This window comes from Salirhabdus salicampi (assembly GCF_024259515.1).
In the GTDB taxonomy this organism is placed as follows: Bacteria; Bacillota; Bacilli; order Bacillales; family Alkalibacillaceae; genus Salirhabdus_A; species Salirhabdus_A salicampi.
The window spans coordinates 57,672-115,342 of sequence record NZ_JANBWE010000001.1 but is presented as its reverse complement, the minus strand read 5'-3'; the positions used below and the strand labels follow the sequence as shown (position 1 = coordinate 115,342).

Genomic DNA, 57,671 nt, shown 5'->3' with positions numbered 1-57,671 from the left:
ATTTTTCTCCCAAATATGCAACACCTTTATTTACCTCAAACTTGTCTTCATCCAGTTGTTCAACAATGTATTGCAAATAATCCTTTGCCATTTCTTTAGACTCTTCTGGTGTTAATGTTGTTTGGTACATATCGACTAAATTTGGTATTTCTTCAATTGGCGCGTAATAATGGCCAGATTGGCGCATAAAATCACCAAATCTATTATTTTGGAGTACAAAGAACTTGTTATATAGAAACGGAACTTGTGCGGCTGTGATTTCATCGTTTTGATATATGACTCCGTTTGCTAGACTCGATCCCTGCAATGATATATCTACATTACCATACATTTCGTCACTATCAGGATTCACTTTTACATTTGTGGAAATAGAAGCTGAAGAAATGAGTGACTGTAGCATACTAAGCTCTGTCGGACTAGCCAAACCGAGATTAGTAGGTATATTTAAATCACCAGTGATAACAGTGTCGGCTTCATACGCATCGTCATATAAGCGCTCATTAACATTACTTGCATTACCGTAATGCTCTTCATAATAGTCTGTCACTTCCTCGAAAGTCTTTTTCTCTGCACTTAAGTATTGTGCCAGTGGATTCGAGATAAAGTTTTGATATGCAAATACTCCTACTGCCCCTAATAGAACAACAAGTAAAGCTGAAACGACTAACCAAATGCTCTTTTTATTTTTTTTTGGAGCTTGATTCTCTACCATTCATTTTCCCCCTAAATTCATAATTCTTACTCATTATATAACTGTTCTGTCATCCCGTTAAGTGAAATTTTATAAAAATAAAAAACGACCTAAATATTGGAGTAGGTCGTTTCACTAGTCTTTTGAATGTTTCTTATTTCCATTATGTTTGCCATTACCTTTTTGACTTTTACTTTTTGACTTGTCCATGTTGACGGGAGGATTTCCCCCCAATTTGTCAGGCTTTTTATCTTGTTTGTGGGGGGCATCATCTTCCCGATCAAATACCTCTTGATCTTCTTCATCTAATTCAACATCATTGTTTTTATCAGGTTTCGAATTTTTATCTAATTGTTCATCTATGTCATCCAGTTTATTTTTTACATCATTTCGTTTCTCGTTCGCTTTATTACGTTTATTTCCTTTGTCTTTTTTCGGCTTCTTATTTTCTTTACCTTTATCTTGCCCATTTGGAACTTGCTTTTCCTTATGATCAGGTTTAAACATCTTTTCTAACAGTTTTTCTCGGTCCTCTTCTGTTATATTCAATTCTTTGTGCGGCTTGCCATTTGAATTTGATTTGTTCTCATCTGCTAACATTTTCGCATATACATAGTTGGCTGAAACTTTATCTTTTTTTGCTTGCTTGTATATGTCAGCCGGAATTTCAACAGCAGTTACATCGAATCTTTCTTCCTGTTGGTCCATTTGTGTTTTTATCGCTTCAATAACGTTCTGCCTTTGCTCTTGTGCATAGCTAACCCCAATGACGATATCGTCTTGATTTGTCATATAACCTGCACGGTTGCTCTCCGTAATGATTTGTAACGTTATTCCATCTATCGTTTCATTTTCCCAATTTTCCAGGCTCTGAATTATCGGTTCAGCTTCATCATTGAGCGGGGTGATATCCATTACTCTCATGTCATCGTTAATTGCCACTTCAATACTCGGGTTGATATCAATATTAACGTAAGCATATGCTTTATTAGCATTCCACAACGACGATAATAATGGTAAGGAGATAAGGAAAAATATAACCGACAATACCGCCAACTTTCCAGACACACTGTTAAATGATGGAACAGGTAGTGTGAATCCATTTGCTTGTTTCTCCGGATTAAACTCAACCTCTGTACCTACAGGCTTGTTCGTGTTCATTTTCACTTTATAAAAATAACCATCTCTACCCATAATGACGGCATGCCGTCGATGTTGCTCCATAATGATTCCTTTTCTCACAATCCCACCCCCTTTATATAATCCTTTAAAAATACGTAATCTTCATGCAATATGAGAAATATAGCAATAATAAACTTTCGGTTTCGTTCAACCGTTTTCTTACTAATGTTTAAATGAGGTAGCAATTCTTTCATCGGTAATTTTTTCGTTTCTAAAAATTGTTCTCTTAATTCTTTATGCTCATATAATATTCTTGCAACTTTTATCGCCGAGTCCCGTGCATCCACATGCTTCGGTGCTATTTTCGTTAAATCGAGGAAAGAAATTTGATATTCTTGCAACTTTTCTTTATATTCATTAATTTCCTCTCGGCGATTCCACGCCTCTGTCTCCAGGTTGTACCTTTCTTTTGCAATCTTAACCTCACTAGGGTTTTCTAATTGTTCATCATCATCGTATTCTTCATCAATTGATGTGAACACTTGCTTTTTATTTTCACTTCGCAAGTAATCGATAACTTTCCGTTTCACAACTAGTTTGGCAAAAGATAAGAAGGAACTTCCTTTGTCTGTATTATAAGCATTGATAGCCTCATGAAATGCAATAAGCCCAATGCTAAATTCATCATCTTTAGTAGGATCAATATACTTTTTACAAACTTCAGAAACATTTTTGGCGATAAAAGGTTGATACTTATCGAGTAGGTGATGAAGCATTTTTTGATCACCATTTTGAGCAGCTAAAACTTGCTCCTCAAGGGAGTCGTTGCTGACTTTTTTCCTCTTTAGAAGTCTTTCTATCAACCCTTATCACCTCCACCTTCTATATTTTACGTAATGATAAATACCTTTATGGGGGTTGAAAGTAAACTCCAAATTAAAATCATTTGGACTACAATTTTTATCATACAACAGACAAGATATTGTTTCTATTGTTAATCATAACCATCACCGTTTTGTCATAACTCATGAAAATACGTTATAGGTACTGCCAAACCAACTTTCCCATATTCTTCGGTATTTGTTGTAGCGTAAATAACAGCAATTACTTCACCGGCCTGATTAATAACTGGACTTCCACTGTTCCCACGATAGATAGGAGCTTCAATCATTAAAACATCGCGTTCTAATCCAGTAACACTTGTATAGCCCAGAACTGTCCCCTCATTTGCAATACCGGTAAAAGTTAAAGGGTTCCCAATAAAGAAAATATGCTCTTGATCCATAAAACTTGTCTTTTCAGCTAACGATAAATACGGTAAATTCTCCCCATCCACTTTTAATAAAGCTAGGTCAATTTCAGGAAATTCCTTTATAATTGTTGCCTTATATAAACCATCATCTGGAAAAGAAACCGATACATTTCCTGTTTCAATGACGTGATAGTTCGTTAATATATAACCATCATCTGAAATCGAAAATCCCGTTCCTCTACTTTGCTCCGCATGAATCTCCACTACTGAACGGGAATATTCCTGAATATGTTCATTTTGTGAAAGTCTAGCCGACGTTTTCAAAAACTCAATTGCCGACAAAGAAAATGTATTTAAAAGTCCCCCTAAAATAGGAACGATCATAAAAAGAGCAATCAGCCAAAAAATCCAACGAGGAAATGGAGGACGAGGTGCACGCCTCTCCTTTTTATATGACTTTTGCTGCTCCTCATTTATAATCTCTAAAAGTTCTTCATCTTCTATTTCTTCATACAAATCTTGTTCATCGATTGTTTCCGGGCTGTCCTTTTTATCTACCATGCAAAACGCCCCTTTATAATTATTCCTCCTCTTATTATGCCTGACTTCCATCTCGTCTTCCAAAGAAATAAAAATGGAGTACATCTCATGTTACAATTTTCGATAACTTAGCTAACCACCTTCTATCCTCTTTTTACGCTTCGTTACAATATAAAACGAAACAGAAACCATATATTTCCCCTTACTTTTTTTAATCATGATATTTAAATCAAATTTCGGCATGTTTTTTCCTTCCTCTCAAAAAAATAAAAAACGCATACGTACGTGACGTATGCGCAAAACAAAAAAGGTCACGAACGTATACGTGACCTCACAATACTATTCAATTATATAGACATAGGATGAAATGTAAATACAACAATAGTTAGTATTTCCATGCTGAACAGCACCGAGAAGAGGCCACGTTAACAATATTCAGTTGCAAGTTTGAAATTAAGTCTAATGTTAAAACACTTATCATCATTTTCATGTTTTGTGGCCTCCTTTTTAAAAATTTTGAATTTAACCTATTATATAATTACCAAAATTATCCGTCAACAGCTAATTTTCAGGATATTTCCCCTTGTATTGATACATTTATACTCATCAGTAACACGAATTATTCAAACTGAATATTTTGTGTAAGCACAATTACAGCGATGAGAACAGCTACAATCCCCCCTACAAAGATTACAGATAATACTCTTGACACATTCGCTTTACTCACTTTTTGCCACCTAACAGGGCGAATTCCACTTAGAATGAAGACGAGAATGGCAGCTAATAGGATGCAATTCACATTCACACTTGTTAATAAAAAAGCATTCCATGCTCGCTCCCACTCCCCTTGTCCTATACCAATTCCGACAGACAATGATGGAGGTAAAAGTGCGACTGCAACCATAACCCCCACAAGATTACCTGACATCCGATTTAAAACAGATAACGCACCTGCACCTCCAGAAGCTAAAGCTAAAATGAAATCTGACATTTCCACTTCCGTTCTCGCTAAGTACTGATCTGTTTCAAGTGCTTCACCAAAGAAGTATGTGAAAAAGATAGCAATGCCAACGACAATGAAAAATCCGATAAAGGATGTAACCATAGACTTCCATAACTTTCGATAATCCCCTAATATTGAGGAGAAGGCAATTGCAATCACCGGGCCAATCATCGGCGCAATAACCATTGCCCCAATAACGACAGCTTCACTATTTTTCATGAAGCCCATAGTCGCTACAACAGCGGAGAAAATGATGAGCAAAGAGTAGTTCCATGTAATAAAACTATTTTGGTCTATTGTATGGATTAATTCATGGCGACTAGCACGTACAATGTTCGCTTCATCTTCTTGGTCTTTTTCTTGTTCACTTGTTCCCTCCGCTTCCTCTCTAATCGTTTCCCGTGATAAGTATGATTTCAAGGGAATAAGGAGCGTCTCAAATCCTTCAACTACATTTGATACTTCTTCAAAATAATCCAATACTTGTTCGACTTCTTTTCCACCTACAATAATACGTATAAGCCTTCTACCGTCTGATTGTTTTAATACCCAATAAGATTTATGTGAGAAACTCCTTAATTTTTCATCCGTCTTTTCAAAATGCTTTTCTGGTACATATACTTCAATCAAGTGCATATTTGTTCAACACCTTTTAATTATCTCTATCTCTCATTGTATTATTGCCTTCAAGCGTAGAAATCAAACCGAGGATTCCTTCCTACCATTGAGAACAATGGAATTCTTTTATATAATGCTATTGACCATTCATTTTTTTACATATTTAAGGAGGAAGTTTTATGTTACTTTACGATGTTTTGGAACATAATAAATCTTTTGTCGAAAATAAACAATATGAACCTTTTGAAACAGATAAATTACCTAATAAAAAGGTAGTTGTTTTGAGTTGTATGGATACAAGACTAGTTGAACTTTTACCTAACGCAACAAATCTTAAAAACGGTGATATGAAAATTGTAAAAAATGCTGGCGCCATCATCCCAAATGAGCACGACAGTGTTGTGAAGAGTATCCTCGTTGCTATTTATGCACTACAGGCGGAAGAAGTTATGATTATCGGACATCATCGCTGTGGCATGAGTCAAGTAAATGCCAATGATTTTAAGGAAGCACTGCTCGAAAAAGGCATAACAGAGGATCAAATTTCAGGATTTGAACAACAGGTACCATTAGATGGTTGGATGGTTGGATTCGATCAAGTTGAACAATCTGTAGCAAATAGTGCCTCAATATTAAGAAAACACCCACTATTGCCTGAAGGTATCCCGGTACACGGGTTAGTCATTGATCCACATACAGGAAAACTGGATTTAGTTGTAGACGGATATGAAAAATAACGTAAATAAAACACACCATTTCCCGGGAAATGGTGTGTTTTGTCGAAATTGTCTTTATTTTATCGGCACTGTTTTATTCAATTCTCCAAAGCCAGGATAAACACATTATCAATGATGAGGAAATGTTCACTTCTTTCCTTCAAAAAAAGGCCAATTCCCTTAGGAATCGGCACCTTCTTTCTTATAAACCGTAATCCATTTCATCAGGATGTTTTCCGGTTCGTTTATTCTGGTGTAACCCATTGATTTTTTCCATCTCTTCATCAGTTAGGGAAAAATCAAATATATCAGCATTTTCATCTTGGCGATGTGGTTTCGTTGACTTCGGGATGCTAATGACACCATGCTGGTAATCCCAACGTAATATCACTTGCGCAGCCGTTTTATTATACTTTTTCCCGATTTCTAATAATGTAGGATCATCTAAATATTGACCACGTGCTAAAGGGGACCATGCTTCCATTTGAATGTTTTGTTGCTTACAAAAATCGAGCAAATCTTTTTGGAAGATTTGTGGATGGAATTCTACTTGGTTTACCATTGGTTTTATGTTAACATCTGCAAGCAAGTCTTCTAAATGATGGATTTGAAAATTACTTACTCCAATAGCACGCGCTTTTCCCTTTTCGTAAATTTCCTCTATTGCTTTCCATGTTTCTTTATACTTACCCGGTACTGGCCAATGGATTAAATATAAATCCACATAATCAAGTCCTAATTTCTTTAGGCTCTTATCAAATGCTTTTAATGTGTTTTCATAACCTTGATCTGTATTCCAAACCTTTGTCGTTACGAAAATATCTTCCCGGTTTAGGTTACTATTACGAATTGCCCGGCCTACCCCTTCCTCGTTTTGATAAAAAGCAGCCGTGTCAATACTTCGGTACCCTATTTTTAGTGCAGATGCGATTGTATCCTCAATCTGTTGCCCTTCTTCTACTTTATAAACGCCTAAACCGACCCAAGGAATTTCAACACCATTATGTAACTTAACTGTTGCGGAAAGACTACTCACAAGATCCACTCCTTTATTTTTTTCTCACCTAAATAGTTTTCAGATGGAAACAGAAATGTGTTTACCTTCTAGTCGTTACGATGAATATCTTTCTTGTTAGGAACAAACTTAGGTAGGTGTATTTCATATTTAAATATAGACACAATTCTAAGTAATAAAGGGTAAATTGCTAGTATTCCAATTAAATCCCCTAACTGATTCAACGTATTTGTTAAAAGCATCCAAAATGATAAAGCTGTCATAACAACAACGGAAATCGTTCCTGGAACCCCATTTAACGGTGTCCACATACTTCGGCGGGAAGTGGTTTCCTCTTCAACTTTTTGAAAACAGACGTAATGAAAACTTTTCACTCTAAACCAACTCGAGGCAGTTATTAATTCATCCCGATCACGAATTGGTTTATAGCAGTAATGGCAAACGATTGCCCCCATATTCTACACTCCAATATGTTATCTTATAGTCATATTATAAAGGATATATTTTCAAATTTGAAATAAGTACTACATATCATCTTTGTTTTTTCTAAAACCTTATGATCTGGAATAATAGTAGTCAATCTTCTCTTCCTGATTAAACTCTTCTGTCACATTAGAATAATAGAATAATAAATTCATAAAATTACAGTCCCCGTTAGCTTAATAAAACTTTATACTTTGATTGTTTAACCTTTCTACGATAAGAGGTATCTCCTTCAAATCTTCCACTATAAAATCTGCTTTAACGTTATCCCATTGATAATCTTTTTTCCATATACCTTTCATTCCTATATTTTGAGAAGCATGTACATCATTTTCTGGGTGGTCGCCAATAAATATACTTTCCGAAGGTAATACATTAAGGGTATCTAAGGCTCTTTGGAATATTTGAGATTCAGGTTTTTTCATTCCTTCCCATTCGGATATAAGAATGGTTTCAAAATATTTTTCAATACCTAAAGCTTTAATATTATCCATTTGGAACTGCCCTTTACCATTAGTAATCATTCCGAGAATAATATTATTTTCCCTTAATGTTTCTAACATACTAATGAGGTTAGGAAATGGAACACAGCTTTCTGGAAATTGACTAATATAGTCTTGGAATAACTCTTCCCAAGTCAAACCAGTAATATCAAATTCACCAACTAACTGTTGATAAACCTTATCCTTCCAAACATACCCCCTATTATCAAGTTCTATAAATCTTGTTGTGTATTTTTCTATTGGTACGTGATTTATCCATTTATTGAATCTCATGTATTGTTTTTCAATAAAAACCTTTACTGATGCATCTCGATTTAATAAAGTTCCATCTAAGTCAAATATTACAGCTTTGATAATATTCATCCACTCCCCTAAAGCAAGAATATTTTTTTATCTTCTTTATTTATCTTCCAAATACCTTCTTCAAGATTCCTGCCACGTTAGTCTTAAGTTCATTTCTTCACTACTATGCTAATTATGGTGCTATTAAAATGTCTATACTCGTTTATATAAACACGAAAAAGAATAGACCAAATCGTAAGTGATTTGGTCTTTTCATTTATTTCATGATTTGTACTCGAAAACGAACCCATTCGTTTAACAATCCTCTATACGTTTTCAAGATTTTATTACGCATTTTTAATAATTTCAATGACTTTTTCTTTTGATTTTTCACTTTTAAAACTTTCCATTTTTGTCAAGATGTCATCTTTTTCTTTCCATAAGTTCTCTAGTTCTTTTATAAAATTAGTTTCAGTTAATTCTTCTTCTTCCAAGACACGGGCATATCCTTGTTTTTTGAAGGACTCAGCATTTACAATTTGATCACCACGACTAGCCTGTCTTGATAACGGTATAAGGAGCATCGGTTTACGTAATGCTAGAAATTCAAAGATGGAGTTTGCCCCTGCGCGAGAAACAACTAAGTCAGTCACGGAAAACAAATGTTTTAGGTCATCTTTTACGTATTCAAACTGGCAGTAGCCTTTTTCTTGAATCGACTGATCTACTTTTCCAATCCCGCAGATGTGAATAATTTGAAAAGACTTCAACAAGTGAGGTAAATTTTTACGAATAATATCATTTAACTTTTGAGATCCTGAACTTCCCCCCATAATAAGAACGACAGGTTTTTGATTGTTAAATTTGCAACGTTCAAAGCCTTTTGTTCTACTCCCTTGGAAAAGCTCATCTCGAATAACGGCACCTACCCATTCCGCTTTTTTTTCGGGTAAATACTTAACCGTTTCCGGAAACGTTGCTAACACTTTTTTCGCAAATGGGAAAGCTAATTTATTAGCCAAACCAGGGGTATAATCGGATTCGTGTATAACAGCTGGTATTCGACAAAGCTTCGCAGCCGTTACGACAGGTACTGCGACAAATCCCCCTTTTGAGAAGACGACTTGAGGCTTTAATTTCCGTAATAACCTGATAGCTTGTAATGTTCCCTTTGCGACTCGAAAAGGATCTTTAAAGTTTTCCTTATCAAAGTATCGACGCAACTTTCCTGTTGATATGGAATGGTAGGTCACTTGATCAAGAGGCTCAATTAACTGTCTTTCAATTCCTTTATGTGAACCAATGTAATGAACGGTCCATCCGTCTTTTAAAAATTCAGGAATTAATGCTAAATTGACAACGACATGGCCCGCTGTTCCACCGCCTGTAAATACAATTGTTTTTTGTTTCATATATTTCGTATCGTCCTTTCTATTCACATTGACTAAGTTCCTTTATAATAAGGGCTACTGTACCATTTTATGATGGAATCCCTTTTATCGTAAAAGAAAATCATCAGAAAGGGAAGTGCTTTATGTACGAAGCAAAAACCTACAAAGATAAGGGAAAGCTTTTTTTGGCCATTTTATTCCCAATACTTATAACGCAAATTGGCATATTTGCGATGAATTTTTTTGATACGATTATGTCCGGTCGTTCCGGGCCTGTTGACCTTGCCGGAGTGGCAATTGGTTCAAGTTTGTGGCTACCCATTTTCACTGGTGTCAACGGGGTCTTACTAGCCTTATCACCAATCGTTGCCCAAATGTTAGGTAGTGGCGAAAAGAAACGAATAGGTGAAGTGGTCCGCCAAGGAATTTACCTATCGATAGCCATTGCCATCTTTATTTTCCTAATTGGGCTCTTTTTATTAGATGCTGTATTAAATATGATGAATTTAGAACAGGACGTACAATATATTGCAAAATATTATTTAGCAGCTCTAAGCATTGGGATTGTCCCACTTTTCATCTTTAATATATTGCGATGTTTTATTGATGCACTTGGCCAAACTCGTATCACGATGATGATTATTCTCATCTCACTACCGCTTAATATTATATTTAACTATATTTTTATTTTCGGAAAGCTCGGCGTTCCTGCATTAGGTGGGGTTGGAGCAGGACTTGCATCTGCTTTAACCTATTTTGTTTGTCTCTTGATTTCCCTATTCGTCATCGCAAGATTATTACCATTTTCATCATATAAAATTTTTCTGTATTGGAGCATGCCATCATTAAAAGCTTGGTGGGAACAATTAAGAATTGGTATTCCTATCGGATTTGCCATCTTTTTTGAAACGAGCATCTTTGCAGCAGTGACTCTTTTAATTAGTGTGTACGATACAACAACAATTGCCGCCCACCAAGCTGCGATGAACTTTCAATCAATGTTATACATGGGGCCATTAAGTATATCCATGGCTTTAACGATTGCAGTCGGGTTTGAAGTGGGGGCGAAACGTTTTAAAGATGCGAAACAATATAGTTTAATAGGAATCATAACAGCGATCGGTTTAGCCATTATTGGTAGCTTATTCATGTATTTATTCGACGATCAAATTGCTAAATTATATTCCAATCATCCTGAAGTGATCGTGTTAACAAAACAGTTTTTAATTTACGCAATCTTCTTCCAGCTCTCCGATGCATTCGGTGCTCCTATACAAGGAGCGTTAAGGGGATACAAGGATGTAAATATTACATCGGTTATGGCCTTTATCTCATACTGGATTATCGGCTTACCAACCGGTTACATTATGGCAAACTATACTTCACTTGGACCGTTTGGTTACTGGATTGGTTTAATTACAGGTCTTGCCGCAGGAGCGATAACGTTATTGTTTAGACTTCTACACGTACAAGATAACGAACAAAAACTTTCAGCATGATAATGACACTCACAAAATCCCCCATCGGTAGATCGACGGGGGATTCTTATCATTCAACAACGGTTACATTGTATGTTCTTAACCAATAATCAATTTGACATAAGTGGGCAATTAACTGTGGGCCCGTCATTAACTGACCAAACCATGGATCTTTAAACTCTTTTCCTTCGGTTGCCACTAACCTTTCAACCTTCTCTTTCCGAATGAATTGAAAAATAGGAGAATGCTTATCAGCTAAAATGTCATTCATCCATTTGACAACAGCAGCAGTATATTCAGGTTGATAGGTTTTCGGATAAGGACTTTTTTTCCGATATAAAATTTCATGAGGCAGAATAGACTCTAACGCTTTTCGCAAAATTCCCTTCTCTCTACCTTCAAACATCTTCATTTCCCACGGGATATTCCATACATACTCTACTAAGCGATGATCTGCATAAGGAACGCGAACTTCTAAACTCGCGCCCATACTCATTCGGTCTTTTCGATCTAGTAATTGTGCCATAAACCATTGCATGTTTAAGTAGAATAATTCTCTACGCTTGGCATCTTGTTTGCTCTCCCCGTCAAGTCGAGGGGTTTCATTTATCGTTTCCTCGTATCGTGAATAAACATATTCCTTCAACTTCAGCTTCTTTCTCCAATCTGGTTCAAGCAAGTCTATCCGGGACTCTAAGGAACGTACCCAAGGAAAACTATCTCCAGATGATTCTGGTTTGTGAAACCATGGGTATCCACCAAAGATTTCGTCGGCACATTCTCCTGATAAACTTACTGTACTAAATTGCTTTATTTTGCGACAAAACCAAAGTAAAGAGGAATCGATATCAGCCATACCAGGCTGGTCACGTAAAATAACAGCCTCTTTCAATAAGTCAGCCAATTCCGTCCCGCTAATCACTTCATCGTAATGGTTTGTGGAAAAATGCTTAGCCATAAATTGAATCCATGGCGCATCACTTGACGGCTGAAAAGTACTTTCTTGAAAATACTTTTCGTTGTCAGTGTAATCAATCGAAAAAGTCGTAAGCGGATCTTCGCCTCTTTCAGTGAAGTAATTTGAAGCTATAGCCGTTATCGCACTTGAATCTAATCCACCTGATAAAAACGTTGATACAGGAACATCTGCAACGAGTTGTCGTTCTACTGCGTCGACAAATATGTCACGTACTTGCTCTGCCGTTTCATCAACAGACTCCTTATGTTCTTTACTTTGAACATTCCAATAGCGCCATACGTTTAACCCATCTTTTGTAAATGTTAATGCGTGGCCCGGTCTTAACTCATCTATCCCTTTAAAGATACCTGTACCTGGAGTACGTGAAGGTCCTAACCCAAACACTTCCGCCAACCCAGCCCTATCAACTTCACTTTTCATATTCGGATGAGCTAAAATTGCTTTTAATTCAGAACCAAATATAAATTGTTCATTTTGATGTGAGTAAAATAAAGGCTTTACCCCTAGTCGATCTCGTGCCATGAATAATGCTTGACGTTGTTCATCCCAGATGCCAAATGCATATATACCATTTAACCGATGTACACATTCCTCATGCCATTCAATATAACTTGAAAGGAGTACTTCAGTATCAGATGTTGTTTTGAATCGATGACCTCGTTTCATTAACTCCCGGCGTAACTCTTCCGTGTTATACAATTCTCCGTTATATACAAGGGTATAAGAATAATCCTTCACAACCTTTGTCATCGGTTGTTTACCGCCTTCTAAGTCCACAACTGCCAGTCGAGTGTGCCCGAATGCAACATGTTGATTCATCCAAATACCGTAGTCATCTGGGCCCCTCTTTGTTAAAGTCTTTGTCATCTTCTGTAAAGAGTCCGTCTTAGTGCGAACGTCTTGTTGCCAGTCTATCCATCCTGTAATTCCACACAATGATGTCCACCCCTTTATGTCATTTAAACCCTTGTGTGCCCATTCTATGCGAAATTTTGATGGATATGACTTTCTCATAGCAATATAAAAGTATATGTTTCCAAAAAAAGGATTATTCTTTTATTGGACATAAAAACAGCCTCAATTGAGGCTGCTTTTTTTTATAGGAATACTCCAACAACAGTTGCGGATAAGATTGATGCTAAAGTTGCTCCTATTAACAATTTCATACCGAATTTTGATACACTTGCTGCTTTCTCAGAATCAATTGCTTGTACAGTTCCGGCAATGATTCCGATGGACGAGAAGTTTGCAAAGCTAGTTAAGAATACAGACACAATACCTACTGTTTTTTCAGACATGTCGGGGATTATGCTTTGGAATTCTAACATCGCAACAAATTCGTTTGTTACAATTTTCGTTCCCATAATTCCACCAGCCCGAACTAATTCATCTGGCGCAATTCCCATTAAGAACGCAAGTGGTGCTAATACGTATCCTAGTATTTGTTCTAATGTTACACCAACGAAAATGAGTTGAATAATCCAGTTTACAAGCTCTAATGCAGCAATGAATGCAACTAACATTGTTGCAACAATAAGTGCAATTTTTCCACCATCTAGTGCACCGTTTGCCAAGGCCTCAAATATACTTCGTGACTGGGTCACATTTTTAACATCTACTTTATCGTCTTCCTTACTCACATTTACTGGAGCTACAATGGAAGCAATGATAAGGGCACTAAACATGTTTAACGGTAAAGCAACTAATACATATTCAGGTGGAATCATTTGCATATATGCCCCTACAATGGAAGCTGATACGGATCCCATTGCGGATGCACTCACAATATATAGTCTGTTCCGGTTTAAATAATGGAACTGTGATTTAATCGCAACTAATGCCTCAGATTGTCCGAAAAAGATACTGTTAACCGCGTTAAACGATTCAACTCTCGGCAGCCCTGTTACCTTGGACAAGAATCCTCCAATATACTTAATAATAGTGGGTAAAATCCGCATGTATGTTAACACAGATAAGATTGCAGAAAAGAAGATGATAAGTAAAAGTACATCAAAGAAAAAAACATGTCCACCTTCCCCACGTGCAACTCCACCTAAAATAAAGTCGACTCCAATTGAACCAAATTCAATCAGTTTATTAAACCCTGCAGCAATTCGCTCAAGTACGAACCGACCAACATTTGTACTCAACATTAGCCAAGCTATAACGAATTGTAGGGCTATCATAATGAGAATACCTTTTAAATTGATTTCACTTTTATTATTTGACATAAAATAAGCAAGTAATAATACAACGAAAATCCCAACTAGACCTAATATGATGTCCATTTCTAGGTGCCTCCTACAACTATACACAAAATTATTTATCTCTATTATTTGCGTTCTTTTTTTGTTTCATCCAGTTTAGTTTGCGTTTAATTTACGTAACAAATATAAAAAATAGGGTGCCCCAATAACAGCAGTAAAAATTCCTGCTGGAACTTCTACAGGTGGAGCAATTCCCCTTCCTAAAGCATCAGCAATTAAGACGAGAATCATGCCAGTAAAAGCAGAGGTTGGCAATAAATATTGGTGGCGATTTCCGACAAGTTGTCGGGCTATATGTGGGGCAATGAGCCCGATAAAACCTAATGATCCGACGACTGCTACACTCGCTCCTGCTAGTGCAACCGCAATAAAAAGTAACATCATTCTTGTCACTCTAACATGCTCACCTAAGCCTTGCGCAACTTCATCACCTAATGCTAAAACGTCTAATTTCACTGCAACAATAATACTAATTGGTACAAAAACAATGACAAAAGGTAATAATAAGTACACATCATTCCAATTGTTCCCCCATAAACTCCCTGTTAACCAAACTAGCGCTGCATTCACTTCGACTGGGTATTTTACCATAAAAAATTGAATCCCAGCCTGACAAACGGCTCCTAGAGCGATTCCTACAAGAGCTAAGGTAGAAGGCTTTACGCCTTTTTTATAAGCAATAAGATAAAGGAAGACTGTTACGAGTCCTGCACCTAAAAATGCTGCCAATGGCAAAGCGAATGTTGGTGATTGTGGAAAAAGAATAATGGTTATAACTGCCGCCAAACCGGCTCCTTTCGTTATACCAATTACATCAGGAGAAGCTAAAGGATTCCGAATAACACCTTGTAAGATCGCCCCAGACACGCCGAGTCCTGCACCTACTAATAAGGCTAAAACCGCACGGGGAAAACGATATTTTTCTAAAATCGCTCCATATTGTATATCTAAACCAATAAGAGACTGAATAACAGTTATAGGTGAAATGAATACAGTCCCAATTCCAGCTGTAATAATGAACGTGAACAATGTAACAATGAATAAAATCGCTAGTAACAACAATGGTTTCTTATGCTTGGACATGTTCATTTCACCTACCTTCTCTTCTAGCTAAATATAAAAAGAATGGCCCGCCAATTAAAGCTGTAACGATACCTACTGGTGACTCTGATGGAAATGAGATAAAACGGGATAGTACGTCTGCACCTACTAATAAAACTGCACCAAGTAATGCTGAACATGGAATGACGTGACGATAGTCAACACCAACTAACTTCCGGGCAATATGGGGAATCATTAGCCCGATAAACCCAATTGGACCTGCTACCGCAACAGACGATCCAGCCAAAATGATGACGATAATGGCAGAAGCAATTCGTATGAACGCGATTTTTTGACCTAATCCTTTCGCTACATCATCTCCTAGCGATAATAACGTAAACGACTTAGATAGGAACATTGCGCCAATAATCCCGATAAGAGTCCAGGGAAGAATCATTTGTACGTGATCCCAATCACGACCGCTTAATGAACCGGCTAACCAAAATAAAACATCCTCTGTTGAATGTTCGTGAAATATGATCATCCCCTCAATAATCGAGGTTAAGAATAGATGAACGGTAATCCCAGCTAAGGCTAACTTTACTGGAGTCATTCCCCCATAAGAAGCCATGGAATAAACGATAAACCCTCCAACGGCCGCCCCTAAAAAGGCAAAATAAATAAGCCATGACTGAGAAAAGTTTGGAAGAAGAATTGCTACAATCACAATCATTAACGAAGCCCCTGCATTCACGCCAAAAATTTGCGGGGATGCGAGAGGATTTTTCGTAATTGACTGCATAATAGCGCCGGCTATGGCTAAGTTCATCCCGATAATCATTCCAATAACAGCACGTGGTAATCGTACATCATGTATAATTAAAGTCCCTTGTGTCGTTTCATCCGTAAAAAAAGATGCGATGACAGATGCAAAATCGATTTGATAAGCTCCGACACTTATACTGGATAATAGACTTAACATTAGTAACATTATGCCGATAGCATACGTTATCCACTGCCTTTTTCTTGAAACTCCTGCTTGTAAATTAAATTGACTCATTTTAACACTTCCTAGCTTTTAAGTACCTTTAACATCATACCAACTTTTTATATTGGTGAAAACCAAAAATAAAAGCGGAGTTACCTCCGCTTTTTTTTATTCCCCATATAGTGCTTGTATTGCGTCTTCTAAAATGGTTTCAGACGATATTAGACCACGGAATCTAGACCATGTGTTACGATCTACTTCGTAAATAGCGTCGTTTTTAACCGCACTTACTTCTTTCCATAATGTTTTATCTTCCCAGTCATTAATTATCGTTTGCTCGCCTGCGTTCATAGTAAAAATGATGTCAGGATTAAACTGTACCACTTGCTCTAAGTTAATTTGATTATAACGGTCATCCCCGCTTTGGATAGCATTCTTTAAGCCAATTGATTCAAGTAGTGAGCCTGTATAAGAGTCCATATTATGGGCATAAAAACCAGTGTTTGTTACAACTGCTGGTAGTACAGTTCTCGTTTCGTCTTCAGGTACTTGTGAACGTAGCTCTTCCATTTTTTCTTTATGTGCTGCAAGAACTTCCTGCCCTTTTTCCTCTTCACCAACCGCTTCTGCAATGACTTCAAATCCTTCTAAGATCCCTTCATAATCAGAAGCTAAAGAACTTAATACAATGGTTGGGGCTTCTTCAGACAAACTATCGTATATATCTTTATGACGTTTTAAATCTGCAATAATTAAATCTGGATTTAAAGATGCGATCAGTTCTTCACTCGGTTGTTTTCTCGTCCCAACTGATGTGTAATCATCAATTTTTTCACGGATTGGTGTAATAATACGTTCGTCGTCTTTGTCGTCTGCAATACCTACTGGAGAAATCCCTAATGCTGCTAGCGCATCAACATAAGAAAACTCAAGTACGACAATACGTTGCGGCTTCCCTGTAATTTCTGTTTCACCCATTTCATGCTGGATAACTCTCGTTTCTCCATCAGCTTGACCCTCTTGATTTTCATCCTCATTATTACTTCCACATGCTGCAAGACCAGCGACAACTAATAATAACATAAGTATAAATCCTAGTTGTTTTTTCATATTTATGTACCCTCCAATTTTTGTTTAATTGATAATCATTCTCACATACATTAATAATGATAATCACTTTCAATTGATTTGTCTAGCATAAATTTAATAAAATATTCAGTGATTTATGATAAAAATGGCTTTTGTCACGATGACAAAAGCCATTTCAACAATTATTTTTTTATAAACATTTGTGTCCAGTAATGACCATAACTTCCACCTTTAGCGTAACCTACGCCAATATGGGTCATCTCTGGATCCAATATGTTTTTACGATGTCCTGGACTGTTCATCCAAGAACGTACCACCTCTTCAGGTGTTCGTTGTCCTGCTGCAATGTTTTCCGCTGCTTTTTGATATGATATGTTGAAACTTTTCATCATTTCAAAAGGAGATCCGTATGTTGGAGAGTTATGCGAGAAATATCCCTTATCCCGCATATCTGCTGATTTGTAGCGGGCAACACGCGCTAATTGCCAATCGAATTGCAAAGGTTTCAACCCATTCTCTGCACGGTATTGGTTTGTTATTTCAGCAACTCTTTTCTCTACAGATTTTGTGCCTTTTGATAATGGGATGGTGACTTTATCTCCTGGGTAAATTAAATTCGGATTTTCAAATTGTGGATTGGCATTAATGATTTCGGAAAGGCCAATTTCATAACGTTTTGAAATTTTCCATAACGTATCTCCACGTTGTACCGTATAAGTATCTGTTTGAGCGGAAACTTCAACATGAAACACTAAGGTCATCAAAAATAAGAATGAACTGAACCACGTAACCATTTTTTTCATATCCATCTCTCCTTTCTACTGGAATAGTTTGTGTAAAAGTTTGGATATTAATCATAAAAATTACTATTCACTGTTTTTTAGAAATGGATCCAAACGAGAGGAGGTAAATATGAAAAACTTGATCATAGTAACTCGAATGCTTTTAGGATTTATCTTTCTCATAGCTGGTGTTAATGGCTACTTTGTTCTTTTTCATATTGATCCGTTTATTGAAACAAGTCCGTATGCTCTCACTATGTTTCCATATCAATACTTCTTAGTGTTAGAAAAAACAGTAGAGATAATAAGTGGTTTATTACTACTTCTCAACAGATTTATTCCATTAACTCTCATCGTATTGTCACCAATTATCACAAATATTTTTTTCCTTCATTTATTTGTTGATCACTCCTTACTTCCACTTGCTATTCTGTTAGTAATCCTACACAGTTATTTGTTATATCAATATCGACAATACTTCACTCCTTTGTTCAAAAAGTCAACTTGAACATAATTCAACAAAAAAACGATCCCTAATTGTAAGGGATCGTTTATACTTTCATTGCTTCTCCTTGTTTAAACAGTTCCTTCATTGCGTAAAATACGTCTGTTTTCTGCCGTAAAATGTAATGCCGAAACTTTGGATCTTCAATTTTCGAATAAGCACTCATCAAAGTAGAATGACGGTTATACTGGTTCACTTCACCATATCCGAACATTTGAGAATGCTCCATTAATTCTTCAACTAGTTTTAAGCATTTCCGGTTATCCGAAGTTAGGTTATCCCCATCAGAAAAGTGAATAGGATAAATATTGTATGATGATGGATTATACTTATCATCTATGAGCTCAAGAGCTTTTGTATAAGCAGATGAACATATCGTGCCACCACTTTCCCCTTTTGAGAAGAAATCTTCTTCCGAAACAACCTTCGCTTCTGTATGATGTGCGATAAATTCAATTACGACCGTATCGTACTTTTTCTTTAAAAATCGAGATGTCCAGAAGAAAAAGCTTCGCGCCATATACTTCTCCCATAACCCCATAGATCCTGATGTATCCATCATTGCAAAGACCACAGCTTTCGAGTCCGGCTCTTCTATATCTTCCCATGTTTTAAATCGTAAATCATCTGGTAAGATTGGTAAAACAGTTTGATTTCCTTCTCTAATATTTCGTTTTAACGCTTCTTTTAACGTTCTTCTTTTGTCTACATTTCCTTGTAACCCTTTTTTCCGCAAATCGTTAAATTCAATATCATGATGAACAATTTCATCTTTTTCCTTATCCTCTAAATCCGGAAGTTCTAAGTGACGAAACAATTCTTCTTCCAGTTCAGCGATGGATACGTCTGTTTCATAGTAGTCTGCTCCTGGCTGATCCCCAGGCTTTGATCCATCTCCTTGTGCCTTATCATCGTCTTTCCCTTTGGAAACGACGTCCCCCACCTTGCTGTCCCCTTTTCCTTGCCCGGCATGCTTATTCTTGTCATAATTATAGCGGATTTTGTATTCGTTCAATGAGCGAACAGGTACTTTTACAACTCTCTTTCCATCTGACATCACAATACTTTCTTCCGAGATTAGTTCAGGCAGCCTCTGTTTAATCACTTCTTTTACTTTTTCTTGATGCCTTTTTTGATCATCATAACCTTTTTGATGGAGGGACCAATCTTCTTCCGTAATTACAAAGTTTTTTCTTTCATCCATCCCTTTCCCTCCTTTTTAAAGCTTACAATATACTATGCGGATAAAGTACATGTTTTCACTCAATTCGGAAAATTCCTCTAAAAATACATCAAAAACCTTGTCATAACAAAAAAACCACTAAGCAAAAGAACGTTGCTTAGTGGTTTTTTTATACATTAGCCTTCTAGTAATAAATCAAATGGATCTTCCAACAACTCTTTAACACGAGTCAAGAATTGGACAGCTTCTCTTCCATCAATGATTCGGTGATCATATGACAATGCAAGGTACATCATAGGTCTAACTTGGATTGTATCATCAGGCATTACCATCGCACGTTTTTGTATTTTGTGCATTCCTAGAATACCAACTTGCGGTGTATTTAGGATTGGTGTCGATAATAGTGAGCCGAAGATACCTCCATTTGTAATCGTAAAGGATCCACCTTGTAAGTCCTTCAGTGATAATTCATTGTTACGAGCTTTCTTCGCTAAATCAGCGATTTCTTGTTCAATACCTGCGAAACCAAGGCGATCTGCATCACGCACAACCGGAACGACAAGGCCGTCCTCGGTCGATACTGCCATACCGATGTCATAAAATTTCTTCATAACAATTTCGTCGTCTTGGATTTCAGCATTTAATAATGGGAAATCTTTCAACGCACCAATGACTGCTTTCGTAAAGAATGACATAAACCCTAATTTAATTCCGTGCTTTTCGGCAAATTCATCTTTTCGCTCATTTCGTAGTTTCATGACCGCCGTCATATCTACTTCGTTAAACGTCGTCAACATTGCAGCTGATTGTTGAGCTTCTACTAAACGTTTAGCAATCGTTTGGCGTCTACGGGACATTTTAATTCGTTCTACAGGCTTATCGAATTCAGTTTTGGCAGAAGACTTTGGCTCCTCTTTCTTCGCTGCTTTTTTACTGTTTTCCACCTTTTCACGGGCTGCCAATTCTATATCCTCAGGACGGATCCGACCTAATGGATCTTTCGGATAAATCTCACTCAAATCAATTCCCAGTTCACGAGCGCGCTTTCTTGCTGCTGGAGTAGCTACAGGACCTTGGCTAGGGTTTGCTGCTTGTTCTGGCTCAGGTTGTTTTGCAACTTCTTCTTTTTCCGTATTTGTTGATTGTGTAGATGTCGGTTCTGCTTTCGGTGCTTCGGAAGCTTCAGGTGCTGCTCCTTTACCACTTTCATCTACTTTTGCAATAACATCGCCTACTTCTACGTCTTCCCCTTCACCTGCTACAATTTCTGTAATGACACCGGAAGCATCAGCGTTTACTTCGACATTCACTTTATCTGTCTCTAACTCTACGATTGCATCCCCTTTTTCTACTTTATCACCTACATTCACCAACCACTCTGCGATTGTTCCTTCGGTTATTGATTCAGCTAGTTCTGGAACTTTAATTTCCTTCACGAGAATCTCCTCCTTTATCCAACTTAAGCGCCTCATTAATAATACGATTTTGCTCTATCTTGTGAATATTTGGATCTCCAACTGATGGGGATGAACGGTACGTACGTCCTACATATTGAATTGTTTGATTGTCTTTTAAGGTACGAATGATTTTCCCTTTGACAAAATTCCAGCTTCCCATATTCTTCGGTTCCTCTTGAACCCAAACTATCTCTTCTACATTCGGAAACTTCTCTAAAATTTCCACAAACTGTGTTTTCGGGAACGGATAAATTTGTTCCAAACGTAAGATGTGCATCCAATCAAAATTTTCTTCCCTTTTTTCAAGCTCTTCTTCTATATCAACCATAATTTTTCCGCTACCTACTAATAGCCTCTCTACTTTATCTTTGTGTTCACCCAATCCTTTTTGTTCTAAGATCGGTTTAAATTTACCTTTCGTAAATTCGCTGCTATCACAAGCGATACGCTGGTTTCTTAGTAAACTTTTCGGTGTCACAAGCACAAGAGGTCTAGCTTCTTCTTTCCCTCCAATTGCCGCTTGGCGACGTAACAAGTGGAAATATTGAGCAGAAGATGTAACATTCGCTACCGTCCAGTTATGCTCCGCTGACAATTGCAGGAATCTTTCTAGACGGGCACTGGAATGCTCCGGGCCTTGCCCCTCATAACCATGAGGCAATAAAAAGACCATACTTGACTTTTGTCCCCACTTCGCGCGACCAGAAGAGATAAACTGATCGAATATCACTTGAGCAGCATTTGCAAAGTCACCAAACTGTGCTTCCCATAACACTAACGTATTTGGTGCTTGAACACTATACCCATATTCAAACCCTAAAACACCTGCTTCAGATAGAGGACTGTTATAGATGTCAAAGGACGCCTTCGCTTCTTCTAATCCGTGCATCGGGCAATACGTATCTTCCGTTTCTGTATCATGTAGGACTAGGTGACGGTGAGCAAACGTTCCCCGTTCACTATCTTGGCCAGTAATACGAATTGGGTGGCCATCATTTAAGATGGTTGCGAAGGCTAACGCTTCACCAGTTGCCCAATCAACCTTATTTCCTTCTTCTAACGCATCTTTACGCTTTTGCAAGATTCGCTCTAACTTTTTAAATCCATTAAAACCTTCTGGACGTTTTAATAGACCGTCATTTAATGATTTTAAAAGGTCCAGGGGTACAGCAGTTTCAATTTTATCAAGGCCATTGGCGACTTCCTCAGGAACATCTACGTCGACGCCATTCTTTTCGTTTTCTTTCATACCATCGTAGATACGTTTTAATTTACTATGAACTTCATCTTTTACTTTCGTAAATTCTTCGTCACTAATGACCCCTTCTTCCTTCAATCGATCAGCAAACACATGTAGAACAGTTGGGTGTTGATCAATATCTTTATAGAGAGAAGGCTGTGTCATTCTCGGCTCATCCATCTCGTTATGACCATAACGACGGTAACCTACTAAATCAATTAACACATCTTTATAGAACGTTTTTCGATATTCGTATGCGAAAGCTACTGCAAGTAAACACGCAATCGGATCATCAGCATTTACATGGATAACGGGAATTTCAAACCCTTTTGCTAAGTCACTCGCGTACATTGTGGAACGGCTATCCACGTTATTGGTCGTAAAACCTACTAAGTTATTAGCAATTAAATGAATCGTTCCACCGGTGTTGTAGCCTCGCAGCTGAGACATATTCAACGTTTCCGCTACTACACCTTCTCCAATGAAAGCAGCATCTCCGTGGATGACAATACTAACGGCTTTCTCTTTTGAATGCTTTGCATAGCCACGCTCAGACCGGTCATCCTGTGCTGCTCTTGTATATCCTCCAACAACAGGGTTTACGAATTCTAAATGGGAAGGGTTGTGTGCTAACGTAATACGAGTACGCTTTGCGTCTTTCCCTTCTACTTCCCGATCAGCACCAAAATGATATTTTACATCCCCAGTCCAACCGTAGTTAATTCCTTTTGAACCTTCTGATGGTACTAATTCTTTATTCGGTGCGTGATGAAATTCTGAAAAAATTTTATCATACGGCTTTCCTAACACATGAGCTAACACATTAAGGCGCCCTCTATGAGCCATACCCATCATAATATGTTCCACTTCATCGTTAGCCGCTTCTTTTACAATTTGGTCTAGCATAGGGACCATCATATCTAATCCCTCAATGGAGAAACGTTTTTGTGCTACAAACGTTTTCGCCAGGAAGTTTTCAAAGCCTTCAACTTCCGCGAGTCGTTTTAATAGCGCTTTTTTCTCTTCATGATCCAGTGGTACCGTAAAGTCACCACTTTCGACTTTTTGCTGTAACCATTCTCGTTCACTATCATCTTGTACGTGGTAAAACTCGTAGGAAATCGTCCCAGAATAGCGTTCCTTTAACTTATTTACTAAATCCAATCCATTTTGTACGTTCTTTGGTGTTGATTTTACGAGCCATTTAGCTGGTATTGCTTTTAAATCTGCTTCTGTTAATCCATATGTTTTCGGATCAACGAGCGGTGAATAACGACTTTTTCTCTTTCCAACAGGGTAGACATTGGCTTCAAGGTGACCATGGCGCCGAATTGCATCTACTAGTCGAATTGCTGACGACACTTTTTCTACATCAAAACCTACATCTACTGCTCCCCCCGACTGTTGGACTCCGTCTTGTTTCATCCAATCTGGCGCTCCAAATTGTTCGAACATTTCACGTAATGACGGATCAACTGCATCAGGGTCTTTTATAAACAAATCGTATTGCTCTTCAATATAACCCATGTTCGGGCCGTGGAAATTCTCCCATATGCTGTTGTGTGACCCTTTGTTAGACACTTTTACTACCCCCATTAAATTGTCGTAAACGTTTCCAATATCAGTTCTATTATAGTTTTCCATCCCGAAAGACTCAACACATTTACCCGAATATTCGACATGATAAACGTAAAATATTGGATAGACTGCTCTGCTGAGCGTTGGAATGGATTAACAATACTACGTATACTAAATAAGTATATATAAAAAAGCGTATACAGAAAAGTGTGTAAGTAAAGAAAATTCAACTTTTATACAATAAAAAACATTCAGCAAAATTGCTGAATGCAAAAAGTACTACCATCTATATTCTATGCCCATATATGAAATCTATAATGTATATCACCAAGATGCGACAAGTTTTTCGCGATTTAACGATTTAGTAAACTACCAACATAACGGAGCAGCTCATTTGCTGACGTAGAATCATAACCATATTCGTCTATTAATGTAGCAATCACTTCGTTAATCTTTTTCAGTTGTTGTTCATCCGGCGTTTTCGTTGATGTAGTAATTTTCACAACATCTTTCAAATCGGCAAACAATTTCTTTTGAATGGCTTCCCGTAACCTTTCGTGGGATTGATAATCAAATCGCTTCCCTTTTCGTGCATAGGCTGAAATACGAATTAAAATTTCTTCTCTAAATGTTTTCTTGGCATTTTCTGAAACACCAATTTGCTCCTCAATAGAACGCATTAACTTTTCATCTGGGCTCATTTCCTCCCCCGTTAACGGATCTTTTAGTTTCGTCTTATTGCAGTACGCTTCTACATTGTCCAAATAATTATCCATTAACGTCTTAGCTGACTCTTCATAAGAATAGACAAATGCTTTTTGCACTTCTTTTTTTGCAATTTCGTCATATTCCTTTCGAGCAAGTGAAATGAAGGATAAATAACGTTCTTTATTTTCTTTTGAAATGGATGGATGATGATCAAGTCCTTCTTTAAGCGAACGAAGAACATCCAGCGCATTAATCGAATTCGAATCTTTTTTAATAATAGCTGATGAAATACGATTCATAATAAAACGGGGGTCAATTCCAGACATACCTTCATCTGTATGCTCTCTTTTTAGTTCACCTACATCTACGTCACTAACTCCTTCAACATCTTCCCCGTCATACAAACGCATTTTCTTCAATAAATCAATGTCTTGCCGCTTTGAATCTTTTAATCTCGTTAAAATGGTAAAAATGGCTGTAATTTTTAATGTATGTGGTGCAACATGTACGTTTTTCATATTACTTTCGGCAATCATTTTATGATAAATTCTTTCTTCTTCACTCACCTTTAAGTTGTATGGTATTGGCATGACAATCATTCTCGAATGTAACGCTTCATTTTTCTTATTTGCTACAAATGACCGATATTCTGCTTCATTCGTATGAGCAATGATGAGTTCATCAGCACTTATTAATGCAAAACGACCGGCTTTAAAATTGCCCTCTTGTGTTAAAGAAAGTAAATGCCATAAAAACTTTTCATCACATTTTAATATCTCTTGGAACTCCATTAAACCACGGTTGGCAACATTTAGTTCCCCATCAAACCGATATGCCCGGGGGTCAGATTCGGAGCCATATTCAGCTATTGTTGAAAAATCAATAGATCCAGTTAAATCAGCAATGTCCTGTGACTTCGGATCAGATGGACTAAATGTTCCAATTCCTTTTCTTTTATTCTCTGATAAAAAGACGCGTTCTACTTTCACATCTTCAATTCTTCCACCATATTCTTTTTCCAGCCTCATCATATTTAGCGGTGATAAATTTCCTTCAATTCGAATACCATATTCTTCGTAGAAGTCATCACGTAAATGGTGCGGAATGAGATGAAGGGGATCTTCGTGCATTGGACATCCTTTAATCGCAAAAACAGCTCCTTTGTCTGTATAAGAAAATCGTTCTAAACCTCTTTTCAGTAATGTCACAATTGTAGATTTACCACCACTAACCGGACCCATTAACAGCAAAATTCGTTTGCGGACGTCTAATCGTTCAGCAGCAGGGTGAAAATACTCCTCCACTAATCGCTCCAACGCTTCCTCCAACCCGAAAATTTCGTCACTGAAAAATTTATACCCTGTACGACCATCCTGTTCCTCTACACCAGCTTCCTTGATCATTTGATAAATACGGGAGTGAGCCGATTGGGCTAAGTACGGTCTTTCTTTTAGTAATTCTAAATACTCTGCGAAAGTACCCTCCCACTTGAGCTTCTCTTCCTCTTTTCTGTAGCTCTCAATTTTGTTTAAAATTTCCATTCATCGCCCTCCCAGCCAAATATTAGACAAAGGATATTATTAAAATATATATATGTGTCGAGCTTCAATATGATGAGAAACGATTTGAAGATTCCTGTATTTGTCCTTGCACAATAGACGTGGCACCAAAAAAGAAAATTCGTTTTTAAGCTCGTTTTTGATACGATAGAAGAAATAAGAAAGTGAATGATAAAGGAGTTACCATTCATGTCACAACAAAATTTACTTGCAGCAGGAAAAAACGAATTAAAAAAAGTGATTATCGGACAAGATCACGTTATTGATTTACTTTATATTGCATTAATGGTTGAAGGGCATGTGTTATTGGAAAGTTCCCCTGGTTCAGGGAAGACGAAACTTGCGAAAAGTTTTGCCCAAGTTACAGATGGCTCATTTAACCGAATTCAATTCACCCCGGATGTTCTTCCAAGTGATGTGACGGGAGTTAATTTTTTTAACCCAAAAACGGAACAGTTTGAGCTTCGGATGGGGCCGATACAAACCAATATATTACTTGCTGACGAAATTAATCGTGGAACCCCACGAACACAAGCAAGTTTGTTAGAGGTGATGGAAGAGCGACAAGTAACAATTGACGGTGAACAAGTGAGCATCAGGACGCCATTTTTAGTCATTGCAACACAAAACCCAATCGAGTCAAATCAAGGTACTTTCCCATTACCCGAAGCTCAGTTAGACCGCTTCCTTTTTAAAGTGAAAATGGGCTATCCGACGTTAGAAGAAGAAAAACAAATACTTCATACATACCGCGGGCAAGAAGGAGAGTCAAAGTTAGCAACAATATTAACGAGAGAGGACATTCATCTGTTACAGAAGAAAACGAAGTCTGTGAAAGTAGCACAGGCTGTTGAGGATTATGCTTTACATGTTGTCCGTTTCACTCGTAACCACCCTGACATCGAATTGGGTATTAGCACAAGAGGGGCATTAGCGTTAATAAAAGCAAGTCAAGCTCTTGCTGTACTTAAAGGGCGGGACTATGTAACCCCTGAAGATGTGAAAGGGCTCGTCCCCTATGTGTTTGAACATCGACTCGTCTTATCTATGGAAGCAACAGTGCGAAAAAACGTTGAACAAGTGGTACAAGAAGTTATAAAAAGTGTAGAAGTGCCCGTTGAACTGAGTGAGGGGTAATATGGAGTGGCGTAAAAAACTTAGCCCTGGTGCCAAAGAGACAACAGACATCGTCATATCCATTGTCTTCGTTACGACATTAATAGCTTTCATTATAAATCAACCTGTCTTATTTATGGTGACGGGTCTCCTCGTTTCCTATATCCTTGTCTCTACATTATATGATAAGAAGATTGGGGATCAGCTTCACCTTCACAACAAGAAGACAGAAATTCGACTATTTCCAAAAGAAGTTGGGGAAATTGAGCTCAATCTACACCATAACTCTCATTTGCCAATTATTAACGGCCAATTAACGTTTACACTAAATTATAATGTAAAACCAATAAACAAAAAGTTTATCGTAAAAGAGGATGAGGAAGAGACGAAGTGCCAGGTCCCATTCTCTATTTATAAAAAGGGGTTAACGACGATCAAAATACCGATAAAGGCTATCAAGAGGGGAACTACAAAAGTTCAACATATAGAAATACAGTTTCCCCATATCGTGAACTTTCATCACATTACCCTCCATTTTCATAAACCGTATTTAACTGAAATCATAGTCTATCCAGAACAAACTATCGTTCATGGACTAAATGATAGACGTCAACGGGCAATTGGGGAGGAAACATCACCATACTCATTATACGAAGATACGTTATACCCCATTGGGACAAGGGGTTATGTACCAACTGATTCCTTTTCACGTATTCATTGGAAGGCTACTGCGAGGAAACAAAGTTTGCAAACAAAAGTTTATGAACGTAGCCAAAATACATCAACAGCCGTTATCGTAAATATTAGTGAAACAAGTCACCTAGGCAATCGGTATGTAAGCCCACATTTAGAAGAATTATTATCGATAACCCGTTATGTTAGCCAAACCTTACTTCAAAACGGTACGCCAACTACATTATTTATAAATGCGAAGAAGCTGGGTTTCCCTCCATACCGTTCATTTCAATTCGTAAACGGTAAACAAGACATTCAAGTCATGCTAGAATGTTTAGCCAGAATTAAGCCTGCAGAGCTGGTGACAAATCCGGTCACAATGGCTTATGACATCATTTGGAAAAAAACGGGGCCTATACATTATGTTTTCATCGGTACGTGGGAAACTGAATTCCCTCACATCCAACAGCAAGTGAAACAAAACGATGGTCAAATGACACTAGTTCACCATGAAGATGGGGAAACGATATTGAAAGGAATTAGAACATGAGTGATAAGCAGCTAGTAACAAGTTTTTTACAATCAATAAATGAATATATCTTGTTCTACTACCTTTTTTATATACTGTTTTCCTTCTTTTCTGCTCTGTTGCTACCGGTACCGTACTTCATGTTTAGCATTAGCATACTCGTTATGTATTGCGTATCTGCAGCGATATTTACATCTTACAGACCATATATTGTACTGGTTCCTAGCCTGATTTGGTTCAGCAGCTATTTCTTTACTTCACCTTTTTTCTTACTTAGTTTACTCGTCATGACGTTAACGTGGCGGTTTATTGTAAATCATAACAACCCTTTCCTTGGTAACGAAAAGAAGCTATTTTTATTTACGAGTGGACTGGGAATTGTATGTTTTGTTATCTTTAAGGAACATTATTTCGTTTGGATAGCCCTTGGCCAGTTTTTCTTATCGATTTTCGTCCATCTTGCAAACTCTTATATACGATCAAATCAACAATTATCGGTACGGTTTGCTTCTATCCTTGTAAGTGTCTTTGCTCTTATGACTGCAGCTTGTTTCATCTTTTTCATTTTATTTGATGGAATTCGCGCCTCTATAACAAAGGTTGTGTCAGTAGGGGCAGCTGTTGGTATCCATCTCGCAAGTTGGGCATTACAAGGCATTGATTATGATCCATTTCAACAAAATCGATCAACTGAAACCAATTACGAAGGTTCCTTTCAAGGGCACGGGGAACGTTCAGAAGAGCTTCGTGAGCTGGAACAGCAGCAATCTACAGGGGTTTCAGAATTAACAATACTTATTGGCCAATATGTATTGTTGGCCATTTGTATTTTGGTTCTTGTTTTTATCGCCTGGAAATTATATAAACGAAAAGTCGTCCCAATTATGAACTTGACTAAAACGAATGAACATCTTCAACATGAGCCTATATTCGACGAAAGTGAAGCACCCCTATACAAAAGGAAGCGTAAAGCAAAACCAAAGGATACAGTTCGACGGCAGTTTTATGAATTTGAATTGTTGACGAGCAAGTCAGGTTTTGGTCGATATCATTCGGAGACAATTGAAGATTGGTTCACCCGTATCGGTCTTCCACTTCACGATATCCACCTTTATGAAAAGGTACGATATGGAGAAGAGACGCTATCACAACAGGAGATAAAAAAGTTTCAACAGTCTCTACAACAATGGAAATCGTATATTAAGACTAGAAATAATTACACTACGTAATAAAGTGCTACACAGAAAAAAGATTTTTGATATAATAGCAGTTAGTTATGTACATAAGTGGTGAACAATAGTAAAGGAGGCCATTGCCATGGGTTTATTCTTAGTTTTAGGAGTATGTGTCGTATTCCTTGTGGCCATTTTTTCTGCTGGTTACAACTCAAAATAATACGTCGATGATAAATAGTGATACAAAAAATGCCGACACCTGTTATGTCGGCATTTCTTTATTTTACATTCGGAAATCCTTGTTGACGTAAAGCTTCGTACACAATAATGGCAGCGGTATTTGATAAATTAAGAGAACGAATTTTATCCGTCATATGAATTCGTAAACAACGGTCTTCTTTTCCCTCTAGTAATTCCTCCGGTATCCCGTCTGTTTCACGTCCAAATACGAAAAAGATATCCTCATCTGGATTACTATAATCATAATCGGTGTAATGCTTCGTACCAAAGTTTTCAATATAATAAAATTGCGCATCAGGATACTTATCATATAGTTCATCTAACGAATCATGATAATGTAGGTTAACATCATGCCAATAATCTAATCCTGCTCGGCGCAACATTTTATCATCTGTTGAAAAACCTAGTGGGCGAATGAGGTGTAAAGATGCATCCGTCCCAACACAAGTACGGGCAATATTTCCTGTATTTGCCGGAATTTCTGGTTTATACAATACTACGTGTATGCCCATCGTGTCACCTCTTTTATGTCTATTAGCCCGAATATTATATCATATTTTACCCTTTTATTTTGAAAAACTTGTATGATGTTTTAGTCGTCCATGCATAAGAGTCCTCATAACTCCAATGACGATTGCGACTATTATCAGAATGGGCATTGACTAACGGTTCACCACGCCCATCTTTTGCGACAACAATTGCTGTATGGTTCCAATTCCCGTCTCCTTCAAAATCATAACATATGACATCACCAGGTAATAAATCCTTTGCATCTGTTACCTCTTGTGCCATCAGCCCTTTATCAGAACTACTTAAATACCAGCGGAAGGAATGGGCTACCGACCAGCTATAACTCCAATTATCCCCCCGAATCCACCATCCTTTCGATCGGCTCGGAAACCCCCACATCGGTGCACCACCTGCGTGCAAACATTGGGAAACATAATTCGTACAATCTTTCTCAAACTGATAATACTTAGGGTTAAAATCGTTCCACCATCGTTCCGCGTATTGAACAGCCTTTCTTCTATCGTATTCGAATGACCGACTATGAAACTCTTCGTTATGTGAGCGTTCTGGGGTAAACTGGCCTTCCCTCCCTTGATTCACATTATTCGAAACAACCGAGTGTTCAACTAACTTATTTTCTTCAAACCGCGCTGATAAATGAACTAATTGCTCCTCCATAAATACGTGATCATTTTGTCTTAATAAAAATGAAAAGTGTATGCCGTACTCTATAACATTGGTACGTTCATTTGGTACTAAGTCACGATAAATTTGTCCGTCACCGTTTGCCCGTAATACTTTCACACCGCGATTGGCAAAAGCCTTCTGCTTTCGCTCCCACCAATCCATATTTTTAACAGACTTAATCAGTGCTGCAATCCATTCTTTTTTCAACGCTTCATTCGCTTCATTTTTCATCCGCAACCCTCCCTCTCTCTTTACATTATGAAAAGGAGGCAGTAATTCATGAAAAAAACATAAAAAGAGAGCCCTCACTGTAACGTTGAGTTGACTCTCCTACGAACTTTTAATAAATTGTTGAACATCTTCTAACTTTAATAAAGTTTTTTTCTTATCCAAGCCACCGTTATACCCTACTAACGCACCGTTACTTCCAATCACTCGATGACATGGAATTATGATAGCAAGTGGATTTCGATTTACGGCACCACCTACTGCTCGAACGGCCTTTGGAGATTGGATTTTAATTGCTATGTCTTTATAGGAACACGTTTCTCCGTATGGAACAGTTTGCAATGCTTCCCATACTTTTCGTTGAAATGTTGTTCCATGTAGTGCATATGGAAGATTGAAAGATGTTCGTTCTTTTTGAAAGTACTCATGTAACTGCTGTTTCGCCATCTGGAGTATCGAGTTTTCTTCCCGAAGCAATCGTTCTCCTAATAAATGAGCTTTAGCCCATCTTTTTACCAATGGTCGAGTTTGGTCTAAGGAGCCATAATTAATGAAGCAAACTTTCTCGTCACTCACAACAATAGTAAGTGGTCCTATTGGAGTTTCAATTGCATCCACAAATAAGAGGGAATGTGTCACGATTTTAATACCCCTTTTCCATTTTTGTACATTTTACATTAGTTAATCGTTAATGTGAAGGTACATTCTTACATCTTATAAAAAAAGAGCAGTACATGTGACATGTACCGCTACGTTAATTTAGTTTATTCAAGTTTGACTAAACACTTGCAAAGAAGGCGAGCCCTTTCTTCATTTCTTCTATTACTTCTTCATCTTTTTCCTTTGAAATCGCCTTTTCAAGCGCTTCTTCAGCTTGGTCACCACCAATTTTCCCTAACGCCCATGCAGCTGTGCCACGAATAACAGGTCGTGGATCATTCTCCATGACGTAGATCAAATCATCGATTGCCGTTTCATCTTTATAATGGGCGAGAGCTAATATAGCATTTCTTTGTATTGGTTTTTTTCCACGCCAAGATCCAGAAATGTAACCGAATTTCTCCTTAAATTCACGATTTGACATTGTCAGCATTGGCTTTAGCTTCGGCTTGACGACTTCAGGGTCTGGCTCCATTTCTTCATGGAAGTGAAAGTCTTTCCCTTTATTTTTCGGACAAACGAGCTGACACGTATCACAACCATAAACGCGGTTTCCTAATTTATCACGGAATTCATCAGGTAAGAAACCCTTTGTTTGTGTTAAAAAAGCAATACAACGTTGAGCATTTAATTGTCCACCTTGCACAAGAGCTCCAGTAGGACATGCATCCACACAAATGTTGCAGTCACCACAATCTTCCTCAAGGGGTTGATCAGGTTCAAACGGAATGTTCGTAATCATTTCTCCTAAATAAACGTAGGAACCAAATTCCGGTGTAATAATCGCACTGTTTTTCCCGCTAAACCCAATCCCTGCTCGTTCTGCAACAGCACGATCAGATAGTTCTCCTGTATCAACCATCGACTTTACCGTTGCCTCGGGATACTTTTGCTGAATAAAATCAGCTAATTTATTTAATCGTTCACGCAAAATATGGTGATAATCCGTCCCCCAGGATGCACGGGCAAATAAGCCACGACGCTCTCCCTTTGTACTTCTGGGAGCATCCTTCATTTTGGAGGGATATGCCATCGCAATTGAAATAATTGATTTTGCCCTTGGCAATAACCTCTCCGGCGTTGTACGTTCTTCTACGGTACCTTTTTCAAAGCCTGACTGGTATCCTAACTCTTGCTGAGTTAACAAACGGTCCTTTAACGTCTCAAACACGTCAGCAGATGCAAAACCAATTTTATCAATGCCAATCTCTTTACTATATTGAATAATTTCTTCTTTTAGAGACTGATTCATGTGATCCCTCCTTTCTAAGTTGTTAGCTTTTCACCTTTGCAATGCGGATACGGTTCAAGGTTGCTGCTATTTCAAATCTCCTTGGTTTCGCAATATCTCCTGGATGCTCGTCCGGGTTAGGAGAGAATGCAGCAATCCCTTTTTCGGTCCATTGATGTTCAATTTTATTGAGCAGATCATTTAACGAATCATGTTTTTGTAACCACTGTTCCTTCTCTAGATAAGACAAGATTTGGGCAAGCATTCTCGTCTGTGATCCATCTACTAGCTGTTCGACACCCTCTAACGTAATTTCGGTTCTCCCCATTAAAATGGTATGCAACCCTTTCGCCTGTATCTTTTCTTTTTTCCCTTTACGGCTATTTATGCTAGGCGGTAAAAATCGGCGGTTCGGAATGGAACCGAACTGTTCCCCTCCCTCATCACTACGAACATACGGTACGGATTCGGCAATCGCTTTTCCTTTGTCCGTAACATTGGAAGGAATATATTCATCCAACATGATAATATCATCTGCAACATCAAAGTATGCACCTGAACCGCCCATTACTAATATCGTAGAGACATTAAGCTGATCACGCATTTGTTTTACTTTATCAATAAAAGGGGTAATCGGTTCCTTCTCTTTCACAACAAGTTGTTGCATACGTTGGTCCCGAATCATAAAATTCGTTGCGCTCGTATCTTCATCAATTAAAAGCGTCGTTGCACCTGCTTCCAATGCTTCCATCACATTCGCTGCCTGTGACGTACTTCCGCTAGCGTTTTCCGTACTAAACCGCTCCGTATCTGCTCCGTGGGGTAAATTGTTAATGAACGGAGAAATATTAACAGTCGTAACACTTCTTCCATCCTCCGCCCTTACTTTTACGGCGTGTGGATCAGTTAATACGTACTCACGGCCATCTCCATGTATATGGTGATAGACGCCTCGTTCAATCGCATTTAATAACGTACTTTTTCCGTGATAGCCTCCACCAACAATCAGAACAATCCCTTGTTTCAATGCCATACCTGTAAGAGGTTCGTCTCGGTGAGGAAGATCAATGGATACTTTATTCTCTTCTGGGCTTTGAAACGGAACGGCATTTTTCATTGGGCGATTACTAATGCCACTTTCACGAGGCAAGATTGATCCATCGGCAATAAATGAAATCCAACCATTTTCCTTCATTTTATGACGTATTGCTTCATGTTGATCAGCAAGCTGGACAACACGAACAAACTCTTGATCAGGGATAGAGAAAATTGACTCTTCCATTACCTTTGGAATAATAGTAAAGAAGAGCTTCTCCGCTTCCCTACCATTAATACGCCGTCCGTTCGCTGGCAGGCCGATGGAAAGACATATTGTCGTCTTTTGTTCATCAATCATAACTGCAGAGCGGTCAAGAACTTCTTGACCAGGTGCATCGATTGCAACAAGGCCACTTTTCCCTGTTCCTTTTACATTAATAGTCGTTTTATGAATCGCCTTCGCTACGTAACGGGCAATTAAATCTTCCGTATACACTTTTCGTTGGGCTTCGTCTTTCCACTCCGAACGAATCTCTTTTTGTTTGTCATTTACGACAATCCGTATTTTGGATGGAGAGGCAAACGGGTCTCCTTGAACATAGTCAATGTTCAAATCAAAGTTGGGAAATTGATATTTTCCTTGGATTGATTTATACCCTTTATAACCTTTTCCGTCTATATTTCTTAGATGTGTTTGAAGCTTGCGCATACCTAACACCTCAATTACTATATTCTCCCATCAGAATACTACTTCTCTACTTTATAATTCAACATAACCATTAAAAAACGCAATGTTTCGTGGCAATCCAAACGAAACACTGCGTTGTAAAGCGGGTGATGGGAATCGAACCCACGACATCAGCTTGGAAGGCTGAGGTTTTACCACTAAACTACACCCGCATGTGAGATTATATTTTACATTATAACAACTGTTTCGACATTGTTCAACCCTTTTATATTTTCATATTTTTGCAGAAAATACGAACCTTTACTGTTTGAGAATAAGTACTTTCCAGAGGTATGCTACGGCTAGTATTTTCTTCTAACAGTTTATTTTTTAAACATAATTTGTGTATAAAAAACAAAACATAAATTTAAGTGGCATTTTCCTGTTGACAATATCTTTATATTTGCTATTATATATGAAAATTCAATTTAACACTTTAATCCATAAATACGATGAAGAAGACACATCTTATTTGTTAAGATTCTACAGAGAGCTGATGGTTGGTGGAAATCAGTGTTTCTTCTTATAAGATAGCACTTCTGAGTAGGCAGGCTGAACGATAGTAGGCTTGTTCGCTTTATGCACGTTATGCATTGGGACCAATGAAGGCTAAGTTCATCATGGACTTAGTGAAAAAGGGTGGTACCGCGTAAAGATAACTTTTCGCCCCTTATGATGTAAGGGTTGTGAAAGGTTTTTTTTATTTTCAATAAAATTTTGGAGGGAAAATCAATGTTACGAGATCAACACATTTTACGCATTCCAGGTCCAACACCTATTCCACCGTCCGTACAACGAGCAATGAACCAGCCTATGATAGGGCACCGTGGCAACGAAAGCAAACAATTAATTGAACGCATTAAACCGAAACTAAAACCGATTTTCGGTACAAATCAAGATGTTCTACTCATTAGCGGAAGTGGTACAGCAGGTTTAGAAACAGCTGTTGTAAATACGGTGTCTACTAATGACGAAGTATTGGTAATTGTGACAGGTGCTTTCGGGGACCGTTTCGTTAAAATTTGTAACACCTATGGATTACAAACTCATGTATTGGAAGTTCCGTGGGGAGAAGCAGTAAAACCTGAACAAGTTGAACAGTTTTTGCGGAGCCACCCTAATCTTAAGGGCGTGTTTGCAACGTTTTGTGAAACATCAACTGGTGTGTTAAATCCGATTGAACAAATTGGAAAGATTGTTAGAGAACAATCGAACGCATTATTTATTGTTGATGGTGTTTCTGCTGTTGGTGGTGCGAAGGTTGAAATGGATAATTGGTCGATTGATGTTCTCGTTACTGGGTCCCAAAAAGCGTTTATGCTGCCTGCTGGATTAACGATGGTAAGTGTGAGTGAACGTGGGTGGGATGTGATTCATCAAAATAAACAGCCTAGATTTTATTTTGACTTAACATCGTATCAAAAGAAGCTGGAAGATGATTCAACACCGTTTACCCCTGCTCTCTCCTTGCTGTTTGGACTAGAGCAAGTTCTCACATTAATGGAGGAAGAAGGAGTAGAAAACGTCTTCAAACGACATCAAATGATGAAGGATATGACGAGAAGTGCTGTTCACGCATTAGGCATCCCATTGCTAACGTCGGACGAAGATGCATCTCCGACAGTTACGTCAATAAAACCGGATGATTTTTCGGCGGAAGACTTACGTAAAGCGGTAAAGGAAGACTTTAATTTAACATTAGCAGGTGGACAACAACATCTGAAAGGGAAAATCTTCAGGGTTGGCCATATGGGCTATTGCTCCCCTGCTGATGTCTTACAATATATTGGTTTATTAGAAATTGGTCTCACCAAAATCGGAAAAGAAGTACCACTAGGTGCTGGTGTAGCAGCAGCACAAAACGTTTATGTGAATAGGGAGGGTAAACATGTCTTATAACGTACTGATTACAGATCCATTAAGCGAAGAAGGAATCCAACCGTTAAAACAGGCTGAACACGTTAATGTTACGATCAAAACATCTTTATCTAAAGAAGAACTCATTTCGATGATTGGGGACTATGATGCCTTACTCGTACGCAGTCAAACGCAAGTGACGCGAGAGGTCTTTCAAGCAGCAGAAAAGCTAAAAGTCGTTGGGCGTGCCGGTGTAGGTGTTGATAACATCGACCTTGATGCTGCAACTGAACATGGAGTCATCGTTGTAAATGCCCCTGACGGAAATACGAACTCAGCTGCAGAACATACAATTGCGATGCTCATGTCATTAGCACGAAAAATTCCACAAGCATTCTATGCGTTAAAACAGAAAAAGTGGGATAGAAAATCCCATGTCGGTGTGGAATTAAGAGATAAAACTTTAGGCATTATCGGGATGGGGAGAATTGGTGCTGAAGTAGCATACCGAGCGAAAGGTCAACGAATGAACGTCATTGCCTACGATCCCTTTTTAACAAAGGAGCAAGCAAAGAAAATGGGCATAAACTACGGTACCTTTGACGAAGTGTTAGAGGTTGCCGATTTCATTACTGTTCATACACCATTATTAAAAGAAACGAGACATATGATCAATGCTGACGCCTTTCGTAAAATGAAAGACGGTGTAAAAATGATTAACTGTGCACGAGGGGGAATTATAGATGAAGATGCCCTTTACGAAGCAATAGTAGCTGGAAAAGTGGCCGGTGCAGCCTTAGATGTTTTTGAGGAAGAGCCCGCGACAGACTTAAAGTTATTAGAATTACAACAGGTTATTGCAACCCCACACCTTGGAGCGAGCACGGTAGAGGCACAAGAAAACGTTGCAATTGACGTTAGTAAAGATGTAATCAACATTTTACAAGGGGGACCCGCCCAAAATCCAGTTAATTTGCCTTCCGTGTCACCAGAAGTGATGAAGGAAATTGAACCATACTTCGATTTGTCAGAAAAAATCGGTGCATTTATTTCCCGACTAGCAAATGAATTTATTGAAGAAATTAGCATTTACTATTCCGGCTCATTAACAGAAGTGAATGTAACCCCCTTAACAAGAAATACGATTAAAGGGATTCTGCAGCGACACCTTGGAAATCACGTGAATTCCGTCAATGCCATTTACTTCGCCAATAAAAAAGGAATGACCGTGAACGAACATAAAACAACCCAAACAAAAGGGTTTACCAACTTAATTACGGTTGAGGTGAAAACCGAAACGGGAGAAAAACGGGTCGCAGGAACAGTCCTAAATGGTTTAGGACCGAGAATTGTGAAGGTAGATGATTATACTGTTGACGTAACACCTGTTGGACATATGGTACTCATTCGACATAAAGACCAGCCGGGCGCCATCGGCCGGGTTGGTACATTATTAGCGCAATATGATGTCAATATTGCGACAATGCAAGTAGGAAGATCCAATATTGGTGGGGATGCGATTATGATGTTATCTGTCGACAAAGCTGTAGACCATTCCCATTTAAACGCAATATTAGAACTATCTGACATATATGAAGCAAAAGCAATCCAACTGTAAGAAACCCATTCACACGTGAATTCCCAACGAATTCACGTGTTTTTTTCTTTCATTCCCAAAGTAGACGGGTAGTAAATTATGAGATTTTCTACGTTCATAAAGGGGATGAATAAGGACATATCTTTAGGAAGTATAAGACCTTTTTTGTTGAAGTTCTGCTTTCCTGAAGAGACAAAATACTTTAATCAGGAGGTTTTGAAATGTTGTTTGAGACTGAACGAATTTATTTTAGAAAGTTAGAAAAAAAGGATATATCCATCCTTCATCGTTGGCAAAATGATCCAGAAGTATATGTAAATATGAGTGATTCTTTTGATTTATATAGTTTAGAAGATATAGAAACGTTTTATGAAAAAATCAAGGATGGAAAGAACTATATCATTGTTGAGAAAAAAACAAATAAAGAGATTGGTAGAGTGGCATTACCCTTTCTTAATTTTGAACAACAAAATACTGAAATTTTAATAATGATCGGTGAAAAGGATTATTGGGGAAAAGGATACGGTAAGGAAGCATTTCAATTACTTTTAAAATACATATTCAATGAGCTTAATTTACATCGTGCTACTCTAAAAGTATTTTCGTTTAATAACAAAGCAGTTGAAATGTATGAAAAATTTGGTTTCAAAATTGAAGGGAAACTAAGGGAGTCACTATATAGAAACGGAAAATGGCACGATATTTATGTGATGGGATTATTAAAAAAGGAATATGTAAAAGAAGGGACATAGGAATCATATATTCCGTTGTAACTACCTCTTTTTTAGGTTGATATTTGCAATAAACCTAGTAAATTCTTACTACAATCTCCTATTTTTTATGATATACTGACATAAATGTTATTAATTGGGGGATGAGGATGAAGTTTACAATACGTCCAATTACAGAAAACGATATATCGCCAGTTCAACAGATTGCGAGAAGAAGCTGGAATGAGACATATGACGGAATCATTCCAAAAGACATACAAGAACGGTTTATTTCCTTCGCTTACAGTAATGAAATGATGCAAAAGAGAGTCGAGAAATCCATTATGTACGTTGCCGAAGTAAACGAAAAAGTCGTCGGATTTGCAAACTTCTCTCCCATAAATACAGCCGGTTTTACTGAACTTGATGCGATTTATTTAGATTCTCAATACCACGGAAACGGAATTGGTACCTCATTGTTAGAAGAGGGCCTAAAACAGTTACATCACGCAAATAAAGTATACGTAAATGTGGAGAAAGAAAACGATAGTGGAGTCCACTTTTATTACGCTAAGGGATTTGAAGTGGAATCCGAATATGAGGACAACTTCGATGGTCATAAGTTACAAACAGTTCGGATGGTTAAACATTTGTAAAGCTCGCCAGATGGCGAGCTTTTCTTACCCTAACGGATATGCTTTTCGCTCTCGATTGGTAAACACTTGAATTTCTTTATATCCAACTGACTTTGCCAATTGCAACGATTGATTATATGCATAACCAACATGTTTTGGCGCATGGGCATCAGAACAAAGAACAATTCCTACTCCTGCTTCATAACATTTCTTTAACAATAAGGGATCAGGATAAATCTCACCAACTGGTTTACGCAAGCCAGCCGTACTAATTTCAATACATGTGCCTGACGTAGCTAACGCTTCCACCACTCGATCATACTGCTGTTCGATGAATTGTGAATCATCCGGTTTATAAGAAAAGATTTTAATTAAATCAATATGGCCGACAAAGCTAAACAGTTTTGACTCTGCTAACGTCACAATTTGATCGTAGTATTGTTCATACGCTTCATATAAATCCCGTTTTTCGTACTCGTCACGATATATTTGTAAATCGATTCCCCAATCACCAATCCAATGTACAGAACCAATCACATAATCAAACGGGTAGCGATTTATGAATTGTTCCATTTCCTTCTCTTTCCCTGGGGTGTAATCCATTTCAATTCCCATTTTAATTGGAAGCCCTTCTTTTTCCGCCTCTTTAAAAAGCTGATAATAGTCAGCGAACTTTAATCCGCGTCGATTGTCGATCCACGGGTTGGAAATAATATCGGAAGTCTCTTCAAAAAAGTAAGCATGCTCCGAAATTCCGATCTCCTGAATGCCTTCTTTTCTCGCCTTTTCAATATATTGTTTTAAATAATCAATCGAAAACTCGCCCGTTTCAATCATATGTACATGATAATCCGTCAGCATAGATATCCTCCTTATTTACACTTAATAAGACAATTCGACCATTTCAGAAAGAAACCTTCTACAATCATGTTCTTTGTTTTTACTCCTTTTTAATAGAAAAGGATTTGTATAATCCTAGCGGCTACATAGGAACTAAATGTAACGACGCCACAGAAGGAAAAAATATTGCGTTCACATGACCACTTCGTTCATCGTTTACTGAGTTGATTGCTAACGTTTGAAAGCTTGGAACGGGACATCACAGCCTAGTCCAACTATCATGATTCCAATCCTATTAGCGCACAATTGTAAAAAAAGTTGATTTCAATACGACTTGAAACCAACTTTGTCTATTATTTCCCGAATAAATACAGAATCATATCTTCATCTGTTTTGCCATATGTTACGTATTCGTCGATAACCTCAAATAAATCTTTCTTCGTCGGGAATAGCATTTTTAAGATACTATTTACGTCCCATTCCCCCATAAATTCATCTATTGCTATTCCGTTTTCCTCAAAAACCTCATATACACGAGCAAATAAATCCGTCATTCGACATAAACGCAACATTAGTGATTCAACATCTTCACCAGGGTCTTCAATAAAGGAAGCATAACTTGGGATTACATCCCCTTGGGAAAAGTCAATCCCGGTATCTTGATGTAACGTGTCGATTCGCTGGTTACGCAGTTCTTCTTTTTCCTTCAAAATGGCAACAACTTGGTCAATCGCGATCATCATAATCCTCCTAACGTCCTAGCTGTCTTAATGATGGTCAATGCCGATATATTTTTTTATGAATTGTTCAGCTTTCTCTCGATCGAAGTCATTCATTCGAAGCATCTTTGTCCAAGCAGTTAAAATAACCTCTTCTTCAATTCCGGACCTCGGAACGACAACAACGCCACTATGACCTTTCGATTCTTCAGCCAATTGTTGCAAGTCTTCTTTAATGTGACCAATTGAACCTTCATTATAATAAATGACAATATATCCATCTTCTAAATTATGAATTAAATATGGATCTGGAATAATTTCCTCATAATAACCAGCCTTCACTAAATTCCCCATATGTGGTCCTGATGTGGGCGGATCTGATGAATAATCATTTGGGTTGAAATCACTAACGTCTTGTAAATGTTCATTTCCATCATCATCAAAACTTTCGACACCTTCAATAGACTCATCTGAACATGCAGAGAGCAAAACAACCATGAATAGTAATGTTAGTTTTCGCATGAACGTTAACTCTCCTTTAACCACTAATATATTGTTATTCATCTTACCACGTTTGTCGGAGGTCCTCCAATAAGAGCACTTAAAATCCTATCTTTGACCACTCAAACAATGAACCAGGGTCGTTTTTTCGATGAGGAGCGTATTCATCATGTCCGACAATATGGTCACGGTTATTTTTCACCTTCGGATAACGACTGACGATATCTTGAATTAATGCTTTTAATGATCCATATTGTTCTTCTGTATAGCCAATCAACCGGGGATCTATTCGCTCATATAACTCCTCAGATATCATCGAAGTCATTTCTTCCTTCGTTCCAATCGCCATTAATTCGATCCCAATTGAATGTTCATTCAAATTGCCATCTAATTGCGGAAATTGAGGAAGTTGACCTGAAGAACCAGCATGATATGCTTTTCTTTCTTCGGGAACAAGCCGATATATGACTCCCTGGCGATCAATTAAATAATGAACAGATAGTCCATAGGTAGAAAAGATGGAATACACATCATTTATATCATAAGGATTATTCGGATTATTTGCTACGTTGCTAATAAAGTGGATAACGACATGGGAAATGTCTTCTTCCCTTTGTTCAGAATTTTCTTCAGGCAACAACATATTTTTCACCTTTATATTCGTTTCACTATATCGTTTCGTGCTATCATGTTCTTTACTGTCTTCAGCATCCACTTCCAGTACCTGTCCCCTATCCGGAATATCAGGGTTTGATTGTTTCTGCACTTCTCTACCTTGATAAAATCGTAGCAATTCCATACCATCCCCTGTGCTTTCAGGGACTAACATTTCAAGTTCCGTGAGTTTCTGACTGTGAGGGGTGAACTCTAGTTCGTTAGGCATCATATTTTTATCTTTTCCAGAACAACTTGTTAACGCAAATAGAATAAAGGCTAGGATTGTCCACCGTGTTTTCATCATTACCTCCATTAAGGTGCCATAAAAAACAATTATATGTATTTTATTTTACTATAGTTTAACAAAGATTACCCAGCAGATAGAACAAGGCAGCTACCTAAAGGTAACTGCCTTCGTTGACATTTATTCTTGAATCATATAGTACAGTGTAAGTGCATTTTTAACTTGATTAATCTGTTTTTTCGTCAACGTTTCATCACGTAAACTTGTATCCCCATTGAAGCGAATGGATACAGACTCAGCGTTTGCGATTTTTTCTAGTTGATCAAGAATATCATATTGATAAGCATGGGTACGAAATATCCACTCATAAATATATCCTCCATCAATATCTGTATCACGTTCACCATATGAAATCCCCCATGTAAAACGCTCACCATCTACATTAAAAATAATTTCATCCATAAATATCCAGTCATCTTGACTAAATCCTGCAACGATAGAAATAGCAGATTGTCCTTTACCTGGCTGATTACCGTAAAATTGAACAACTGGATAAAATGTAAATGAGCCCCTTGGTAAATGGAGTGTTCTAGGTTCAATCCCCTTCGGTGTCACACTTGTTAAATCATCCATTTCGTCATATTCCCTGTTCATGTTTGCGAGGATTTCGTCTCGCTGTTTCTTATAATAATTTTGTTGTTCAGTTTCCACTTTTGAAATGAGTTCACGTACTTCGTTGTCCATTCCGATTGTGCTATGCAACAATTCTAGTTCTTCAATAGCTACTCTATATTCATTATCATTACGTAGATTAGCTACTTTCTTTACCGTAGCATCAAAATACGCACTTTTCTGTTCCGCTATTAAAGCAGAGTAGGCTTCATCGCCGTTGAAATATTGATCATAGCTAGTTACATAACGATACGCCCCGTAATAATTACCTTGCTCTGCCAGTACTGCAATCTCCGTTTTTATTTGCTCTAATAGTTCGCTCCGGGAATCTTCTATATACTGCTGTGCGTCCCTATACTTCACATCACTCTTTTTAGTCTTTTGAAACATAGTGATTGCTTCTTTATATTTTGATTGTTCGAAATATTCAACAGCACTAGCAAATGACTTACGTGATTCTACTAAATCCTCTGTCTCATCTTCGACAGTCGATAGCTTGGAGAATAGATTTCCAATCTGTAACGAGTCATACCCTGCCAATTTTTTCTCGAACCCGTCTACATCAATGTCACCTTGCTCAAACTGTTCCACTAGCTCATTTATATTTTTTAAAGACTCCTCATTTACATTACTTAATATTTCATATAATTCATCTTCAGAAATAGAATCGTCCTTACGGTATTGTTCAATTTTTTCTTTCGCTTGCTGAAAGTCACCCTGATTTACTAAGTCAATAACTTCATTCGTTTGATTTGTGACGTCTGAACAAGCTGATAAAATAGCAGCAAACATCATAATAAAAAAAATAAGTCCAACTTTTCGCATATGTATCCCCCACATAATTCAATTTTTATTCTATTAGAATACCATACAATCTAGCTAAAATGAGAAAAATTACCCATAAAAATAACTCCCCCGAATAGGAGGAGTTTTATATCCAACGGAAAACCTGTTAAAACGGCTTTACAGTCATCAATAAGATAAGGACAACAACGGATATATGCAACACGTTATTTAAAGGTTTTATTTTTTTTGCTAGTGTGAAGTATTTCTCTGGTAAATCGTCCCCGTCATGTTCTTCTAACACCTTAATTTGTAACTCTGTTTTCCTCGGTAATATTCCAGCAGCAATTGGCTGCACCCCAATATAAATGATAATGGAAGCGACGTACCATATTTGTGTGAAAAGGGACGGATTAATAAATCCCATTAAAAGTCCCGTTACCAACAATGAAAGGCTTCCGATTTTTCCGTGTTTTTCAATTCCCTTAAAAACATTATAGGCAAATAATGCTTGTGCTTTCGTTTTAACAAGCCCCATCACGACAGGCAGGCCGAACGTTGCCCCAAGGCCAATGACAGCGGCAATAATATGTATCACTAGTAGAATCATGTACAATGTGAACAAAAAATCCCCCCTCATACTTTTTTCCTAGGTTTTCAAAAGTATATTCGTATCCCTTCTTTATATGCCATGTTTCGAAAACAAAAAAAGAGCCTTTCAAAAGGCTCTTATCGCTTACCGTCATTTAATTGTTTAATAAATTGATCCCGCTCTCCACCGTCGGATAGTTCCTCACTAAACGGGTGGTCATGCCTTTCATTCTTTCGGCCTTGTTTCCGTTTCTTATTCTTTTTCATCAGATGGTCCCTGTCCATTTTCGTTTAAGTATTTGTTTTCTCCTGGTGCATACGTTATGTCACGAAAATCAAGATTCTCGTGACCAGGAATCTCTGTACGTCCATCATGATCAATTTCCGTATTTTTTGCCTTTTGCTCATTTTTTTTCTTATCTGTCATACGACTACCTCCCTTACTTATGTTGTTTATAGTTTGTTATAAACCGTTAGACTCTAAAGGAGGTAATTATTGTTAATGAGTAGTCAAGCGTTTTTCTTAGTAATATTGCTCATCACAAATCCGCTTTCGGGCAGTGTCGGCATCGTCTTTAAACTAATATTGAAATCTTGATCCGGAACGTCATACTCAATGTCATTAATGAGAAAATGTAACGTTTCCTTCATCACTTCTACTGTTACACCTTCTCCTGGACAACGATGGCCTTTTCCGGGGTCACCGCCCCCTTGGGGAATAAATTTGTATAAGCTTTGGTCCCATTCTTTAAACCGCTCTGGACGAAATTCGTTTGGTTCATCCCAAAGTCGATCATCATGATTTGTACCATACATATCGAGAAAGACGAGACGACCTTTTTTAAATTCATAATTGTTCCACACAAAATCTTGTTTCACCATCGCACCGAGGAAAGGACCAAACGGATAGAAACGGCGTACCTCTTGAGCAAACATGTCAAATGCCATATCGTCCCCTGATTGTAACTTGTCATTATATTCTGGATAATCGTGTAAGGCTAACGCCGAAAACGTAATGAACGTTGCAATTGCCACAATCGGGCGTAAAACGTTAATTAACTCAATGGCAGCCATTCTTGAATCAAATTGTTTACCGTCTACATCTTCGTAAAGGGCCATTTTATGTAATGCTGAATCTTCTTCTGCTGTTAGATTACCTGACCGAACTTGTTCTATGACCTCTTGGATCCACGCTTCCGCTCGATTTCGGGCCTGCCTTCCTCGCCAATGACGAGGGCCAACTGCACCAAAGGCATAAACCATGGCCGCAAAATCATCGCCTCGATCTTTTACTTCACCATCATCAATTGGTACCCCTGCCCATTTACACGCGATACGACATAACACTTTTTTCGCTTCATCAAAAAGGACGATGTCTTTACCTGCCCAGTCGGGTACAGAGGCTTGCCATTCTTGCCTAGTTAATTTCGCTAATCTCTCTTGATGTTCAGGAGTCATTAATGACATAAATAAAAGCTTGCGATGAAGATGCGCCTTTCCATCCATTGTCTGAATCGCATTTACACCGAACAGCGATTGCTGCAATCGGTATGGAACAGCACCTTTCCGTTGAAACTTTTCTGGGTCGTAAAATACTTTTGCTGCTTCTTCGCCGGTCATACATACAACCTTTTTTCCTAATATGCGGGTTTCAAACAAGTCACTCTGAAACTTATCGGTTCTGTTTTTAATAAACATATAACCTTCTCGAAGTAAATCTCGTGTACTATCGAACGTATCTTCCTTTGGGACATGTTCATTAAGCGCCATGTGATATTCTCCTTTAGTCATTAAAAGATGATTTTCCCTTATTTTGCACCTGTTTAGAGACGAGTATGCTAAACAAGTAGTGACTTTCACCTTATATCCAATTTGTAACAATTTTGGCTAAATTATTTTATGTAGAAATTATTATGAACCCTTGTCATTATCGGGTTTTGATAGTTTTTATTGTCCGAGAAAAGAGGGAAAAACACCCAATATGGGTGTTTTTGAGACTAAACATTTTTCTTTTTTAAAGCTTTCACAAGTTCTTCTCCCATTAACTCTGAGGAGAATGGGTCTCGACTGGTAATAATTTGTTCATCTCCCCAAACTGCATGAGCTTTTTCATTTAGGTCACCTTTATCATATTTTGCGATTTTAGACATTTCTTGTTCTAAGCTAAATGGGAGAATATCAAGCAATCCTTCTGGCTCAATCTCATCTGGATAGCCGGTCACCTTTTTCCCTGCTATGATGCTTTTTCCGTCTGGGCGCATTGTCCAAATGAGAGGTGCGGGTCCGTGACATTCAGCCGCAACAATTCCGCCTTTATCATAAATCGTATTAATAATTTGATGTAAGTGTTCGTCTTTCGCTAAATCATACATCGCACCATGTCCACCAACGATTAATACAACATCGTATTCATTAGGGTCAACCTCCGAAAGCTTTTGAGTGTCGTCAGCCCGGCCTGATTCATACAACGCTTTGTAAGTTCCTTCAGGGTCATATTCCGGTAGAAAACTTGCATCGTCAACTGTTGGTTTCCCTCCTAATGGAGATGCAAGATCAACTGTATGACCAGCCTCTTCTAAAGCATGTAATGGGGCAAATAATTCTTCTCCCCACCAACCTGTTTCATAATCATGTTCCTCATCCTTATAGCCACTTGATAAAACCGCTAATACTTTTGCCATCTGTATACCTCCTATGCTTCATGATCCTTAATTGTCGCATCAGGACTTAAAAAGTTTTCTGGTACAAATTCTTCAGGCTGTTCACCATTCTCTACTTTCTTCGGCCAATCTTCATTTGCAAGTGCTCCACGTCCTAATGTAATAATATCTGCATCGCCATTTTCTACAATTTCTTTAGCACGCTCTGGATCATGAAGACTTCCGTTTGCAATAACTGGCAGCTTCCCGTATTTCTTAGCGAGTGCAGCAAGCGTTAGTCCTCCATTTCCGAAGGCTGAATCTGTTGCATGGGTTCCCTCTCCATCAGGGAATGCTGGTTGCCACGCCTCAAATTCAGTAACATGAATAAAGTCTAATCCCGCACTTCCTAGTTGGCCAAAAATAATTTCTGCATCCTTTTCCTTATCCGCCCACTTATGATAGTAATCGTTTACTTTACCTTGTGAGATACGAATACCTACGGCAAAGTCATTCCCTACCGCTTCACGAACTTGTTTTGAAACTTCAACGAGTAAACGAACCCGATTTTCCGTAGAACCGCCGTATTCGTCTGTTCGCTTATTTGTGTAGTCAGTTAAAAATTGATCTAAAATATACCCATTTGCCCCGTGTATTTCAACACCATCAAAGCCTGCTTCTTTTGCTCGTTTTGCAGCCTGTACAAAGCCTTGCACAACCTCGGTAATATCTTCTTTCGTCGCTTCCTTTGGTACCGAAAACGGACCATCCCCACCATAAAACGCCATCTGTTCCCCTTTCGGTTGAACGGCAGAAGGAGCTAACGTATCGTTAGTAAACCGATTTCCTTGGGACAAGGCACCTGCGTGCATAAGTTGTACAATAATTTTTCCACCTTCTTGATGAACTGAGTCCACTACACGCTTCCATGCAGACATTTGTTCATCATTAATTATCCCCGGTTGATTATAATACCCTTGGCTATATTTATCATCGGGATATGTGCCCTCTGTAATGATTAAACTATATCCACCACGAGCAAATTTCGCATAATAACGAACCATTTGATCCGTTGCTGAACCTTCATCTGTGGCACTCGTCCTTGTCATAGGCGCTACACCGACACGGTTGTTGAATGTTAGATTGCCGACTTTCACTTCGTCGAATAATTTGGGTGTCATTGTAATTCCTCCTTTCATTTGTAACACCCATTATTATTTGCTCGAGTTTTCATATGATTCTTTACAGAGAAAGAACATGTTGGAATATATAGGTGACTATCACATGCTTTAGTGCCTAATATTCCATTGAAACATCCATTTTCAAAAACAGTGAGTTTATCGCATATACACAATTTTGAAAATTGGATATGTATAGTAAAAAAGGAGGGTGAAGAATGAATGTAAAGGACATACTAGCGAACTATTTGGACCAGGAGATATTAGTAATGTTAGATGCGCACCAACTCAATCTTATGGGGCAAACGTTCCGGCCTATTTTTATTGGTCCATTAACAAATGTTACAGACGGTTTTATAACACTATCCCCTGTAACGATTAAAATGCTTAATGCTCCAGAATATAACTTCCCAACACCATTACGATTTCCATTAGAAAGAATTGTCGTTTTCACCCCTAATTTTAGTTCCGATACTGTTTTTCCACTCTCATAGAAAAGGAGGTATTTATATTGGCCGGAGATACCCCTGATAATCAAGGGAAGTCGGAGAACATTCCGAAAAAACGTTTAGACTCTATGTGCAATCACTTTATAAAGGTTAAAGGGAAAAGAGCCTTTTTTTTAATATCACAATACCCCTTTATGTTAATTGGAACAGTGAAAGACGTTTTCGAAGATTATGTGGAAATTGAGGCAGACACTAGTATCATTGACACCTTTGAACAACGAAACTGGTTTATTCACATCGACACTATCCAAACCTTTTATGATGAAGAAGAAGGAGGTCCTAAAATACCAACACTAAATTAATGAAAGGAGGTTATACAATTTGATTCGTGAATATCATGTCGTTGCCATCCCTTTACGTATTGTTTATAACCAATATGGTGACCATGATCCAGATGGAAAAATATTTACTTTAAAAGAAAATGTAGATAAGATAAAACAACTCGTAAAACAGAACCCACACACGCCTATTGAACTCGTCCAACCGTTAACGATTCGAGCGAATGTTGGGGATGAAGTAGTTATTTACTTTGAAAATCAACTAAACGAATATGCTTCCATGCACTTCCAAGATGTTGAATACGATGTAGTGAAAACAGATGGAGCTTTCGTCGGATCAAATCCTAATACAACTGTCCCACCAAAAGGGCACATAACGTATCAGTTTACAGTTGATCATGAAGGAATATGTTATTTTTCAGATATGGGAGATGTTTCTAGTGAGCAAGGAAGCTCGAACAGAAGTGGGTTATGGGGGGCGTTAATTGTTGAGCAACGAGGATCTACATGGACAGATCCCGAAACAGGTGAGCCATTAAAAAGTGGGGTTTACGCGGATATTCATAATCCACTTAAACCTTCCTTCCGGGAATATGTATGGTTTTTTAATGACGAAGCTATAATTAAAGATTTAACAGGAAATACCCCAATCCATCCTCATACCGGTGAGGAGGATGAATCCCTTCATGCCGTAAACTACCGCTCAGAACCTATGAGAAATCGTTTGAAATTGATGGAAGAGGGAGTTGTTTGCCCTGGTTGTGTAGGGGAGGAAGTTCACCATGATTCTTGGGCCTTTGGTGACCCATCGACCCCAATATTACGTGGTTATAAAGGAGACCCAGTCAAGATACGACTTATTAATGGAGGGGTTAAGGAAACCCACGTGTTCCATTATCATGTTCACCAATGGTTAAAGGATCCTAACGAAATTGATTCCGAAATTATCGATGCACAATCAGTTGGCCCACAATCTCATTATACGATAGAGCCTTTATATGGATTGGGCAGTTTACCAAAAGCAATAGGCGATTCGATTATCCACTGTCACTTATATCCTCATTTTGGTGTTGGGATGTGGGGAATTAGCCGCGTGTTTGATACGTTACAAGATGGAAGCCAAACATACCCTGATGGAACGACCATTAAGGCATTGAAACCGTTGCCTGACCGTCCTATCCCTCCAAAACCGACGAAAGAAAAACCCGGATTCCCCAACTTCATCCCTGGTAAAGTTGGATATAAAGCACCACGACCTCCACTCTCAATCGTAGGTGGTAGAGATATGACCGAACTGGAAAAAAACGCCTCCATCCAAAATGCAAGACCTGGTGCTATATTCACAGATGCTAGTCTTGGCAATCCTGTCGTGAAAGAATTTAATATCTCCGCAATTGAAATTCCAATTATTTATAACAATGAAGAGTGGTATGACCCATATGGAAGAATCTATGTGTTAGATGAAGAAATCGACGATATTAAAGCCGGACGTAAACCGATCGAACCACTTGTTCTTCATGCGGAAGCTGGATCTTGCATTCGTATTAATTTCACCAATAGATTACCCGAAGTTTTACAAGGTTCTCCATTTCAACTATCGAATCGAACATATGAATGTGGCGTTCACGTTCATTTTGTTAAATTTGACGGTCTCGTTTCCGATGGAGCAAATGTTGGTTGGAATTATGACAGCAGTGTTTTACAAGGGGAAACGATACGTTATGAGTGGTATGCAGATGTCGAATTAAAAGCTGTATTTTATCACGATCACTTATTTGCTTCTTCACACCAACAACACGGCATGTTTGGTGGAGCTATTATTCATCCTAGATTTTCAACTTTTCTCAGCTCAGAAACAGGTTCCGAAGTCAATTGTGGCACACAAATTACGGTTACAAACCCAATATTACCTGACTATAGAGATTTCACTTTATTTGCACAAGATTTCACCATGTTATATGACAATAACGATAATCCTATCGAACCACCGCCATTTCCAGACTCACAAGATGATCCAGGTGTTAGCGCGATTAACTATCGTAATGCCCCGCTACCTTTTCGAATAGGTCCAGGCGATGAAGTAGCATATTCATTTAGTTCCTTTGTCCATGGTGATCCTGAAACGCCAATACTAAGGACGTATGAAGGTGATTCGATTAGAATTCGATTAATCCAAGGATCACATGAAGAATCCCATAGCTTTAATATGCATGGTATACGATGGAAAAGAGAACAGAGAGACTTAAATTCCCCATTTGTATCCCAACAGCACACCGGTATATCCGAGTCTTTTACACTTGAGACTTATGTTCCTCGAAGTGGTGACTATTTATATGCCTTTGAAACAATTGAAGATATATGGTTAGGAGCTTGGGGACTAATTAGGGCATATGAGGAAAAAGTAGATAATTTAATTCCCCTTCCTAACAGATCAGAACAAAGCAAGAAACAGGAAACTTCACCTGAACAAACTGGTTCCCCTCCTAATAAAGCACAATTGAATTCAACGCTCTTTTCAGGATCTAAACTAAAACAATATAACATATCAGCTATTCAAGCCCCTATTCAATATAATGAAAATGGCGATTACGACCCTGACGGAATTATTTTTGTCTTAGATGAAAAAGTGGAGAAAATTTCATCTGGAGAGGTGAATCCTGAACCACTGGTCATTAGAGCGAATGTAGGCGATTTGGTTGAAGTAACGTTAACGAATCGGCTCAATGCCAATACGTTACACAAACCGAAGAATAAGAATACACATCATTACCCTAGTATTAAATTAAACAACTTTTACCATCCTTCATTACGCATATCACTGCATCCACAACTCGTTCAATATGATGTAAAGTCTTCTAGTGGCGAAACTGTTGGATTTAACCCTGATCAAACAATTGCACCGGGAGAAACAATTACGTACCAATGGTACATTGATGATTATGTTGGGGCTGTCAACTTATGGGATATGGCTGATGTACGACATCATAAGCACCATGGGGCATTCGGTACTCTAATTGTCGAACCAAGAGGATCAGCCTATTTAGACCCGGCTACACTCCACCCTACAAAATCAACAACAAATGCTGTTATAACGAATCCATTTTTACCGACATTCCGAGAACACGTATTGATTATGCACGATGGGATACGATTGCTAGACAATAATAATAATGAAATACGCGATCCAATCATTGACAATGGAGAAGAGGCCGACACCTACGATCAAGGTTCTAAAGGATTTAATTATCGATCAGAACGTCTCTTTAATCGGGCTGAAAATATTCATGACCATAAAATATTTAGTTTAAGTCACTACGGTGACCCAGCAACTCCAATGTTGGAAGCCTATAAAGGAGACCCTGTAGTTATTCGATTACTCATGCCATCAGAGAGAAGAAGGACTCACACTTTCCACCTCCATGGCCATAGATGGCGCCTCAACCCAAATAACATGAACTCGGCTTATTCTTCTGTACACGGTTTGAACACAGTAGGTTCAAAACTAGACGCGTACATTGAAGGTGGGGCAGGAGGTAAGTTTAAACATCCTGGAGACTACATGTATCGGGCAGGGAACATTATGTGGAGCTTAGAAAGTGGTATGTGGGGCTTGTTAAGAGTCCATGACCAGATAAACAACAAAAATGTAAAACCATTATCAGACTTATAAAAGTGAAAAACGCCTCCTTTCGGTACTGTACCCCAAAAGTTAGAGTGAAAATCTAACCTTTTGGGGTGTTTTCGTATGGCAAAATATAATGATATTTTCAAACCTATACCCATATTAAAACCAACATATAATAGGGTCTGATCATTTTCCAATATCAGTGAATGAAACAATGTCCTGAAAAAGTTCTCTCGGTCTTTCTTCTGTAATTAAATGTCCTGTTTGAGGATACGAAATCAATGTTGCATTTGGAAGATCTCTTACTAACCGTTTTCCTATATTCAATGGTACGACTTTATCCTCTTCTCCCCATATTAATAAAGCCTGGGTATCAATTTTCGCTAATTCAGATGAAGGTAGATCCCCTTCTCGGTGCCTCAATAGTCTTATCAGTGATTTGTAAAAATCCTTCTGTAACAGTGGCCGTTCAAATTCCGTCATCATTTCATCTGTAATAAGGGAGTGATCATATAACACATCTTCCAAGGCTTCTCTAATTGTTTTTTGTCCAATATAGCGTCGTGCATATATATGAAAGAAAGGTAAGTACGAACTAAAAACAAGAGATTTATTCACTCTCTTTTGATAGCCAGAACTACATAGAAGGATGAGTTTTTGAACTCTTTCAGGAGCAATTTTAGCAGCATTTATTACGAGTTGCCCCCCCATTGAGTGACCTGCCAAAAAAGCCTTTTCTATTCCAAAATAATCCATACATTCAAGTACCAATTTACCATAGTTCGCAAAGGAATAATAAAATGTACGGGATTTTTCACTTCTCCCAAAACCAGGTAAATCTATAGCAATAACGGAAAAATGCTCTGTCAAAAGAGGCATAAGTCGATTGAAGGTATAGGTTGATGATAAATACCCGTGAATGAGTACAATAGGCGGCTTCCCATTTAAAATATATTCACAATAAACATTTACATTTGAAATCGATATGTATTCCTTTTGGATGCGGCTCCTGGACATCTCTTTCACTCCTAGTATGTTCTACTTGATATTATTTGTAGTTGCTCGAAATTAATAAGCCCGTGCCTTTCTTCTTCGCCATTATACTCGGATTAGCAATTTGAAGGTAGCATAAACGTTTCCCATTATGTAAAAGCAGGTTTTACATTATAGTTTTAAACTTATAAAAGTAGATGATCAAAATTAAATGTAATATTTTACATATTAGCTCGTATAATGGTAAAAATTTCATATTTTCACCATTATTTTGAGGAGGAATTCAGTTGGCGGGAAATCGTGGAGTTGTTTATGTGAAACCTGGAGAGGTGGAAATTCGGGATATTAGCTATCCTGATTTAGTACTTCGAGATGGACCGGGTGTAAACCCATTGAATGTTGGAAGAAAGTGTAATCATGGGGTTATTTTAAAAGTTGTTACGACAAACATTTGTGGTAGTGATCAGCATATGGTAAGAGGGCGGACAACGGCTCCTAGTGGCTTAGTGTTAGGGCATGAGATTACAGGTGAAGTGATTGAAGTCGGAAGTGATGTAGAATTTATTAAAAAAGGGGACTTAGTGTCTGTTCCGTTTAATATTGCATGTGGTCGTTGCCGTAGTTGTAAACAGCAAGATACTCACATTTGTGAAAATGTGAACCCTGACCGACCAGGATCAGCATACGGTTATGTAGATATGGGTGGCTGGGTCGGTGGCCAATCTGAATATGTCATGGTTCCATATGCAGATTTTCAGCTATTGAAGTTCCCAGATAAAGACCTGGCTATGGAGAAAATTCTTGATTTAACGATGCTCTCTGATATTTTCCCAACGGGTTATCACGGTGCAGTAAGCGCTGGTGTTAAACCTGGTTCCACAGTATATGTTGCTGGCGCAGGCCCAGTAGGACTTGCTGCTGCCCACTCTGCCCAACTACTTGGTGCATCTGTTGTTATTGTTGGTGACTTAATTGAAGAACGTTTAGCTCAAGCGAGAAGCTTTGGCTGTGAGACGATTAACCTTCGGGAACATACAGATGTAGGAGAGCAAATTGAACAAATTTTAGGTGTACCTGAAGTCGATTGCGCGGTAGATGCGGTTGGTTTTGAAGCAAGTGGACACGGTGAAGGTGCTGGTGAAGCTCCCGCAACGGTATTAAACACAGCAATGCAAATTACGAGAGCTGGTGGACGTCTTGGGATTCCAGGTTTATATGTAACAGGAGACCCAGGTGGAATTGATAAAGATGCTCAAGAAGGAACATTAAAAATTCGTCTCGGACTTGGTTGGGCTAAAGCTCACACATTTGTCACCGGGCAAACGCCGGTCATGAAATACCATCGCGATTTGATGATGTCCATTTTAAGCGGCCGCGCACAAATTGCGAAAGCAGTAAATGCTACCCTAATCTCCCTTGACGAAGCACCGAATGGATATCAACAGTTTGACGGCGGCGCATCGAAAAAATTCGTCATTGATCCTCACGGCTTAGTGAGACAATAATATGAAGATAGCCCAGTGAATCAGATTCACTGGGCTTTTCATCGTATTTATTTCTCTTTACGGTTTTGAACCGCCTTAAGCTGTGATTCGTTGTGATTCATTATTGGTTTCAGAAATTTTTCATAACGTTCTTTTTTAAAGGCCTCCAATTCCTCTTGTGTCATATGTTTCGTCAACTCCGTAATATAAACCCCTTTCCGCTTCACTTGTTTTGCCTCTTTCTCCGTTAATTGTACGACTTCTCCATTTCTCACATGAAAATCCATACTTCTCACTCCTTTTGAAAATATAAAAAAACTTCTTTCTGCCATGAATGCAAAAAGAAGTCCTTTTGACCGGTTTTATCATTCAAAGCAGACGCTTTGCTGGTAGGAGCACCTTACATAAAGCAGGTTGCTGTGACATCAACGAGCCAGTTCTCTCTGTCACTCTGGATAATCTATTTAATTCATTTCATTATAGCATACATAACGGGGAAATATTACCTTCCTTGATGGCGGTTGCACATAAAAGTGCCATATCACCTATCCGTTTAGACACTTAGTAATGTAATTATTGAAAATTCTTAACATTTTGTCTATTCGTGTAACCCTTGTTTTACCTTATAGTTAAGGGTAAACAGGAGGGATAAAATTGGCTAAAGAACCTAAATATGGTCCAAGTCACCATAGTGATGCACCACGATACACTGGCATTAGAACTTTTATGAAACTGCCTTATATTACTGATCCTCATGAGGATATAGATGTTGCCATTGTAGGATTACCTTTCGACACTGCTGCAAGCTACCGGTCAGGATCCCGCTTCGGACCTTCCGGAATACGTGAAATTTCTATGCTTCTAAGACCTTCTAACGCTTTTCATAAACTCAACCCCTTTGATTATTGTTCTGTCATTGATTACGGTGATTTACCTCTAATACCCGGTCATATCCACGAATCCTATGACATTATGAAAACTGCTTATAGTGCACTGGCAAGGCATAATATTATTCCCATTGGGCTTGGTGGTGACCACTCTGTCACTTTAGGAGAACTAAGAGGATTGTCCGAAAAGTATGGAGCATTAAGTCTTGTTCACTTTGACGCCCACGGTGATACTTGGGACAACTATTGGGGCAAAAAGTATACTCATGGTACACCTTTTCGAAGAGCATTAGAAGAACACATTGTTGACCCCTCTACTTCAATCCAAATTGGACTTAGGGGAACCGTATATGATCCAAGTGATGTAGATGAAGCAATAAATATGGGTTTCCATGTGATTACGATAGACGAGCTTCGTTCCTTATCTCCTGAACAGTTAAGTGAACAAATTAAAAGCACGGTAGGAGAGAAGCCCGTATTTCTTACCTTCGATATCGACTTCTTTGATCCCGCATATGCACCAGGAACAGGAACACCTGAACCTGGTGGTGTAACGAGCTATGAAGGTCTGAACTATGTGCGTCATTTACCAGATTTAAACTATGTCGGTTTTGACTTGGTTGAGGTTTTGCCAGCGTTAGATAATGCTGAAATTACAGCTCAATTAGGGGCAAACATCGTTTATGAATTTCTATCTATTTTAGCATTCCATAAACGTAACCAATAGAAACAATTATATATTTATAGGGAAAGAGGTGGATATGATGAAATGGCCCAACGGAAAACAGATGGCTGTCGTTTTATCCTTTGATGTAGATGCTGAAACAGCTTTTACATTCAATGAGAAAAACAAGTCACGGATGTCACTATTATCTATAGGAACGTACGGAAGAACCGTTGGATTAAACCGCATTTTAACCTTGTTAAGCGAGAATGACCTGAAAGCAAACTTTTTTGTCCCAGGAGCTGTAGCTAATATAGATCCG

General features: G+C 38.2%; 53 protein-coding genes, 1 tRNA gene, 1 riboswitch and 1 other annotated feature (2 of these 56 cut by a window edge). Of the genes, 16 read left to right on the top strand and 38 right to left on the bottom strand.

Features of this window, described 5'->3' with window-relative positions:
- From NLW78_RS00575 to NLW78_RS00555, 5 genes are all read right to left on the bottom strand, one after another.
- Positions 1 to 712: the beginning of a DUF6583 family protein gene (locus tag NLW78_RS00575; RefSeq protein WP_254494327.1), read on the bottom strand. 866 nt of this gene lie to the left of the window's left edge; only the first 712 of its 1,578 coding nucleotides appear in the window; its start codon is at positions 710 to 712; its stop codon lies off the left edge, out of view.
- A 114-nt stretch (positions 713 to 826) separates the two neighbouring features.
- Positions 827 to 1,933, bottom strand: coding sequence for an anti-sigma-I factor RsgI family protein (locus NLW78_RS00570; RefSeq protein WP_254494326.1), 1,107 nt, complete (start codon positions 1,931 to 1,933; stop codon positions 827 to 829).
- A complete protein-coding gene (gene sigI, locus NLW78_RS00565) occupies positions 1,930 to 2,676 on the bottom strand; it encodes an RNA polymerase sigma-I factor (protein ID WP_254494325.1) in 747 nt (248 codons plus the stop codon). Before sigI ends, NLW78_RS00570 begins: the two co-directional genes overlap by 4 nt.
- A gap of 155 nt (positions 2,677 to 2,831) precedes the next feature.
- Positions 2,832 to 3,626: a S1C family serine protease gene (locus tag NLW78_RS00560; protein ID WP_254494324.1), complete on the bottom strand. Its 795-nt coding sequence runs from the start codon at positions 3,624 to 3,626 to the stop codon at positions 2,832 to 2,834.
- 598 nt (positions 3,627 to 4,224) lie between these two features.
- Positions 4,225 to 5,244 (bottom strand): TIGR00341 family protein, encoded by a 1,020-nt coding sequence (locus NLW78_RS00555; RefSeq protein WP_254494323.1) that lies wholly within the window; start codon positions 5,242 to 5,244, stop codon positions 4,225 to 4,227.
- Between the two features lie 161 nt (positions 5,245 to 5,405).
- On the opposite strand from NLW78_RS00555, the gene NLW78_RS00550 reads away from it, so the two are divergent.
- Complete coding sequence (locus tag NLW78_RS00550; RefSeq protein ID WP_254494322.1) at positions 5,406 to 5,963, top strand: beta-class carbonic anhydrase; 558 nt, start codon at positions 5,406 to 5,408, stop codon at positions 5,961 to 5,963.
- 181 nt (positions 5,964 to 6,144) lie between these two features.
- Here the strand turns inward: NLW78_RS00550 and NLW78_RS00545 are convergent, their stop codons facing one another.
- The 4 genes from NLW78_RS00545 to murG form a co-directional block, all read right to left on the bottom strand.
- A complete protein-coding gene (locus NLW78_RS00545) occupies positions 6,145 to 6,978 on the bottom strand; it encodes an aldo/keto reductase (protein WP_367617646.1) in 834 nt (277 codons plus the stop codon).
- 68 nt (positions 6,979 to 7,046) lie between these two features.
- Positions 7,047 to 7,412, bottom strand: a complete 366-nt coding sequence (locus NLW78_RS00540) for a hypothetical protein (protein ID WP_254494320.1) — start codon at positions 7,410 to 7,412, stop codon at positions 7,047 to 7,049.
- 204 nt (positions 7,413 to 7,616) lie between these two features.
- Positions 7,617 to 8,300, bottom strand: a complete 684-nt coding sequence (locus tag NLW78_RS00535; protein ID WP_254496066.1) for an HAD family hydrolase — start codon at positions 8,298 to 8,300, stop codon at positions 7,617 to 7,619.
- Positions 8,301 to 8,572: 272 nt separating this feature from the next.
- Positions 8,573 to 9,637 carry an undecaprenyldiphospho-muramoylpentapeptide beta-N-acetylglucosaminyltransferase gene (gene murG / locus NLW78_RS00530; RefSeq protein ID WP_254494319.1) on the bottom strand — a complete coding sequence of 355 codons (1,065 nt, stop codon included), beginning with the start codon at positions 9,635 to 9,637 and terminating at the stop codon, positions 8,573 to 8,575.
- Between the two features lie 122 nt (positions 9,638 to 9,759).
- Between murG and NLW78_RS00525 the strand changes: the two genes are divergently transcribed.
- Positions 9,760 to 11,115 (top strand): MATE family efflux transporter, encoded by a 1,356-nt coding sequence (locus NLW78_RS00525; protein WP_254494318.1) that lies wholly within the window; start codon positions 9,760 to 9,762, stop codon positions 11,113 to 11,115.
- A gap of 49 nt (positions 11,116 to 11,164) precedes the next feature.
- On the opposite strand, the gene asnB is transcribed toward NLW78_RS00525, so the two are convergent.
- The 6 genes from asnB to safA form a co-directional block, all read right to left on the bottom strand.
- Positions 11,165 to 13,009: an asparagine synthase (glutamine-hydrolyzing) gene (gene asnB / locus NLW78_RS00520; RefSeq protein WP_254494317.1), complete on the bottom strand. Its 1,845-nt coding sequence runs from the start codon at positions 13,007 to 13,009 to the stop codon at positions 11,165 to 11,167.
- 161 nt (positions 13,010 to 13,170) lie between these two features.
- Entirely contained in the window at positions 13,171 to 14,361 is a 1,191-nt protein-coding gene (locus tag NLW78_RS00515; RefSeq protein ID WP_254494316.1) for a NupC/NupG family nucleoside CNT transporter, read from the bottom strand.
- Positions 14,362 to 14,436: 75 nt separating this feature from the next.
- On the bottom strand, positions 14,437 to 15,423 hold the full coding sequence (locus NLW78_RS00510) for a FecCD family ABC transporter permease (RefSeq protein WP_254494315.1): 987 nt from the start codon (positions 15,421 to 15,423) through the stop codon (positions 14,437 to 14,439).
- Positions 15,424 to 15,430: 7 nt separating this feature from the next.
- Positions 15,431 to 16,441, bottom strand: a complete 1,011-nt coding sequence (locus tag NLW78_RS00505; RefSeq protein WP_254494314.1) for a FecCD family ABC transporter permease — start codon at positions 16,439 to 16,441, stop codon at positions 15,431 to 15,433.
- Between the two features lie 96 nt (positions 16,442 to 16,537).
- Positions 16,538 to 17,479: an ABC transporter substrate-binding protein gene (locus NLW78_RS00500; RefSeq protein WP_254494313.1), complete on the bottom strand. Its 942-nt coding sequence runs from the start codon at positions 17,477 to 17,479 to the stop codon at positions 16,538 to 16,540.
- Between the two features lie 161 nt (positions 17,480 to 17,640).
- Positions 17,641 to 18,261 (bottom strand): SafA/ExsA family spore coat assembly protein, encoded by a 621-nt coding sequence (gene safA / locus NLW78_RS00495; protein WP_437181939.1) that lies wholly within the window; start codon positions 18,259 to 18,261, stop codon positions 17,641 to 17,643.
- A gap of 109 nt (positions 18,262 to 18,370) precedes the next feature.
- On the opposite strand from safA, the gene NLW78_RS00490 reads away from it, so the two are divergent.
- Positions 18,371 to 18,748, top strand: coding sequence for a hypothetical protein (locus tag NLW78_RS00490; RefSeq protein WP_254494312.1), 378 nt, complete (start codon positions 18,371 to 18,373; stop codon positions 18,746 to 18,748).
- A 43-nt stretch (positions 18,749 to 18,791) separates the two neighbouring features.
- Here the strand turns inward: NLW78_RS00490 and yhbH are convergent, their stop codons facing one another.
- The 4 genes from yhbH to NLW78_RS00470 form a co-directional block, all read right to left on the bottom strand.
- Complete coding sequence (yhbH, locus tag NLW78_RS00485) at positions 18,792 to 19,949, bottom strand: sporulation protein YhbH (RefSeq protein ID WP_254494311.1); 1,158 nt, start codon at positions 19,947 to 19,949, stop codon at positions 18,792 to 18,794.
- A gap of 155 nt (positions 19,950 to 20,104) precedes the next feature.
- Positions 20,105 to 21,364, bottom strand: a complete 1,260-nt coding sequence (odhB, locus tag NLW78_RS00480; RefSeq protein WP_254494310.1) for a 2-oxoglutarate dehydrogenase complex dihydrolipoyllysine-residue succinyltransferase — start codon at positions 21,362 to 21,364, stop codon at positions 20,105 to 20,107.
- The gene (locus NLW78_RS00475; protein ID WP_254496064.1) at positions 21,351 to 24,221 is read right to left on the bottom strand and encodes a 2-oxoglutarate dehydrogenase E1 component; all 2,871 of its coding nucleotides are present in this window, start codon (positions 24,219 to 24,221) and stop codon (positions 21,351 to 21,353) included. The genes odhB and NLW78_RS00475 overlap by 14 nt, the downstream gene beginning before the upstream one ends.
- Before the next feature lie 335 nt (positions 24,222 to 24,556).
- Positions 24,557 to 26,452 carry a PrkA family serine protein kinase gene (locus NLW78_RS00470; protein ID WP_254494309.1) on the bottom strand — a complete coding sequence of 632 codons (1,896 nt, stop codon included), beginning with the start codon at positions 26,450 to 26,452 and terminating at the stop codon, positions 24,557 to 24,559.
- 207 nt (positions 26,453 to 26,659) lie between these two features.
- Here NLW78_RS00470 and NLW78_RS00465 point away from each other — a divergent pair, with 207 nt between their 5' ends.
- From NLW78_RS00465 to NLW78_RS00455, 3 genes are read left to right on the top strand one after another with little or no spacing between them, the layout of a single operon-like run.
- Complete coding sequence (locus tag NLW78_RS00465) at positions 26,660 to 27,607, top strand: AAA family ATPase (protein ID WP_254494308.1); 948 nt, start codon at positions 26,660 to 26,662, stop codon at positions 27,605 to 27,607.
- Between the two features lies 1 nt (position 27,608).
- The gene (locus NLW78_RS00460; RefSeq protein WP_254494307.1) at positions 27,609 to 28,811 is read left to right on the top strand and encodes a DUF58 domain-containing protein; all 1,203 of its coding nucleotides are present in this window, start codon (positions 27,609 to 27,611) and stop codon (positions 28,809 to 28,811) included.
- The gene (locus NLW78_RS00455; RefSeq protein ID WP_254494306.1) at positions 28,808 to 30,019 is read left to right on the top strand and encodes a hypothetical protein; all 1,212 of its coding nucleotides are present in this window, start codon (positions 28,808 to 28,810) and stop codon (positions 30,017 to 30,019) included. Before NLW78_RS00460 ends, NLW78_RS00455 begins: the two co-directional genes overlap by 4 nt.
- 224 nt (positions 30,020 to 30,243) lie before the next feature.
- Here NLW78_RS00455 and trmL read toward each other — a convergent pair whose 3' ends face one another.
- The 6 genes from trmL to NLW78_RS00425 all read right to left on the bottom strand — a co-directional run bounded on the left by trmL (position 30,244) and on the right by NLW78_RS00425 (position 35,459).
- Entirely contained in the window at positions 30,244 to 30,717 is a 474-nt protein-coding gene (gene trmL / locus NLW78_RS00450) for a tRNA (uridine(34)/cytosine(34)/5-carboxymethylaminomethyluridine(34)-2'-O)-methyltransferase TrmL (protein ID WP_254494305.1), read from the bottom strand.
- A 46-nt stretch (positions 30,718 to 30,763) separates the two neighbouring features.
- A complete protein-coding gene (locus NLW78_RS00445; protein ID WP_254494304.1) occupies positions 30,764 to 31,633 on the bottom strand; it encodes an amidase domain-containing protein in 870 nt (289 codons plus the stop codon).
- 99 nt (positions 31,634 to 31,732) lie between these two features.
- The gene (locus NLW78_RS00440) at positions 31,733 to 32,269 is read right to left on the bottom strand and encodes a methylated-DNA--[protein]-cysteine S-methyltransferase (RefSeq protein WP_367617645.1); all 537 of its coding nucleotides are present in this window, start codon (positions 32,267 to 32,269) and stop codon (positions 31,733 to 31,735) included.
- A 139-nt stretch (positions 32,270 to 32,408) separates the two neighbouring features.
- A complete protein-coding gene (queG, locus tag NLW78_RS00435) occupies positions 32,409 to 33,542 on the bottom strand; it encodes a tRNA epoxyqueuosine(34) reductase QueG (RefSeq protein WP_254494303.1) in 1,134 nt (377 codons plus the stop codon).
- A gap of 22 nt (positions 33,543 to 33,564) precedes the next feature.
- Positions 33,565 to 35,268 carry an ABC-ATPase domain-containing protein gene (locus tag NLW78_RS00430; protein ID WP_254494302.1) on the bottom strand — a complete coding sequence of 568 codons (1,704 nt, stop codon included), beginning with the start codon at positions 35,266 to 35,268 and terminating at the stop codon, positions 33,565 to 33,567.
- A gap of 120 nt (positions 35,269 to 35,388) precedes the next feature.
- Positions 35,389 to 35,459, bottom strand: a tRNA-Gly gene (locus NLW78_RS00425).
- Between the two features lie 270 nt (positions 35,460 to 35,729).
- Positions 35,730 to 35,960 (top strand) — a binding site (T-box leader).
- Positions 35,961 to 36,018: 58 nt separating this feature from the next.
- Between NLW78_RS00425 and NLW78_RS00420 the strand changes: the two genes are divergently transcribed.
- The 4 genes from NLW78_RS00420 to NLW78_RS00405 all read left to right on the top strand — a co-directional run bounded on the left by NLW78_RS00420 (position 36,019) and on the right by NLW78_RS00405 (position 40,106).
- Positions 36,019 to 37,185, top strand: a complete 1,167-nt coding sequence (locus NLW78_RS00420) for a pyridoxal-phosphate-dependent aminotransferase family protein (RefSeq protein ID WP_254494301.1) — start codon at positions 36,019 to 36,021, stop codon at positions 37,183 to 37,185.
- On the top strand, positions 37,175 to 38,761 hold the full coding sequence (serA, locus tag NLW78_RS00415) for a phosphoglycerate dehydrogenase (RefSeq protein WP_254494300.1): 1,587 nt from the start codon (positions 37,175 to 37,177) through the stop codon (positions 38,759 to 38,761). Before NLW78_RS00420 ends, serA begins: the two co-directional genes overlap by 11 nt.
- A 200-nt stretch (positions 38,762 to 38,961) precedes the next feature.
- Positions 38,962 to 39,492 (top strand): GNAT family N-acetyltransferase, encoded by a 531-nt coding sequence (locus NLW78_RS00410; RefSeq protein ID WP_254494299.1) that lies wholly within the window; start codon positions 38,962 to 38,964, stop codon positions 39,490 to 39,492.
- 128 nt (positions 39,493 to 39,620) lie between these two features.
- Positions 39,621 to 40,106 carry a GNAT family N-acetyltransferase gene (locus NLW78_RS00405; RefSeq protein ID WP_254494298.1) on the top strand — a complete coding sequence of 162 codons (486 nt, stop codon included), beginning with the start codon at positions 39,621 to 39,623 and terminating at the stop codon, positions 40,104 to 40,106.
- Positions 40,107 to 40,130: 24 nt separating this feature from the next.
- On the opposite strand, the gene NLW78_RS00400 is transcribed toward NLW78_RS00405, so the two are convergent.
- From NLW78_RS00400 to NLW78_RS00355, 11 genes are all read right to left on the bottom strand, one after another.
- Complete coding sequence (locus tag NLW78_RS00400) at positions 40,131 to 40,946, bottom strand: histidinol-phosphatase HisJ family protein (RefSeq protein ID WP_254494297.1); 816 nt, start codon at positions 40,944 to 40,946, stop codon at positions 40,131 to 40,133.
- Between the two features lie 332 nt (positions 40,947 to 41,278).
- Complete coding sequence (locus NLW78_RS00395; RefSeq protein ID WP_254494296.1) at positions 41,279 to 41,665, bottom strand: hypothetical protein; 387 nt, start codon at positions 41,663 to 41,665, stop codon at positions 41,279 to 41,281.
- Positions 41,666 to 41,692: 27 nt separating this feature from the next.
- On the bottom strand, positions 41,693 to 42,166 hold the full coding sequence (locus NLW78_RS00390) for a DUF3105 domain-containing protein (RefSeq protein WP_254494295.1): 474 nt from the start codon (positions 42,164 to 42,166) through the stop codon (positions 41,693 to 41,695).
- A 79-nt stretch (positions 42,167 to 42,245) separates the two neighbouring features.
- Positions 42,246 to 43,103 carry an N-acetylmuramoyl-L-alanine amidase gene (locus NLW78_RS00385; protein WP_254494294.1) on the bottom strand — a complete coding sequence of 286 codons (858 nt, stop codon included), beginning with the start codon at positions 43,101 to 43,103 and terminating at the stop codon, positions 42,246 to 42,248.
- Between the two features lie 123 nt (positions 43,104 to 43,226).
- Positions 43,227 to 44,543, bottom strand: coding sequence for a hypothetical protein (locus tag NLW78_RS00380; protein ID WP_254494293.1), 1,317 nt, complete (start codon positions 44,541 to 44,543; stop codon positions 43,227 to 43,229).
- 127 nt (positions 44,544 to 44,670) lie between these two features.
- Positions 44,671 to 45,126 carry a DUF2269 family protein gene (locus NLW78_RS00375; protein WP_254494292.1) on the bottom strand — a complete coding sequence of 152 codons (456 nt, stop codon included), beginning with the start codon at positions 45,124 to 45,126 and terminating at the stop codon, positions 44,671 to 44,673.
- A 104-nt stretch (positions 45,127 to 45,230) separates the two neighbouring features.
- Entirely contained in the window at positions 45,231 to 45,359 is a 129-nt protein-coding gene (locus NLW78_RS15515) for a hypothetical protein (protein ID WP_302328392.1), read from the bottom strand.
- Positions 45,346 to 45,519: a hypothetical protein gene (locus tag NLW78_RS00370; protein ID WP_254494291.1), complete on the bottom strand. Its 174-nt coding sequence runs from the start codon at positions 45,517 to 45,519 to the stop codon at positions 45,346 to 45,348. Before NLW78_RS00370 ends, NLW78_RS15515 begins: the two co-directional genes overlap by 14 nt.
- Before the next feature lie 83 nt (positions 45,520 to 45,602).
- Positions 45,603 to 46,862, bottom strand: a complete 1,260-nt coding sequence (gene cypC / locus NLW78_RS00365; RefSeq protein ID WP_254494290.1) for a CYP152 family fatty-acid peroxygenase CypC — start codon at positions 46,860 to 46,862, stop codon at positions 45,603 to 45,605.
- 227 nt (positions 46,863 to 47,089) lie between these two features.
- Entirely contained in the window at positions 47,090 to 47,773 is a 684-nt protein-coding gene (locus NLW78_RS00360; protein WP_254494289.1) for a type 1 glutamine amidotransferase domain-containing protein, read from the bottom strand.
- A gap of 11 nt (positions 47,774 to 47,784) precedes the next feature.
- The gene (locus NLW78_RS00355; protein ID WP_254494288.1) at positions 47,785 to 48,912 is read right to left on the bottom strand and encodes an NADH:flavin oxidoreductase; all 1,128 of its coding nucleotides are present in this window, start codon (positions 48,910 to 48,912) and stop codon (positions 47,785 to 47,787) included.
- Between the two features lie 215 nt (positions 48,913 to 49,127).
- Between NLW78_RS00355 and NLW78_RS00350 the strand changes: the two genes are divergently transcribed.
- Genes NLW78_RS00350 through NLW78_RS00340 form a run of 3 tightly spaced genes read left to right on the top strand, consistent with a single transcriptional unit; the run spans position 49,128 to position 53,366 of the window.
- Entirely contained in the window at positions 49,128 to 49,403 is a 276-nt protein-coding gene (locus NLW78_RS00350) for a hypothetical protein (RefSeq protein WP_254494287.1), read from the top strand.
- Between the two features lie 17 nt (positions 49,404 to 49,420).
- Positions 49,421 to 49,720: a hypothetical protein gene (locus tag NLW78_RS00345; RefSeq protein ID WP_254494286.1), complete on the top strand. Its 300-nt coding sequence runs from the start codon at positions 49,421 to 49,423 to the stop codon at positions 49,718 to 49,720.
- A gap of 19 nt (positions 49,721 to 49,739) precedes the next feature.
- Positions 49,740 to 53,366 (top strand): multicopper oxidase domain-containing protein, encoded by a 3,627-nt coding sequence (locus tag NLW78_RS00340; protein WP_254494285.1) that lies wholly within the window; start codon positions 49,740 to 49,742, stop codon positions 53,364 to 53,366.
- A gap of 141 nt (positions 53,367 to 53,507) precedes the next feature.
- On the opposite strand, the gene NLW78_RS00335 is transcribed toward NLW78_RS00340, so the two are convergent.
- Positions 53,508 to 54,338: an alpha/beta fold hydrolase gene (locus NLW78_RS00335; protein ID WP_254494284.1), complete on the bottom strand. Its 831-nt coding sequence runs from the start codon at positions 54,336 to 54,338 to the stop codon at positions 53,508 to 53,510.
- A gap of 263 nt (positions 54,339 to 54,601) precedes the next feature.
- Between NLW78_RS00335 and fdhA the strand changes: the two genes are divergently transcribed.
- Positions 54,602 to 55,819 (top strand): formaldehyde dehydrogenase, glutathione-independent, encoded by a 1,218-nt coding sequence (gene fdhA / locus NLW78_RS00330; RefSeq protein ID WP_254494283.1) that lies wholly within the window; start codon positions 54,602 to 54,604, stop codon positions 55,817 to 55,819.
- A gap of 47 nt (positions 55,820 to 55,866) precedes the next feature.
- Here fdhA and NLW78_RS00325 read toward each other — a convergent pair whose 3' ends face one another.
- Entirely contained in the window at positions 55,867 to 56,085 is a 219-nt protein-coding gene (locus tag NLW78_RS00325; RefSeq protein ID WP_254494282.1) for a hypothetical protein, read from the bottom strand.
- 72 nt (positions 56,086 to 56,157) lie between these two features.
- A riboswitch (SAM riboswitch) is annotated at positions 56,158 to 56,260 on the bottom strand.
- Between the two features lie 192 nt (positions 56,261 to 56,452).
- Here NLW78_RS00325 and speB point away from each other — a divergent pair.
- Positions 56,453 to 57,412, top strand: a complete 960-nt coding sequence (gene speB, locus NLW78_RS00320; protein WP_437181938.1) for an agmatinase — start codon at positions 56,453 to 56,455, stop codon at positions 57,410 to 57,412.
- A 37-nt stretch (positions 57,413 to 57,449) separates the two neighbouring features.
- Positions 57,450 to 57,671: the start of a polysaccharide deacetylase family protein gene (locus NLW78_RS00315; RefSeq protein WP_254494281.1), read on the top strand. Its footprint extends 621 nt past the window's final position; only the first 222 of its 843 coding nucleotides appear in the window; the start codon lies at positions 57,450 to 57,452; its stop codon lies beyond the right edge, outside the window.

What these genes read in the sequence shown, in the direction of transcription:
- NLW78_RS00560 (WP_254494324.1), bottom strand. Translation starts at nt 3,626, where the DNA reads ATGGTAGATAAAAAGGACAGCCCGGAAACAATCGATGAACAAGATTTG.
- NLW78_RS00555 (WP_254494323.1), bottom strand. Translation starts at nt 5,244, where the DNA reads ATGCACTTGATTGAAGTATATGTACCAGAAAAGCATTTTGAAAAGACG.
- NLW78_RS00550 (WP_254494322.1), top strand. Translation starts at nt 5,406, where the DNA reads ATGTTACTTTACGATGTTTTGGAACATAATAAATCTTTTGTCGAAAAT.
- NLW78_RS00540 (WP_254494320.1), bottom strand. Translation starts at nt 7,412, where the DNA reads ATGGGGGCAATCGTTTGCCATTACTGCTATAAACCAATTCGTGATCGG.
- murG (WP_254494319.1), bottom strand. Translation starts at nt 9,637, where the DNA reads ATGAAACAAAAAACAATTGTATTTACAGGCGGTGGAACAGCGGGCCAT.
- NLW78_RS00525 (WP_254494318.1), top strand. Translation starts at nt 9,760, where the DNA reads ATGTACGAAGCAAAAACCTACAAAGATAAGGGAAAGCTTTTTTTGGCC.
- NLW78_RS00515 (WP_254494316.1), bottom strand. Translation starts at nt 14,361, where the DNA reads ATGGACATCATATTAGGTCTAGTTGGGATTTTCGTTGTATTATTACTT.
- NLW78_RS00510 (WP_254494315.1), bottom strand. Translation starts at nt 15,423, where the DNA reads ATGTCCAAGCATAAGAAACCATTGTTGTTACTAGCGATTTTATTCATT.
- NLW78_RS00505 (WP_254494314.1), bottom strand. Translation starts at nt 16,441, where the DNA reads ATGAGTCAATTTAATTTACAAGCAGGAGTTTCAAGAAAAAGGCAGTGG.
- NLW78_RS00500 (WP_254494313.1), bottom strand. Translation starts at nt 17,479, where the DNA reads ATGAAAAAACAACTAGGATTTATACTTATGTTATTATTAGTTGTCGCT.
- safA (WP_437181939.1), bottom strand. Translation starts at nt 18,261, where the DNA reads ATGAAAAAAATGGTTACGTGGTTCAGTTCATTCTTATTTTTGATGACC.
- NLW78_RS00490 (WP_254494312.1), top strand. Translation starts at nt 18,371, where the DNA reads ATGAAAAACTTGATCATAGTAACTCGAATGCTTTTAGGATTTATCTTT.
- yhbH (WP_254494311.1), bottom strand. Translation starts at nt 19,949, where the DNA reads ATGGATGAAAGAAAAAACTTTGTAATTACGGAAGAAGATTGGTCCCTC.
- NLW78_RS00475 (WP_254496064.1), bottom strand. Translation starts at nt 24,221, where the DNA reads ATGGGGGTAGTAAAAGTGTCTAACAAAGGGTCACACAACAGCATATGG.
- NLW78_RS00470 (WP_254494309.1), bottom strand. Translation starts at nt 26,452, where the DNA reads ATGGAAATTTTAAACAAAATTGAGAGCTACAGAAAAGAGGAAGAGAAG.
- NLW78_RS00465 (WP_254494308.1), top strand. Translation starts at nt 26,660, where the DNA reads ATGTCACAACAAAATTTACTTGCAGCAGGAAAAAACGAATTAAAAAAA.
- NLW78_RS00460 (WP_254494307.1), top strand. Translation starts at nt 27,609, where the DNA reads ATGGAGTGGCGTAAAAAACTTAGCCCTGGTGCCAAAGAGACAACAGAC.
- NLW78_RS00455 (WP_254494306.1), top strand. Translation starts at nt 28,808, where the DNA reads ATGAGTGATAAGCAGCTAGTAACAAGTTTTTTACAATCAATAAATGAA.
- trmL (WP_254494305.1), bottom strand. Translation starts at nt 30,717, where the DNA reads ATGGGCATACACGTAGTATTGTATAAACCAGAAATTCCGGCAAATACA.
- NLW78_RS00445 (WP_254494304.1), bottom strand. Translation starts at nt 31,633, where the DNA reads ATGAAAAATGAAGCGAATGAAGCGTTGAAAAAAGAATGGATTGCAGCA.
- queG (WP_254494303.1), bottom strand. Translation starts at nt 33,542, where the DNA reads ATGAATCAGTCTCTAAAAGAAGAAATTATTCAATATAGTAAAGAGATT.
- NLW78_RS00430 (WP_254494302.1), bottom strand. Translation starts at nt 35,268, where the DNA reads ATGCGCAAGCTTCAAACACATCTAAGAAATATAGACGGAAAAGGTTAT.
- NLW78_RS00420 (WP_254494301.1), top strand. Translation starts at nt 36,019, where the DNA reads ATGTTACGAGATCAACACATTTTACGCATTCCAGGTCCAACACCTATT.
- serA (WP_254494300.1), top strand. Translation starts at nt 37,175, where the DNA reads ATGTCTTATAACGTACTGATTACAGATCCATTAAGCGAAGAAGGAATC.
- NLW78_RS00410 (WP_254494299.1), top strand. Translation starts at nt 38,962, where the DNA reads ATGTTGTTTGAGACTGAACGAATTTATTTTAGAAAGTTAGAAAAAAAG.
- NLW78_RS00405 (WP_254494298.1), top strand. Translation starts at nt 39,621, where the DNA reads ATGAAGTTTACAATACGTCCAATTACAGAAAACGATATATCGCCAGTT.
- NLW78_RS00400 (WP_254494297.1), bottom strand. Translation starts at nt 40,946, where the DNA reads ATGCTGACGGATTATCATGTACATATGATTGAAACGGGCGAGTTTTCG.
- NLW78_RS00395 (WP_254494296.1), bottom strand. Translation starts at nt 41,665, where the DNA reads ATGATCGCGATTGACCAAGTTGTTGCCATTTTGAAGGAAAAAGAAGAA.
- NLW78_RS00390 (WP_254494295.1), bottom strand. Translation starts at nt 42,166, where the DNA reads ATGCGAAAACTAACATTACTATTCATGGTTGTTTTGCTCTCTGCATGT.
- NLW78_RS00385 (WP_254494294.1), bottom strand. Translation starts at nt 43,103, where the DNA reads ATGAAAACACGGTGGACAATCCTAGCCTTTATTCTATTTGCGTTAACA.
- NLW78_RS00380 (WP_254494293.1), bottom strand. Translation starts at nt 44,543, where the DNA reads ATGCGAAAAGTTGGACTTATTTTTTTTATTATGATGTTTGCTGCTATT.
- NLW78_RS15515 (WP_302328392.1), bottom strand. Translation starts at nt 45,359, where the DNA reads ATGAAAAAGAATAAGAAACGGAAACAAGGCCGAAAGAATGAAAGGCAT.
- NLW78_RS00370 (WP_254494291.1), bottom strand. Translation starts at nt 45,519, where the DNA reads ATGACAGATAAGAAAAAAAATGAGCAAAAGGCAAAAAATACGGAAATT.
- cypC (WP_254494290.1), bottom strand. Translation starts at nt 46,862, where the DNA reads ATGGCGCTTAATGAACATGTCCCAAAGGAAGATACGTTCGATAGTACA.
- NLW78_RS00360 (WP_254494289.1), bottom strand. Translation starts at nt 47,773, where the DNA reads ATGGCAAAAGTATTAGCGGTTTTATCAAGTGGCTATAAGGATGAGGAA.
- NLW78_RS00355 (WP_254494288.1), bottom strand. Translation starts at nt 48,912, where the DNA reads ATGACACCCAAATTATTCGACGAAGTGAAAGTCGGCAATCTAACATTC.
- NLW78_RS00350 (WP_254494287.1), top strand. Translation starts at nt 49,128, where the DNA reads ATGAATGTAAAGGACATACTAGCGAACTATTTGGACCAGGAGATATTA.
- NLW78_RS00335 (WP_254494284.1), bottom strand. Translation starts at nt 54,338, where the DNA reads ATGTCCAGGAGCCGCATCCAAAAGGAATACATATCGATTTCAAATGTA.
- NLW78_RS00325 (WP_254494282.1), bottom strand. Translation starts at nt 56,085, where the DNA reads ATGGATTTTCATGTGAGAAATGGAGAAGTCGTACAATTAACGGAGAAA.